Origin of the sequence: Roseovarius tibetensis, assembly GCF_050896375.1 — a bacterium.
Classification (GTDB): domain Bacteria; phylum Pseudomonadota; class Alphaproteobacteria; order Rhodobacterales; family Rhodobacteraceae; genus Roseovarius; species Roseovarius tibetensis.
Genome location: NZ_JBPBBB010000001.1, coordinates 55,364 through 110,975 on the forward strand (window position 1 = coordinate 55,364; position 55,612 = coordinate 110,975).

General features: G+C 65.5%; 57 protein-coding genes (2 of these 57 cut by a window edge). 20 read left to right on the forward strand and 37 right to left on the reverse strand.

Annotated features, from left to right (window positions below; all coding sequences use genetic code 11):
• The 9 genes from lepB to folK form a co-directional block, all read right to left on the reverse strand.
• Nucleotides 1–246 carry the 5' portion of a signal peptidase I gene (lepB, locus tag ACROSR_RS00270; protein WP_432681747.1) on the reverse strand. Its footprint begins 585 nt before the window's first position, so 246 of the gene's 831 nt are visible here — the first part of the coding sequence; the start codon lies at nt 244–246; its stop codon lies off the left edge, out of view.
• A 76-nt stretch (nt 247–322) separates the two neighbouring features.
• Nucleotides 323–724, reverse strand: coding sequence for a holo-ACP synthase (gene acpS / locus ACROSR_RS00275; RefSeq protein WP_432681748.1), 402 nt, complete (start codon nt 722–724; stop codon nt 323–325).
• Nucleotides 721–2,202, reverse strand: coding sequence for an alpha/beta hydrolase (locus tag ACROSR_RS00280; RefSeq protein WP_432681749.1), 1,482 nt, complete (start codon nt 2,200–2,202; stop codon nt 721–723). Before ACROSR_RS00280 ends, acpS begins: the two co-directional genes overlap by 4 nt.
• The gene (locus ACROSR_RS00285) at nt 2,199–2,678 is read right to left on the reverse strand and encodes a nucleoside deaminase (RefSeq protein WP_432681750.1); all 480 of its coding nucleotides are present in this window, start codon (nt 2,676–2,678) and stop codon (nt 2,199–2,201) included. The genes ACROSR_RS00280 and ACROSR_RS00285 overlap by 4 nt, the downstream gene beginning before the upstream one ends.
• 5 nt (nt 2,679–2,683) lie before the next feature.
• Nucleotides 2,684–3,433, reverse strand: coding sequence for a pyridoxine 5'-phosphate synthase (locus tag ACROSR_RS00290; RefSeq protein ID WP_432681751.1), 750 nt, complete (start codon nt 3,431–3,433; stop codon nt 2,684–2,686).
• A gap of 38 nt (nt 3,434–3,471) precedes the next feature.
• Nucleotides 3,472–4,152, reverse strand: a complete 681-nt coding sequence (locus ACROSR_RS00295; RefSeq protein WP_432681752.1) for a DUF2062 domain-containing protein — start codon at nt 4,150–4,152, stop codon at nt 3,472–3,474.
• 11 nt (nt 4,153–4,163) lie between these two features.
• Nucleotides 4,164–6,305 carry a RelA/SpoT family protein gene (locus tag ACROSR_RS00300; RefSeq protein WP_432681753.1) on the reverse strand — a complete coding sequence of 714 codons (2,142 nt, stop codon included), beginning with the start codon at nt 6,303–6,305 and terminating at the stop codon, nt 4,164–4,166.
• Nucleotides 6,306–6,337: 32 nt separating this feature from the next.
• On the reverse strand, nt 6,338–6,691 hold the full coding sequence (gene rpoZ / locus ACROSR_RS00305; RefSeq protein ID WP_432681754.1) for a DNA-directed RNA polymerase subunit omega: 354 nt from the start codon (nt 6,689–6,691) through the stop codon (nt 6,338–6,340).
• 70 nt (nt 6,692–6,761) lie between these two features.
• Nucleotides 6,762–7,328 carry a 2-amino-4-hydroxy-6-hydroxymethyldihydropteridine diphosphokinase gene (folK, locus tag ACROSR_RS00310; RefSeq protein WP_432681755.1) on the reverse strand — a complete coding sequence of 189 codons (567 nt, stop codon included), beginning with the start codon at nt 7,326–7,328 and terminating at the stop codon, nt 6,762–6,764.
• Nucleotides 7,329–7,471: 143 nt separating this feature from the next.
• On the opposite strand from folK, the gene ACROSR_RS00315 reads away from it, so the two are divergent.
• The 6 genes from ACROSR_RS00315 (at nt 7,472) to ACROSR_RS00340 (ending at nt 11,164) form a co-directional block, all read left to right on the forward strand.
• Nucleotides 7,472–8,044, forward strand: coding sequence for a LabA-like NYN domain-containing protein (locus ACROSR_RS00315; RefSeq protein WP_432681756.1), 573 nt, complete (start codon nt 7,472–7,474; stop codon nt 8,042–8,044).
• Between the two features lie 44 nt (nt 8,045–8,088).
• Nucleotides 8,089–8,541, forward strand: a complete 453-nt coding sequence (locus tag ACROSR_RS00320; protein WP_432681757.1) for a YqaA family protein — start codon at nt 8,089–8,091, stop codon at nt 8,539–8,541.
• A gap of 71 nt (nt 8,542–8,612) precedes the next feature.
• Nucleotides 8,613–9,563, forward strand: coding sequence for a 4-hydroxy-3-methylbut-2-enyl diphosphate reductase (gene ispH / locus ACROSR_RS00325; RefSeq protein WP_432681758.1), 951 nt, complete (start codon nt 8,613–8,615; stop codon nt 9,561–9,563).
• Between the two features lie 58 nt (nt 9,564–9,621).
• On the forward strand, nt 9,622–10,077 hold the full coding sequence (locus ACROSR_RS00330; RefSeq protein WP_432681759.1) for a DUF3429 domain-containing protein: 456 nt from the start codon (nt 9,622–9,624) through the stop codon (nt 10,075–10,077).
• Nucleotides 10,077–10,544 (forward strand): ribonuclease HI, encoded by a 468-nt coding sequence (gene rnhA / locus ACROSR_RS00335; protein WP_432681760.1) that lies wholly within the window; start codon nt 10,077–10,079, stop codon nt 10,542–10,544. The genes ACROSR_RS00330 and rnhA overlap by 1 nt, the downstream gene beginning before the upstream one ends.
• Nucleotides 10,541–11,164, forward strand: coding sequence for a trimeric intracellular cation channel family protein (locus ACROSR_RS00340; protein WP_432681761.1), 624 nt, complete (start codon nt 10,541–10,543; stop codon nt 11,162–11,164). The genes rnhA and ACROSR_RS00340 overlap by 4 nt, the downstream gene beginning before the upstream one ends.
• Before the next feature lie 15 nt (nt 11,165–11,179).
• On the opposite strand, the gene fmt is transcribed toward ACROSR_RS00340, so the two are convergent.
• Genes fmt through def (ACROSR_RS00355) form a run of 3 tightly spaced genes read right to left on the reverse strand, consistent with a single transcriptional unit; the run spans nt 11,180 to nt 13,156 of the window.
• A complete protein-coding gene (gene fmt, locus ACROSR_RS00345; protein ID WP_432681762.1) occupies nt 11,180–12,088 on the reverse strand; it encodes a methionyl-tRNA formyltransferase in 909 nt (302 codons plus the stop codon).
• Nucleotides 12,089–12,146: 58 nt separating this feature from the next.
• Nucleotides 12,147–12,641: a peptide deformylase gene (def, locus tag ACROSR_RS00350; RefSeq protein ID WP_432681763.1), complete on the reverse strand. Its 495-nt coding sequence runs from the start codon at nt 12,639–12,641 to the stop codon at nt 12,147–12,149.
• Nucleotides 12,638–13,156, reverse strand: coding sequence for a peptide deformylase (gene def, locus ACROSR_RS00355; RefSeq protein WP_432681764.1), 519 nt, complete (start codon nt 13,154–13,156; stop codon nt 12,638–12,640). Before def (ACROSR_RS00355) ends, def (ACROSR_RS00350) begins: the two co-directional genes overlap by 4 nt.
• Nucleotides 13,157–13,277: 121 nt before the next feature.
• Here def (ACROSR_RS00355) and ACROSR_RS00360 point away from each other — a divergent pair, with 121 nt between their 5' ends.
• Nucleotides 13,278–14,447: a MalY/PatB family protein gene (locus ACROSR_RS00360; RefSeq protein WP_432682055.1), complete on the forward strand. Its 1,170-nt coding sequence runs from the start codon at nt 13,278–13,280 to the stop codon at nt 14,445–14,447.
• 77 nt (nt 14,448–14,524) lie between these two features.
• Here ACROSR_RS00360 and ACROSR_RS00365 read toward each other — a convergent pair whose 3' ends face one another.
• Nucleotides 14,525–15,280 carry an EcsC family protein gene (locus ACROSR_RS00365; RefSeq protein ID WP_432681765.1) on the reverse strand — a complete coding sequence of 252 codons (756 nt, stop codon included), beginning with the start codon at nt 15,278–15,280 and terminating at the stop codon, nt 14,525–14,527.
• Nucleotides 15,281–15,338: 58 nt separating this feature from the next.
• Nucleotides 15,339–15,821 (reverse strand): GNAT family N-acetyltransferase, encoded by a 483-nt coding sequence (locus tag ACROSR_RS00370; RefSeq protein WP_432681766.1) that lies wholly within the window; start codon nt 15,819–15,821, stop codon nt 15,339–15,341.
• Between the two features lie 91 nt (nt 15,822–15,912).
• On the opposite strand from ACROSR_RS00370, the gene ACROSR_RS00375 reads away from it, so the two are divergent.
• The gene (locus ACROSR_RS00375; RefSeq protein WP_432681767.1) at nt 15,913–16,518 is read left to right on the forward strand and encodes a flavin reductase family protein; all 606 of its coding nucleotides are present in this window, start codon (nt 15,913–15,915) and stop codon (nt 16,516–16,518) included.
• Nucleotides 16,519–16,521: 3 nt separating this feature from the next.
• Here ACROSR_RS00375 and ACROSR_RS00380 read toward each other — a convergent pair whose 3' ends face one another.
• On the reverse strand, nt 16,522–18,186 hold the full coding sequence (locus ACROSR_RS00380) for an ABC transporter permease (protein ID WP_432681768.1): 1,665 nt from the start codon (nt 18,184–18,186) through the stop codon (nt 16,522–16,524).
• Between the two features lie 105 nt (nt 18,187–18,291).
• The gene (cobT, locus tag ACROSR_RS00385) at nt 18,292–19,308 is read right to left on the reverse strand and encodes a nicotinate-nucleotide--dimethylbenzimidazole phosphoribosyltransferase (protein ID WP_432681769.1); all 1,017 of its coding nucleotides are present in this window, start codon (nt 19,306–19,308) and stop codon (nt 18,292–18,294) included.
• Between the two features lie 77 nt (nt 19,309–19,385).
• On the opposite strand from cobT, the gene ACROSR_RS00390 reads away from it, so the two are divergent.
• Nucleotides 19,386–20,144, forward strand: coding sequence for an adenosylcobinamide-GDP ribazoletransferase (locus ACROSR_RS00390; RefSeq protein ID WP_432681770.1), 759 nt, complete (start codon nt 19,386–19,388; stop codon nt 20,142–20,144).
• 57 nt (nt 20,145–20,201) lie between these two features.
• On the opposite strand, the gene ACROSR_RS00395 is transcribed toward ACROSR_RS00390, so the two are convergent.
• The 6 genes from ACROSR_RS00395 to ACROSR_RS00420 form a co-directional block, all read right to left on the reverse strand.
• Nucleotides 20,202–20,711: a CarD family transcriptional regulator gene (locus ACROSR_RS00395; protein WP_432681771.1), complete on the reverse strand. Its 510-nt coding sequence runs from the start codon at nt 20,709–20,711 to the stop codon at nt 20,202–20,204.
• A 287-nt stretch (nt 20,712–20,998) separates the two neighbouring features.
• A complete protein-coding gene (gene fdxA / locus ACROSR_RS00400) occupies nt 20,999–21,337 on the reverse strand; it encodes a ferredoxin FdxA (protein WP_432681772.1) in 339 nt (112 codons plus the stop codon).
• 52 nt (nt 21,338–21,389) lie between these two features.
• A complete protein-coding gene (locus ACROSR_RS00405) occupies nt 21,390–21,782 on the reverse strand; it encodes an RNA-binding S4 domain-containing protein (protein WP_432681773.1) in 393 nt (130 codons plus the stop codon).
• Nucleotides 21,772–22,359 (reverse strand): NAD(P)H-dependent oxidoreductase, encoded by a 588-nt coding sequence (locus tag ACROSR_RS00410; protein ID WP_432681774.1) that lies wholly within the window; start codon nt 22,357–22,359, stop codon nt 21,772–21,774. The genes ACROSR_RS00405 and ACROSR_RS00410 overlap by 11 nt, the downstream gene beginning before the upstream one ends.
• Nucleotides 22,360–22,421: 62 nt before the next feature.
• Nucleotides 22,422–25,265, reverse strand: coding sequence for a helicase-related protein (locus ACROSR_RS00415; RefSeq protein ID WP_432681775.1), 2,844 nt, complete (start codon nt 25,263–25,265; stop codon nt 22,422–22,424).
• 20 nt (nt 25,266–25,285) lie between these two features.
• Nucleotides 25,286–25,846 carry a tetratricopeptide repeat protein gene (locus ACROSR_RS00420; RefSeq protein ID WP_432681776.1) on the reverse strand — a complete coding sequence of 187 codons (561 nt, stop codon included), beginning with the start codon at nt 25,844–25,846 and terminating at the stop codon, nt 25,286–25,288.
• Between the two features lie 70 nt (nt 25,847–25,916).
• Here ACROSR_RS00420 and ACROSR_RS00425 point away from each other — a divergent pair, with 70 nt between their 5' ends.
• Both ACROSR_RS00425 and ACROSR_RS00430 read left to right on the forward strand, forming a co-directional pair.
• Nucleotides 25,917–26,207, forward strand: a complete 291-nt coding sequence (locus ACROSR_RS00425; RefSeq protein WP_432681777.1) for an SCP2 sterol-binding domain-containing protein — start codon at nt 25,917–25,919, stop codon at nt 26,205–26,207.
• A complete protein-coding gene (locus ACROSR_RS00430) occupies nt 26,207–27,166 on the forward strand; it encodes an alpha/beta fold hydrolase (RefSeq protein WP_432681778.1) in 960 nt (319 codons plus the stop codon). Before ACROSR_RS00425 ends, ACROSR_RS00430 begins: the two co-directional genes overlap by 1 nt.
• 165 nt (nt 27,167–27,331) lie before the next feature.
• Here the strand turns inward: ACROSR_RS00430 and ACROSR_RS00435 are convergent, their stop codons facing one another.
• Nucleotides 27,332–28,162 carry a fumarylacetoacetate hydrolase family protein gene (locus ACROSR_RS00435; protein WP_432681779.1) on the reverse strand — a complete coding sequence of 277 codons (831 nt, stop codon included), beginning with the start codon at nt 28,160–28,162 and terminating at the stop codon, nt 27,332–27,334.
• A gap of 104 nt (nt 28,163–28,266) precedes the next feature.
• Between ACROSR_RS00435 and ACROSR_RS00440 the strand changes: the two genes are divergently transcribed.
• From ACROSR_RS00440 to ACROSR_RS00450, 3 genes are all read left to right on the forward strand, one after another.
• Complete coding sequence (locus tag ACROSR_RS00440; protein WP_432681780.1) at nt 28,267–29,277, forward strand: ligase-associated DNA damage response exonuclease; 1,011 nt, start codon at nt 28,267–28,269, stop codon at nt 29,275–29,277.
• Nucleotides 29,274–30,866, forward strand: a complete 1,593-nt coding sequence (locus ACROSR_RS00445) for an ATP-dependent DNA ligase (protein ID WP_432681781.1) — start codon at nt 29,274–29,276, stop codon at nt 30,864–30,866. The genes ACROSR_RS00440 and ACROSR_RS00445 overlap by 4 nt, the downstream gene beginning before the upstream one ends.
• 75 nt (nt 30,867–30,941) lie before the next feature.
• Nucleotides 30,942–32,762, forward strand: coding sequence for a M3 family oligoendopeptidase (locus ACROSR_RS00450; protein WP_432681782.1), 1,821 nt, complete (start codon nt 30,942–30,944; stop codon nt 32,760–32,762).
• A gap of 248 nt (nt 32,763–33,010) precedes the next feature.
• Here the strand turns inward: ACROSR_RS00450 and tsf are convergent, their stop codons facing one another.
• Both tsf and rpsB read right to left on the reverse strand, forming a co-directional pair.
• Nucleotides 33,011–33,883, reverse strand: a complete 873-nt coding sequence (gene tsf / locus ACROSR_RS00455; RefSeq protein ID WP_432681783.1) for a translation elongation factor Ts — start codon at nt 33,881–33,883, stop codon at nt 33,011–33,013.
• A 74-nt stretch (nt 33,884–33,957) separates the two neighbouring features.
• Nucleotides 33,958–34,731 carry a 30S ribosomal protein S2 gene (rpsB, locus tag ACROSR_RS00460; RefSeq protein ID WP_432681784.1) on the reverse strand — a complete coding sequence of 258 codons (774 nt, stop codon included), beginning with the start codon at nt 34,729–34,731 and terminating at the stop codon, nt 33,958–33,960.
• 247 nt (nt 34,732–34,978) lie between these two features.
• Between rpsB and ACROSR_RS00465 the strand changes: the two genes are divergently transcribed.
• Entirely contained in the window at nt 34,979–35,671 is a 693-nt protein-coding gene (locus ACROSR_RS00465) for a DUF502 domain-containing protein (RefSeq protein ID WP_432681785.1), read from the forward strand.
• 85 nt (nt 35,672–35,756) lie between these two features.
• On the opposite strand, the gene ACROSR_RS00470 is transcribed toward ACROSR_RS00465, so the two are convergent.
• Nucleotides 35,757–36,530, reverse strand: coding sequence for a 3-hydroxybutyrate dehydrogenase (locus ACROSR_RS00470; protein ID WP_432681786.1), 774 nt, complete (start codon nt 36,528–36,530; stop codon nt 35,757–35,759).
• Nucleotides 36,531–36,817: 287 nt separating this feature from the next.
• Between ACROSR_RS00470 and ACROSR_RS00475 the strand changes: the two genes are divergently transcribed.
• The 5 genes from ACROSR_RS00475 (at nt 36,818) to ACROSR_RS00495 (ending at nt 41,472) form a co-directional block, all read left to right on the forward strand.
• Nucleotides 36,818–38,662 carry an extracellular solute-binding protein gene (locus ACROSR_RS00475; RefSeq protein ID WP_432681787.1) on the forward strand — a complete coding sequence of 615 codons (1,845 nt, stop codon included), beginning with the start codon at nt 36,818–36,820 and terminating at the stop codon, nt 38,660–38,662.
• A 1-nt stretch (nt 38,663) separates the two neighbouring features.
• Nucleotides 38,664–38,789: an entericidin EcnA/B family protein gene (locus ACROSR_RS00480; protein ID WP_432681788.1), complete on the forward strand. Its 126-nt coding sequence runs from the start codon at nt 38,664–38,666 to the stop codon at nt 38,787–38,789.
• 120 nt (nt 38,790–38,909) lie between these two features.
• The gene (alr, locus tag ACROSR_RS00485) at nt 38,910–39,947 is read left to right on the forward strand and encodes an alanine racemase (RefSeq protein WP_432681789.1); all 1,038 of its coding nucleotides are present in this window, start codon (nt 38,910–38,912) and stop codon (nt 39,945–39,947) included.
• Nucleotides 39,944–40,729, forward strand: coding sequence for an MlaE family ABC transporter permease (locus ACROSR_RS00490; protein WP_432681790.1), 786 nt, complete (start codon nt 39,944–39,946; stop codon nt 40,727–40,729). The genes alr and ACROSR_RS00490 overlap by 4 nt, the downstream gene beginning before the upstream one ends.
• Nucleotides 40,726–41,472, forward strand: coding sequence for an ABC transporter ATP-binding protein (locus ACROSR_RS00495; RefSeq protein WP_432681791.1), 747 nt, complete (start codon nt 40,726–40,728; stop codon nt 41,470–41,472). The genes ACROSR_RS00490 and ACROSR_RS00495 overlap by 4 nt, the downstream gene beginning before the upstream one ends.
• A 138-nt stretch (nt 41,473–41,610) precedes the next feature.
• On the opposite strand, the gene lon is transcribed toward ACROSR_RS00495, so the two are convergent.
• The 11 genes from lon to ntrX all read right to left on the reverse strand — a co-directional run.
• Nucleotides 41,611–44,022 (reverse strand): endopeptidase La, encoded by a 2,412-nt coding sequence (gene lon / locus ACROSR_RS00500; protein WP_432681792.1) that lies wholly within the window; start codon nt 44,020–44,022, stop codon nt 41,611–41,613.
• 192 nt (nt 44,023–44,214) lie between these two features.
• A complete protein-coding gene (locus ACROSR_RS00505) occupies nt 44,215–45,054 on the reverse strand; it encodes an ATP-binding protein (RefSeq protein ID WP_432681793.1) in 840 nt (279 codons plus the stop codon).
• Entirely contained in the window at nt 45,055–45,981 is a 927-nt protein-coding gene (gene tatC / locus ACROSR_RS00510; protein WP_432681794.1) for a twin-arginine translocase subunit TatC, read from the reverse strand. It abuts the gene before it with no gap.
• The gene (tatB, locus tag ACROSR_RS00515; protein WP_432681795.1) at nt 45,978–46,445 is read right to left on the reverse strand and encodes a Sec-independent protein translocase protein TatB; all 468 of its coding nucleotides are present in this window, start codon (nt 46,443–46,445) and stop codon (nt 45,978–45,980) included. Before tatB ends, tatC begins: the two co-directional genes overlap by 4 nt.
• A 7-nt stretch (nt 46,446–46,452) precedes the next feature.
• Nucleotides 46,453–46,683, reverse strand: coding sequence for a twin-arginine translocase TatA/TatE family subunit (locus tag ACROSR_RS00520; protein WP_432681796.1), 231 nt, complete (start codon nt 46,681–46,683; stop codon nt 46,453–46,455).
• Between the two features lie 158 nt (nt 46,684–46,841).
• Nucleotides 46,842–47,969 (reverse strand): peptide chain release factor 2, encoded by a 1,128-nt coding sequence (prfB, locus tag ACROSR_RS00525; protein WP_432681797.1) that lies wholly within the window; start codon nt 47,967–47,969, stop codon nt 46,842–46,844.
• Nucleotides 47,970–48,144: 175 nt separating this feature from the next.
• Nucleotides 48,145–50,649: a penicillin-binding protein 1A gene (locus tag ACROSR_RS00530; protein WP_432681798.1), complete on the reverse strand. Its 2,505-nt coding sequence runs from the start codon at nt 50,647–50,649 to the stop codon at nt 48,145–48,147.
• A 192-nt stretch (nt 50,650–50,841) separates the two neighbouring features.
• Nucleotides 50,842–52,242, reverse strand: coding sequence for an NADP-dependent phosphogluconate dehydrogenase (gene gndA / locus ACROSR_RS00535; protein WP_432681799.1), 1,401 nt, complete (start codon nt 52,240–52,242; stop codon nt 50,842–50,844).
• 113 nt (nt 52,243–52,355) lie between these two features.
• Nucleotides 52,356–53,282, reverse strand: a complete 927-nt coding sequence (argF, locus tag ACROSR_RS00540; RefSeq protein WP_432681800.1) for an ornithine carbamoyltransferase — start codon at nt 53,280–53,282, stop codon at nt 52,356–52,358.
• Between the two features lie 108 nt (nt 53,283–53,390).
• On the reverse strand, nt 53,391–54,566 hold the full coding sequence (locus ACROSR_RS00545; RefSeq protein ID WP_432681801.1) for an aspartate aminotransferase family protein: 1,176 nt from the start codon (nt 54,564–54,566) through the stop codon (nt 53,391–53,393).
• A gap of 73 nt (nt 54,567–54,639) precedes the next feature.
• On the reverse strand, nt 54,640–55,612 hold the 3' portion of the coding sequence (ntrX, locus tag ACROSR_RS00550; protein ID WP_432681802.1) for a nitrogen assimilation response regulator NtrX. Its footprint extends 440 nt past the window's final position; only the last 973 of its 1,413 coding nucleotides appear in the window; its start codon lies off the right edge, out of view; the stop codon is at nt 54,640–54,642.

Sequence of the window (55,612 nt, forward strand, 5' to 3'; positions counted from 1 at the left end):
GAGATCCTTGGCGTCGACATTCACGAATCCCAGCCGGATCGACGGGCAGGACGCGTAGGAATAACCGTAGGCCATCTTGTTGACGAACAGGAAGTCACCGATCAGAAGCGTGTCCTTCATCGACCCGGACGGAATCCAGAAAGGTTGAAAAAAGAGTGTTCGGAACAGCCCCGCGATCAGGAGGGCCCAGAACACCGTCTTAAGCGTCTCGACGATGGAATTTCCTTTTTTGGCGTCAGATGCCATGAAACGTCTCCGGACAGGGCTGGGGCAGATCCCGCGCTACATGCGGTGCGCGCGGCGGGGTGTCAAGGCAAGGGTGTCACCGCAGGGGCCGCGCCTCGATCACGACAAAGGCCTGCGCCCAGGGGTGATCGTCGGTCAGCGTGACATGCACGGTGGCCTCGAATCCCTGGGGCGTCATCGCGGCCAGCCGGTCGGCGGCCCATCCGGTCAGATGCATCACCGGCTGGCCGGTGGACAGGTTGCTTACCGCCATGTCCTTCCACGCGATGCCCATCCGCAGCCCGGTGCCAAGCGCCTTGGAGCAGGCCTCCTTGGCCGCCCAGCGTTTGGCATAGGTGCCCGCGACATCGGCGCGGCGCTCGGCCTTGGCCTGCTCGATGTCGGTGAAGACGCGATTCTTGAAACGGTCCCCGAACCGCGCGATCGTGCCGGCGATGCGGTCGATATTGGCAAGATCCGTGCCGATGCCGAGGATCATCCCGCACCCCCCGGAGCAAATAGCGGGAAGCTTACGCCCAGCGCCCAGGCGAGGATCAGGCCAAGCGCGATCCCGGCGCTCGCCGCCCCCGCGCGCGCGGCGACCCAGCGCCCCATCAGCCCGTATATCAGGAAGAACAACAGGATCACCGGCGCGATCATCGCAAGAAAGAACAGGCCTTCCGTGTCCAGCAGCACCGCCAGCGCCAGCGACCCAAGAAAAACCGCCCGCGCGACCAGCCGCTGCCAGAGCGGCGCGCGCCCGCCGCAAGTCAGCACCGCATCGGCCAGCATGAAGGGCACGGCCCCCAGCGCCAGCGCCGCGATGATCGTCATGCGGTCGGGCGTGGGCCAGAAATTGGCACCGTAGCGGTCCAGCGCGAAACCGAACACGCCCAGCCCCCAAGCCAGAAGCGCCAGCATCGCCAGCGGCCGCAGGCCCGCAGGGCGCAGGCCGAACGCCCATGCGATCGCCAGTTGCACCACGCCGTAGATCGCCAGGTGCAGCGCAAGGTAATCAGCGACCAGCACCGGCAGGACGGCCAGATCCACCTGCACCGCCAGCAGCGGCGCGAGCACGGCGGGCATTAGAACCGCCAGCGCAAACCGCCCTCCGGTCAGGGGCTGCGGCGCAGGCGGCGCGCGGTCGGGCAGCAGCCGGGCCAGCGGCCAGGCAAGCGCCACGATCGCGAACATCAGCGCCAGCACCCATTGTCCCGTGGCGCGAATCTCCAAATCGCTCTGTCGGTCGTAGGCGGCATCAAGCCACGCGACCGCCTCGGCCCGCCCCGCGCGGCTGTGCAGAACCGCGACATGCTCGGCCCACGGGGCCACGACGGCGCGGCGCGTGATGCCGTCGACGCGCGCGGTCTCGCCCTCGCCGGTCTCCATGTCGACCATCGCCATGGCATCGCGGGCAAAGTCACGCAGCCCCGGTTCCCACGCGCCGGAGATCAGCAGCAGGTTATCGGGCGCGGTCGCGGTGACAGCCTTGGAAAAGGCCGAGATCGCCACCAGCGGCCCGATCCGGTCGTCGTTGATCGCGGCGCGGATGATGATATCGGTCGCCATGGAATGGCCTAATAGTGCAACCGCGCCATCCCACCCCTCGGCACTTTGTGCGGCCGTGACGACATCGCGCGTCTGCTCGACCAGCATCCGCGTGGTGCCATCAAGGCTATCCACATCGCCCGACATCGGCTGCGGGTGCCGGCCGTGCCCCTCGAAGTCGAAGGCCCAGACGCGGTACCCCGCCCGCGCCAGATCGGTGCTGTAGGCCTGCATCATCTGCCGCGACCCGGCAAAGCCATGCGCCACCACGACCACCGGACCCGTCGCCCCAGGCGCGGCGTAGCGCGTGACCGGTGTCTCACCCACGCTGCGCGCCGAGATACCCAGCCCCGCGCGCTGCTCCTCCAACTGCCAGATGGCCGCAAGTGCGACCAACGCCGCCAGCACAAGGACCAGAACGCGCTTCATTCTGTCTCACCGGGCCGGTAGAGGGGCAGGACGCGGGCCTCTTCGAGGCCGCCGAGATAGGCGAAGGCGTGACCGGACGCGGCGCAGAGGTCCTCGATGCCAAGCGCGCCGAATTGAAAGAACCCCGTCCCGAGGTTTTCCTGCCGTGCCGCAAAGATCAGCCGGTCGATCCCGGCCCAGCGCATCGCGGCAAGGCACATCTCGCAAGGCTGGCAGGACGCGATCAGCGTGTGCCTCGACAGGTCGTGGCGGCCCCGAAGGCGGCCTGCTTCGGCCAGGGCCGCGATCTCGGCATGGCGGCTGGGGTCGCAAGTCTGCGCGACATCGTTGCGGGCGCGGCAGATCTCGGTCTCGCCCGACAGCACGGCAGCGGTGAATTGCGGCGCGCGTTCGGCCTTGGCGAGGGCGATCGCCCAATCGCAGATCTCGGACAGCACGCGCCGCTCGGCATCGGTGGGGATCACCGGGTCAGACATGACCGTCACCCGCGCGCCGCATCCATCAGGCGGCGCATTTCGGCGATCGCCGGACCAAGCCCGCGGAAGATCGCCTCGCCGATCAGGAAATGACCGATATTCAGTTCCCGGATTTCGGGAAGGGCCGCGACGGGCTGTACGGTATCGTAGGTCAGCCCGTGGCCGGCATGCACCTCAAGCCCGAGCGCATGGGCGTGTCCGGACATCTGTCGCAGGCTGGCCAACTCGCGGTCGCACATGTCCGTCTCGCCCATGGCATGGGCATCACAATACGCCCCCGTATGCAATTCGATCACCTCGGCCCCGACGCGGTGCGCCGCGTCGATCTGTGCGGGGTCGGCGGCGATGAACAGGGACACACGGCATCCCGCATCGCGCAGCGGCGCGATGTAGCGCGCCAGCCGGCCCTCTTCACGGACCACATCGAGGCCGCCCTCTGTGGTGCGTTCCTCGCGCTTTTCGGGGACAAGGCAAACCGCGTGGGGTTTGTGGCGCAGGGCGATGGCCTGCATCTCGTCGGTCGCGGCCATCTCGAAATTGAGCGGCACCGTCAGCGCCGCGACCAATCCCTCGATATCGGCGTCCGAGATATGCCGGCGATCCTCGCGCAGATGCGCGGTGATGCCGTCTGCGCCGGCCTCTTCGGCCAGTCTCGCGGCGCGCAACGGGTCCGGGGCGGCACCGCCGCGCGCGTTGCGCACAGTTGCCACGTGGTCGATATTCACGCCAAGGCGCAGGGTTTCATCAAGCGGCATGGACCTTTTCCTTTAACTATCCCGGCATGGATGACAAGCTAGTCCCCTTTGCCATGCCCGTCAGCCTCGTATGACGCTTTTTCGCCTTGCGCCTTCTTTTCCTTCATCGCCGCCCATTTCGCCTTGAGCAATCCGCGCCGCCGGTTCTGATAGGCGGTGATCACCGGAAGACTGATGTAATAGGCCGCAAGCGCCGCCACGATACCGGGCACGAGGCCGCCGATCATGTAGGGAAAGAACACCTCTTCGTAAAACAGGTTCAGACTGGTCCAGTCGGCATCCTGACCCGAGAAGAACGCCCGCGCATTCGCCCCGAGATCCTGACCGGCATCCAGAAACTTGCCGCCCAGAGAGCGGCTGATCTCATCCTCGGCCGGCGTGTGGCGACCAAGGATCGCATGCCCGGTTTGCAGCGAAATGACACCAATCGGCACATAGGTCAGTGGATTGCCCACGAAGGTGCCCAGAAGGGCGGCCACCACATTGCCCCGCAGCAGCAACGCCAGCGCGGCGGCAAGAAAGAAATGCAGCCCGTAGAACGGCGTGAACACGGTGAAGACGCCCGCCATTATTCCGCGTGCGATCCGATGCGGCGGATCCGGAAGACGGTTCAGCCGGTGCTTCACGTAGGTGGCCGCACGCGTCCAGCCGCCGCGGGGCCAGACGAAATCCGTGAGCACCTTCCAGAAGGGCCTCCTGTCACGACGTTTAAACACCACCTGCGCGGCTCCTAGGGTTTGTGGGTCAGCCCCGCGCCTGATCGGGACGGATCGCGATACCTTTCGGCCGAAGCGACATCACTTTCTGCGTCCAGCGCCGACAGGATACCGTGCAGATGTTCCACATCCCGAAGCTGCAAATCAACAAGCAGACGGTAGAAATCCGGTTTCCGATCAACGAATGTAAGATCCGAGATATTGGCCTTCTGCTCGCCGATCAAGGTGCAAATCCGCCCCAGCACGCCGGCATCGTTGCCAATCGTGATATCCAGCGTCGCATCGTAGACCGGCGGATGCGTGCCGGTATGCCAGTGCAGATCCAGCCAGCGCTCGGGCTGGCCGTCGTAATGCGACAGGTTCTCGCAATCGATGGCATGAATGACCACCCCGCGCCCGCGATAGGTGATGCCGACGATACGTTCTCCGGGCAGCGGCTGACAGCAGCGGGCGCGCTCGAAGTTCTGATCGGCCCTCAGGCCGATGACAGCGCGGTCACGCGCGATCTCGTCGGCCACATGCGGGGCAAGGTCGGGGTAAACCGCGTTGAGCACCTGCTGCGCGGTAAGCTCGGCGCTGCCCATGCGCGCACGCACCTCGTCGGCATCCTTCAGGCGCAGGGTGCGCGCGGCCGTCTCCAGCGCCTTGTCGGTGGCCTTCTTGCCGACATGCTCGAAGGCCGACCGCGCCAGCTCGCGTCCCAGCTTGACGTACCGCCCGCGATCCAGCTCGCGCAGTGCCCGGCGAATGGCCGCGCGCGCCTTGCCGGTAGTTGCGATGTCCAGCCACGTGGCCTGCGGCGTCTGCCCGTCGGCGGTGATCACCTCGACGGACTGGCCGTTCTTGATTCGGGTCCACAGCGGCACACGCATGCCGTCGACCTTGGCACCGACGGTCGCATGCCCGATCCTTGTGTGGATGGCATAGGCGAAATCGATGGGCGTCGCCCCGCGCGGCAGTTTGATGACGTCGCCCTTGGGGGTGAAGCAGAACACCTTGTCGGCATACATCTCCAGCTTGACCGCTTCGAGAAAATCCTCGTGGTCTTCCTCGGCATCGAACTGCTCGCTGACGCTCGACAGCCATTTGGCGGGATCGACCGCGAACGGATTTTCGGCGCGCACCCCGTCGCGATAGGACCAATGCGCGGCGACGCCCGTCTCGGCGACTTCGTGCATGGCCTGGGTCCGGATCTGAACCTCGACCCGCTTGCCGTCGCGCCCCGAGACCGTGGTGTGAATGGACCGATAGCCGTTCGATTTCGGCTGGCTGATGTAATCCTTGAACCGCCCCGGCACGGCGCGCCAGCGCTGGTGGATCGCGCCAAGCGCGCGGTAGCAATCCTCTTCGGACTGGGTGATCACGCGAAAGCCGTAGATATCCGACAGGCGCGAAAACCCCATCTCCTTTTCCTGCATCTTGCGCCAGATCGAATGCGGTTTCTTGGCGCGTCCGAACACCTCGGCGTTTACGTCCGCGCGGTCCAGTTCGCGGCGCATGTCGCCGGTGATGCGTTCCACCACGTCGCCGGTCTCGCGTTGCAGGGTGATGAACCGGCGGATGATCGAGGCCCGCGCCTCTGGGTTGAGGACGCGAAAGGCCAGATCCTCCAGCTCTTCGCGCATCCATTGCATGCCCATGCGCCCGGCGAGCGGCGCGTAGATGTCCATCGTCTCGCGCGCCTTTTGCGCCTGCTTGTCGGGACGCATCGCCTTGATCGTGCGCATGTTGTGCAGACGATCCGCCAACTTGACAAGGATCACGCGAAGATCCTTTGACATCGCCATGAAAAGCTTGCGGAAATTTTCGGCCTGCTTGGTCTCGGAATTGGACAGTTGCAGGTTTGTCAGCTTGGTCACGCCATCGACCAGATCAGCGACTTCCTGCCCGAATTTATCCTCGACGATACGGTAGGATGCCTTGGTATCCTCGATCGTGTCGTGCAGGAGCGCCGTAATGATCGTGGCGTCGTCCAGCCGTTGCTCGGTCAGGATCGCGGCCACCGCGACGGGGTGCGTGAAATACGGCTCGCCGGAATAGCGCTGCTGGCCTTCATGCATCGCCCGCCCGAAATCATAGGCCTTTCGGATCAGGCTTTCATCCGTACGCGGATTGTACTTGCGCACCAACGCGATGAGGTCATCGACAGCGATCATTCAATGCGCACCTTGCCGCGCGGCGGTCGGACCTAGCCCTGTCCCTGTGCTTCCATCAGGGCGCGCAACAGCTTTTCTTCCGACATGTCGTCGGCCTCGGGCTTGTCCGCCTCGCCGCCCATCAGCAGCGCCATCGAATCCTCTTCCGGCTCGTCCACCTCGATCTGGGACTGGTTGGACTGGATCAGCCGCTCGTGCAGCTCCTCGGCCGATTGCGTCTCTTCGGCGATCTCGCGCAGGGCGATGACGGGATTCTTGTCGTTGTCCGCGTCCACCGTCAGCGGCGACCCCGACGAGATCTCGCGTGCGCGATGCGCTGCCAGCAGAACCAGTTCGAAACGGTTGGGAACCTTGTCTACGCAGTCTTCGGTCGTAACGCGGGCCATGACACCTCCGGCGGGATGAGAACGTGAAACCGACCGCATAGTCGATGATTGCGTGTTTTACAAGGCTGAATCAGAGTGGTCGCACTGATTCGACATCGGGCACCGGCAGCGCGTCGCACATCTGCTGGACGGTAGACCGCAACACGGGATGACGCCACTGCGGCGCGATCTCGGCCAATGGCACAAGCACGAAGGCGCGATCCTGCATCCGGGGATGGGGCAGGATCAATTGATCGGGGGTGCAGTGCCGCTGCGCGGCGGGGTCAAGCATCCGCCAGTATTCTTGCGTGCCGGCATCGGGCAGCACCGCATCACCGACCGCGATGAGGTCGAGATCAAGCGTGCGCTGGCCCCAACGGACCGCCCGCGCCCGCCCGAATTCCGCCTCGATCGCATGCAGGGCCGCCAGTACAGCCTCGGCATCGCCGGGCATCCGGATGGCGGCAGCCGCGTTGACGAAATCCGGACCGCTGCCGGGCGGAAATGCTGGTGTGCTGTAATACCGGCTGACGGCGTCGATCCGCGCAAAACCTTCGGCCAGAGCCCGCATCGCGGCGGCGACCGTCAGGTCGGGCGGACCCACCCGCGAGGGCATGTTCGCCCCGATTGCAATCAAGCAGAGTTGATCCGACGTCATGTCCGCCCTGTCGTGTTCTGATGCCGCATGCCCTTGCCAACGGTTGGACGACACCCTAATTCGCGGGGATACAGTTGTCATGATGCATTCCACCTCGCTCACTCACACGCACATGGCAAGACGGTTCAGAAAGGCATTGGATCATGTTTTATAAGGATGACAGATTAGCGCTGTTCATCGACGGGTCAAACCTCTACGCGGCCGGCAAGGCACTCGGGTTCGACATCGACTACAAACTTCTGCGGTCAGAGTTCATGCGCCGTGGAAAACTCCTGCGCGCGTTCTACTACACCGCGCTGCTGGACAATGACGAGTATTCGCCGATCCGGCCGCTGGTGGACTGGCTTCATTACAACGGCTATTCCATGGTGACCAAGACGGCCAAGGAATACACCGACAGCCAAGGCCGTCGCAAGGTCAAGGGCAACATGGATATCGAGCTTGCGGTCGACGCGATGGAGCTTGCGCCGCGCATCGATCACGCGGTCCTGTTCTCGGGTGACGGCGATTTCCGCCCCCTCGTCGAAAGCCTGCAGCGTCAGGGTGTGCGTGTCTCGGTCGTGTCGACCATCCGCAGCCAGCCCCCGATGATCTCGGACGAGTTGCGCCGCCAGGCCGACAATTACATCGAGCTTGCAGACCTCAAGGAGGTCATCGGTCGGCCGCCGCGCGAAAACCAGGGCGAAAACCGCGAGGCATATGCCACCCAGGAGTGACCCTTGGCCCGGCCTGAGCGCGTGACACCTCAAGGACCGTGCTGATGGAATTTGCCGACGCTGGCGTGATCGGACAGCTTGTCGGGCTTTTCGCGGCCGCGTTCGGCGCCGCCACCCTTCTGCCGTTCCAGTCCGAAGTCGTGTTCGTCGGGATGCAGGTCGCGGGTACGGTCCCGGTTGTCGCGCTCGTCATCGTGGCCAGCATCGGCAACACGCTGGGTGCCGTGGTGAATTACGTGATGGGGCGCGGGATCGAACGGTTCCGCACCCGCCGCTGGTTTCCCGTCAACACCGCCCAACTGGCCCGCGCACAAAGGTGGTATGCACGATACGGCGTCTGGACCCTGCTGCTCAGCTGGGCGCCCCTGGGCGATGCGGTGACCGTGGTGGCGGGCGTGATGCGCACGCCCGTCTGGGTGTTCCTGGTGTTGGTGACGATTGCCAAGACGGGCCGGTTCGCGATCCTTGGATGGCTCACGGCGCAGGCCACCGGCTGACGCAAGATGCGCACGCTCCCTTTACGCGCGGCGCCGTCTGGCTTACCTCTGGGACCAGCAGGAGACGTGACATGACAAAGCCCCCCCTCACCCTCTATCTCGCCGCGCCGCGCGGTTTCTGCGCCGGCGTCGACCGGGCGATCAAGATCGTGGAAATGGCGCTCGCCAGATGGGGCGCGCCCGTCTATGTCCGCCACGAGATCGTGCATAACAGGTACGTGGTCGAGGATCTGCGCGCCAAGGGCGCCGTCTTCGTCGAGGAACTTGACGATTGTCCCGACGACCGGCCCGTCATCTTCTCGGCGCATGGCGTCCCCAAGGCAGTCCCCGCCGAGGCCGCCAGCCGCGAGATGCTCTATGTCGACGCCACCTGTCCGCTGGTCAGCAAGGTCCATGTCGAGGCAGAGCGTCACTCCGAGGCCGGGCTGCAAATCGTGATGATCGGCCATGCCGGCCACCCCGAAACCGTCGGCACGATGGGGCAATTGCCGGACGGCGAGGTGCTGCTGGTGGAAACCGTGGCCGATGTCGCCACGCTTGAGGTCCGCGACCCCGAAAAGCTGGCTTTTGTCACGCAAACCACGCTGTCGGTGGACGACACCGCGGACATCGTCGCGGCCCTCACCGCGCGATTTCCGGCCATCGTCGGCCCCCGCAAGGAAGACATCTGCTACGCCACCACCAACCGGCAGGAGGCGGTCAAGGCGATGTCGCCGAAGATCGACGCGCTGCTGGTGGTGGGCGCGCCCAATTCCTCGAACTCGAAACGTCTGGTCGAGGTCGGCGCGCGGGCCGGCTGCCCCTATGCGCAGCTCGTGCAGCGCGCCACCGATATCGATTGGCGCGCCCTCGATGGCGTGCGCGCCTTGGGCGTCACCGCCGGCGCCTCGGCCCCCGAAGTGCTGGTTGACGAGGTGATCGACGCGATTCGCGCCCGCCACGAGGTGACCGTCGAGACGGTCGAGACCGCCACCGAAAACGTGGAATTCAAGGTGCCCCGGGCCTTGCGCGAACCGGCCTGAGGGTTTCTTCTTGGCAAAAATACCCAGAATCCACCCTCGCAGCCGGGCCTGATATCGCATGTTCCAGACCGTCCCCCGCGCCCCGCTCGTCCTTGGCCTTGCGGGCCTCCTGCCGTTTCTCTGGGGCGCGCTGACGGTGCTTTTCCCCGATCTCGGGCTCTGGACCGCGCAGACCATCGGCCCGCGCTTTGCGGGGCCTTACGTCATGCTTTTCTACGGCGCGGTGATCCTGTCGTTCATGTCTGGCGTGCTCTGGGGCTTTGCTACCAAGGCGACAGGCATGCTGGCCACCACCGGCTACGCGCTGTCGGTGATCCCGGCGCTCTGGGCGTTCTTCATGACGGGGGGCGGGCCGACCTCGGCGGGGATTAACCTGATCTTCGGCTTTGCGGGCCTTCTGGGTCTCGACTGGCATTTCGCGCGCCACGGCCTCGCACCCGCCTGGTGGATGCCACTGCGCGCGCTTCTCACGGCCATCGTGATCGCTTGCCTCGCGGTCGGGGTGCTGGCCTGATGCCCGATCTCGTCGCCTATACCGACGGCGCGTGTTCCGGCAATCCCGGCCCCGGTGGCTGGGGGGTGCTGATGCATGCGATCGAGGGCGACGCGGTGCTGAAGGAACGCGAGCTTTCAGGCGGCGAGGCCGCGACCACCAACAACCGGATGGAGCTTATGGCCGCCATCAGCGCGCTCGAGGCCCTTACCAAGCCATCCGCCCTGACCATCGTCACCGACAGCGCCTACGTCAAGAACGGCGTCACCGGCTGGATCCACGGCTGGAAGCGCAACGGCTGGAAGACCTCGGCGAAAAAGCCGGTCAAGAATGTCGAGTTGTGGCAGCGCCTCGACGCGGCGCAACAGCGCCACAGCGTCACCTGGAAATGGGTCAAGGGCCATGCCGGCCACCCCGAGAACGAGCGTGCCGACGAGCTGGCCCGCGCCGGAATGGCACCATTCAAACCGGGCAAGACACGGGCATGACGACGCCATTCGCACTGGATCTCGTGGCGGTCCTGATTTTCGCGCTCACCGGCGCCCTCAGCGCCAGCCGCGCACAGCTCGACATCGTCGGGTTCCTGTTCCTCGCCAGCCTCACTGCAATGGGCGGCGGCACGGCGCGTGATCTGCTGCTCGACCGCAACCCGGTCTTCTGGCTCGACACGCCCGCCTATGTCGGGGTCGCCTGCGCGGCAGCGGTGACGGTCTTCTTCACCGCACATCTGCTCGAAAGCCGGGCGCGCGGTCTCTTGTGGCTCGACGCGGTGGCACTCGCCATCGCCACCTCGGCCGGGGTCGCCATGGCGGCGGATGTCGATCGCTCGCCGGCGGTGCTGGTCATCATGGGCGTTCTCACCGGCACGCTTGGCGGCCTCTTGCGCGATGTGGTCACGCGCGAGGTGCCGCTGGTGCTGCGCGCGGGCGAACTTTACGTCGCCGCCTCCTTTGCCGGCGCAGTGGCGGGCGTCGTGGCCATGCAGGTCACCGCCGATCCTGTCCTGCCGGCGGTCGCCGGCGCGGGAACAACCTTCGCGCTGCGCGCGGGCTCTCTGGCCTTCGGATGGCGATTGCCGGTCTACCGGGCGCGCCCGCCGCGCGGCTGATCCGCGACGCGACAATCAGACCAGCCGCGTGCCCATGGGCAATGCCATGCCGCGCAGAAGCGCCGCCGCGTCCTGCACCCCGCGCCCCGCGCGTTGCACGCGCTGGATGCGCACGGCCCCGCGGCCGCAAGCGACCGTGAACGCATCGTCAAGGATCTCGCCGGGTGCCCCCTGCCCTTCGGCAACCGAGCAGGCCAGCAGTTTCAGCCGCTCGTCCCCGGCCATGCACCACGCGCCGGGCACCGGAGACAATCCTCTGATCTGCCGGTCCACGTCTTCGGCCGCACGGGTCCAGTCGATCCGCGCCTCTGCCTTGTCGACCTTGGCGGCATAGCTCACGCCCACGCCCGGCTGCGGCGCCGGCACGAGGCGGTCCAGCCGCGCAAGCGCCTCGACGAGCAGCGCCGCCCCCATCCCCGACAGCCGATCATGCAGACTGCCGGCCGTGTCTTGCGCACCGATCGCGGTCGCCTCGCGCAAAAGCACCGGCCCGGTATCCAGCCCGGCCTCCATGCGCATGATGCAGACCCCGGTCTCGGCATCCCCGGCCATGAGCGCGCGCTGGATCGGCGCCGCGCCACGCCAGCGCGGCAAAAGGCTCGCATGGATGTTCAGACACCCGTGGCGCGGCGCATCCAGCACCGCCTGCGGCAGGATCAGGCCATAGGCGACCACCACCGCCACATCCGCCTCCAGCGCCGCGAACGCCGATTGCGCCTCGGCCCCTTTCAGGCTCACCGGATGACGCACCGGCAGCCCCAACGCCTCGGCCCGCGCCTGAACCGGGCCGGGCCGGTCCCTCTTGCCCCGCCCCGCCGGGCGCGGCGGCTGGCAATAGACCGCCACCACCTCGTGCCCGGCCGCAAGCACGGCATCCAGAACAGGTACGGAAAACTCGGGCGTTCCCATGAATATCACGCGCATCGCCAGCCTTTCATCTTTCCAGAAATACTCAGATCCGGTCGCAGGACGGGCACTCCGCTCAACCGGTCTTGCGTGCCCGTCGCAGCAGCATGTCGCGCTTCAACGGGCTCAGCCGGTCAAAATACATGCGCCCGTGCAAATGGTCGATCTGGTGCTGCACGGACGTGGCCCAAAGCCCGACGAAATCGCGGTCCCGCACCGCGCCGTCCTCATCAAGAAACCGCACCGTGACCGCGCGCGGGCGTGCGATCTTTGCCGAGACACCGGGCAGACACGGGCTGGCTTCGACCTGTGCGCGCATCTGAACGCTGGCATGCAGGATCTCGGGGTTGGCCATGCGCACCGCCTGCCCGCGCGCCTCGCTGGCATCGATGACGGCCAGCGCACGCATCTCTCCCAGTTGCGGCGCGGCAAGGCCAACGCCCGGCATTGCCTCCATCACCGCGATCATCTCGTCCCAAAGCGCGCGGGTCTCGTCGGTGACGTCGGCGACCCGCGCGGCGCACATCCGCAACCGCCGATCCGGCCAGCGCAGGACGTGGCGGGTGCTCACGCGCGCGCCTGCTCGCGCTTGAGCTTCTGCATCTTGCGGGTGATCATCTGGCGACGCATCGCGCCGAGATAATCGATGAACAGCTTGCCGTTCAGATGGTCGATCTCGTGCTGCACGCACGTCGCCCACAACCCGTCGAAACTCTCGCGCTGCTCGTGGCCGTCGCGGTCGATCCATGCCACATCCACGGCACTCGGGCGCGTCACGTCGGCATATTGATCAGGGATCGACAGGCAGCCTTCCTCGTAAACGCTCACCTCGTCCGAGGCGGCCTTGATCTCGGGGTTGAACATGACCAGCGGACGCGGGGTTGCCCCCTCTTCCTTGACGCAATCCAGCACGATCAGCCGGCGCATCACGCCGACCTGCGGCGCCGCAAGGCCGATTCCGGGCGCGTCATACATGGTCTCGAGCATGTCATCGGCCAGCTGGCGCAGATCGTCGCCGAGATCGGCCACGGGCGCGCAGACTTTCTTCAGACGCGGGTCGGGATGGATGAGGATCGGACGTTTCATGATGTCGGATCTAGGTCATCGCCACCAGATCCGCAACGGTCTTGCGTTCGACCCGCCACACGGTCTTGCACGCCGGGCGCAAACCTCTAGCCTGCGCGCCGAAGCCCACAAGGAGACAGCCATGAATTTCGACGAGATCATCGACCGCCGCGGCACGCATTCCCAGAAATGGGACATGATGGAACCGAATTACGGGGTCCCGGCCAGCGATGGCATTCCGATGTGGGTCGCCGACATGGATTTCCGCCCCCCCGCCTGCGTGACCGAGGCGCTGCAGCGCATGACCGATCACGGTATCTACGGCTATTACGGCGACGATGCCGGCTACCGTGCCGCGATCCAGTGGTGGATGCAGACGCGTCACGGCTGGCGGATCGAACCCGAGTGGATCTTTACCACGCACGGGCTGGTCAACGGCACCGCGATGTGCGTCGACGCCTTCACCGCGCCCGGTGACGCGGTGGTGCTGTTCACGCCCGTCTACCACGCCTTCGCGCGGGTCATAAAGGCGGCGGGGCGCGAGGTGCGCGAATGCCCCCTGACCGATACCGACGGGCGCTACGAAATCGACTTCGACGCCTGTGACGCGCAGATGACCGGCACCGAGCGGATGCTGATCCTGTGCTCGCCGCACAATCCCGGCGGGCGCGTCTGGACCCGTGCGGAATTGCAGGGCATCGCCGATTTCGCCCGGCGTCACGATCTGGTCCTTGTCTCGGACGAGATCCATCACGATCTGGTCATGCCCGGCCATACCCACATCCCGATGGCGCATATCGACGACGTCGCGGACCGGCTGGTGATGCTGACCGCCACGACCAAGACCTTCAACATCGCCGGGGCGCATCTGGGCAACGTGATCATTGCCGACGAGGCCCTGCGCGCGCGGTTCGGCAAGCGCATGGCGGCCATGGGGCTGTCGCCCAATTCCTTCGGCCTGGTGATGGCCGAGGCCGCCTACAGCCCCGATGGCGCGGCCTGGGTCGATGCGCTTACCGCCTATCTCGACCGGACGCGGGCGCTGTTCGACGACGGCGTCAACGCCATTCCCGGCCTCAAATCCATGCCGCTGGAGGCCACCTATCTTGCCTGGGTCGATTTCTCGGGCACCGGGATGACGCCGGCGGAATTCACCCGGCGGGTCGAGCAGGAAGCGCGCATCTGCGTCAATCACGGCCCGACCTTTGGCAGCGGGGGCGAGGCGTTTCTGCGCTTCAACCTCGCGACGCCTCGCGCCCGGGTTGCCGAGGCGGTCGAGCGGTTGCAGGCGGCCTTCGCGGATCTGCAATAGATCGCGCTGCGGCCCACCCGACGAAACAGGCCGACGGGCGGCCCCGGCGCAGCATGACGCGCCGGGGCCGCCCACCCTCAGCCGCGTCGGGCGCGCTCACGGAAGGCCAAGACCATGTCCTGCGGATCACGATCGGCATCGATCGCCAGACGGTGCAGGCCGAAATGTACATGCGCCATATCCTGATAATACCGGGTATAGGCGTAATTCGTGGCCGCCCCTGCCGCCGCCCCCAACACCGGAACGGTCTGCGCCGCCAGTTTCTGACCCAGAACGGTCGCAAGGCGCGGCGCGACCCGCGCGATCAGCGTGCGCATGGCCGCCCCCGTCAGCGTTACGCGCGTGCCGATGAATCCCAGATCGACGCCATCATCCTCGGCCAGCGGACCGGCGGCCCCGAACACCTCGACCGAACCGAAGCGCACCGAAGGATCGGATGGATCGAACCCGTGATCCATGGCCACGTCCTGTATCGCCCGAAGCAGGACCGTCGTGGTCGCCGGCAACTCGGCAAGTGCCGTGGGCAGCCCGCCCATACCGCCCGCGGCGCCCATCATCGTGGTCAGCGCCTGCACCCGCCAGGCCGGGCCGTCGCCCACCACGTCGCGGGACCGGTGCGCGGCCTCGGCGGCCTGGCGCAGCGCCTCTTCGGTGGTGGAATTCAGACGCATGCGCACGCTTGGCGGCAGACGATCCAGCAGGCCCTCGGCCTGGCCGCCGATCAGGTTGAGCACGTCCATCGCGGCATTTCCCGCCTGTGCGTTGCGCCGGACCAGCGCATCGAGCCGCGCCTCGGTCGTGGCCTGGTCTATCGGTCGGCCCAGAAGTTCCATCACAGTCCCCGCATCCGCAGTGATCCAGCCGTCAAGCTGCGCATGCGCGGCCCCGATTTCAAGCGGCGCGTGTCACCTGGCCTGTGACATGATCCCATGCGCCGGGCTGCAAGGCCAGCCCCAGCACACGCTCGGGGTTCGTCGGCGGCGGCATCGTGACACGCGACAGGCGCACAAAGCCGAACCGCCCGTAATACGGCGTATCCCCAACAAGCAGCATCCGCTGCCAGCCGCACATGCGGGCGCGCTCGATGCCCTCGCGAATAAGCCACCCGCCGATGCCTTCGCCCTGGTGCGTGGGATGCACCGCGACCGGCCCCAGAAGCAGCGCGTGCGCATCCCCGATGCGCACCGGCCAGAACCGGATCGCCCCCGCGATCGCGCCCTCATCGATGGCCACGAGGCACAGGTCGGCCACGGGGCACACGTCCTCGCGCAGCCGGTAGGACGACAGCGCCTCACGTCCCGGCGCGAAACACAGATCGTAAAGCGCCTCCACCTCCCAATGATCCGCGGGGCCCTCGGGCCGCAATTCGAACATGAGTGTGCCAGACCTTTACGAAAATCGACTGGCAAGGCGCGTAGCACGGCGTTACGGCTGGTACAAACCCGTTCACCCCTAGGAGACTGTGATGTTCTACAAACCCGAGGACGGCCACGGCCTGCCGCACAACCCGTTCAATGCCATCGTGACACCGCGCCCCATCGGCTGGATCTCGTCGCGCGGTGCGGACGGTCGGGACAATCTGGCACCCTATTCGTTCTTCAACGCGGTCGCCTATGTCCCGCCGCAGGTGATGTTCGCCTCGACCTCGGCAAAGCCCGACCGCGACGACACCAAGGACAGCGTCGCCAATATCCGCGAAACGGGTGTCTTCTGCGTCAACGTGGTCAGCGAGGCGCTGTGCGATGCGATGAACCAAAGCTCTGGCCCATGGGGGCGCGAGGTGGACGAATTCACCGATGCAGAGCTGGAAAAAATCGAATGCGAGACAGTGGACTGCGCCCGCGTCGCCGCAGCCCCGGCCAGCCTCGAATGCAAGATGACGCAGATCATCCAATTGGCGGGCAAGGCGAATTTCGTGGTATTCGGCGAGGTGACCGGCGTGCACATGCGCGATGATTGCCTCGTCGATGGGCGCTTCGACGTGACCCGTTTCAACCCGCTGACGCGGCTTGGCTATCTGGATTATTCGGTGATCCGGGACACGTTCAGCCTGAAGCGTCCCGGCGGCTGAACCCTACCCCGAGGCAATGGCCGAGCCCAGCTTGGCCGCACGCTGACCCGCGCTTTGCCGCCCGAGGGTACGGCACAGGATCAGCACCGGGATCAGGCCGAACGCCACCAGCACCAGCGATGGCACCGCGGCCTCGGACAGGCGTTCGTCGGCGGCCAGCCGGTGCGCCTGTACCGCGAGTGTCTGGAAATCGAACGGGTGCAGGATCAGCGTGGCGGGCAATTCCTTCATCACGTCGACGAACACGATCAGCAGCGCCGTCAGCACCGATGTGCGCGCCACCGGCAGATGCACCCGCGTCAGCAGTTTCGGCCCGGCCTGTCCCAGCGACCGCCCGATGGCGTCGAGATGCCCGGGCACGGTCGCCATGCCGCTGTCATAGGCATTGAGGGCCGCGGCCATGAACCGCACCACATAGGCCAGCACCATCAGCCAGATCGACCCGGTCAGCAAAAGCCCCGTGCTGATCCCGAAGGTGCCGCGCATGAACGCATCGACCGCGTTGTCGAAAGCGGCCATCGGCACCATCAGCCCCACCGCGATCACGCCGCCCGGCACGGCATAGCCAAGCCCGGCCCCCACCACCAGCCATTTCGAGGCCCGTCCCGGACGCGTGCGCGCGCGAAATCCCACAAGGATCGCGCCCGTCACGGTAATGACGGCCGCGACGCTGGACAGCGTCAAGGAGTTCGACATGAACCCCAGATAGCGCGGCGACAGCAGGTCCTGCCCCGATCCCACGGCCATCACGCCCAGCATGATCACCGGTATGATGAACCCCAGAAGCACCGGCAGGAAACACAGAGCGAACGCGCCCCAGCCGGCGGCGCCGCGCAGCTCGGGACGCTCCATCGTCTCGAAGCGCCCGCCGGCCCCGGCGGTGCGCGCGCGCCCGCGACTGGCGCGCTCCAGCCCCGCCAGCAGCAGCGCGAAGGCCAGAAGGCACAGCGCCAGCTGCGAGGCCGCCGCGCGGTCGCCAAGGCTGAACCACGCCTGGTAGATACCGGTGGCGAAGGTCTGGACGTTGAAGAAGGCCACGGTGCCGAAATCCGCGATCGTTTCCATGATCGCCAGCAGCGCGCCCCCGGCGATCGCGGGTCGCGCCATCGGCAGCGCCACCCGCCAGAACGCCCGCATCGGCGACCGCCCCAACGTGCGGGCCACAAGGAACGCATTGGCCGATTGCTGGCGAAACGACGCGCGCGCCAGCAGGTAGACGTAAGGGTAAAGCACGATGGTCAGCATCAGCGCCGCCCCGCCAAGGCTACGGACCTCGGGAAACCAGTACTCGCGCGGCCCCCAACCGGTGACGCTGCGCAGCGCCGTCTGCACCGGCCCGGGATGATCGAGCATGTGCGTATAGGCATAGGCCATCACATAGGCGGGAAAGGCCAGCGGCAATGCGAGTGCGATTTCCAGCGCACGCACGCCGGGAAACCGGTAGACCGTCACCAGCCACGCGGTCGCCGATCCGATCACCGCCGTCCCCAGCCCGACGATGACCACCAGCGCCAGTGTCGTCGCGGTATAGCGGGGCAACACCGTCGACAGGACCTTCTGCCATGTCTGCAGATCGCCGGTGAACGCCGACAGCGCCGCCGCAAGGATGGGCGCAAGGCACAGGATCACCACGACCCAGGCCAGCCGGTGCAACAGGGTTTCGCTCATGCGGATGACGCTCCGGGATTATCCGACGAATTCGATCAGTATTCGCGCGCATGGCAAGGGTCAAGATGGTGCGACGTTACGCGCGCCGGGGGTCGGGCGCATCCCTCAGCCGTCCGACACGCCGGCCTCGGCAAAGGTCGCCATGCCGGAATGACACGCCAGGGCAGAGCGCACGATCCCCATGGCCAGAACCCCGCCCGACCCTTCGCCAAGCCGCAGGCCGAGCGATAGCAGCGGGGCCTTGTCCAGGCACTCCAACAGCCGCGCGTGGCCCGGCTCGGCGCTGACATGGCCGGCGATGGCGTGATCAAGCGCACCGTGTTGCGCAGCCTCCAGGCACGCGGCAGCGGCGGTACAGATGAAGCCGTCCAGCACGACCGGGACGCCCCCCGTCCGGGCCCGCAGCATCGCGCCCGCCATCGCCGCGATCTCGCGCCCGCCCAGACGGCGCAGCACCTCCAGCCCGTCACGGCCCGCGCCCGCGTTCACGGCGACAGCCCGCGCCACGATCCGCGCCTTGTGGCTTAGCCCAGCATCATCCAGGCCCGTGCCGCGCCCGGTCCAGTCTTCGGCGCCGCCGCCATGCAGCGCGCAGGCGATGGCGGCCGCAGCGGTGGTGTTGCCGATACCCATTTCGCCCACCACCAGCAGGTCCGTCGCGTCCTCCACTGCGTCCCACCCGGCGCGCAGGGCGGCGATAACCTCGGCCTCGGACATCGCGGGGCCAAGGCTGATATCGGCGGTCGGGCGGTCGAGATCGAGCGCATGCACATCCATGCGCGCACCGGCGACCTCGGCAAGCTGGTTGACAGCCGCGCCGCCGGCCCGGAAATTGGCGACCATCTGCGCCGTGACATCCGCCGGGAAGGCCGATACGCCCTGCGCGCAGACCCCGTGATTGCCCGCAAAGACAAGGACCTGCGGCGCATCCACGCGGGCGCGCGGCGTCCCGCGCCAACCGCAATACCATATCGCCAGATCCTCCAGCCGGCCAAGCGCGCCCGGCGGCTTGGTCAGTTGGGCATCGCGCGCCCGCGCCGCCTCGCGACAGGCCATATCGGGACCGGGCAGATCGCGCAGCAGGGTCGCCACGTCGGGCAGGGTCGTAAACTCGGCACGCATCGCAGGCCTCGTTGCAAGTTCGGATGCCCTTCTGTATCGCAGCGGCCAGTCCCGCCCCACCCGAAAAAGGGTCCCGCATGGCAGAAAACGACACGGCCCTGTTGCGCGCGCGCGACGTGGCGCAGGCGCTGACGCTTCTCAGCCGCCTGCCGATGCGCGCCGTCGCGCATGACCGCGGCGCACGGGCGGCATGGGCCTATCCGCTGGCCGGCATGGTGATCGGCGGACTGGCCGCGCTCGGCGGCGCTGTGGCGCATGGGATGGGTCTGCCCGCACCGCTTGCCGCGATGGTCGCGCTTGGCGTGTCGGTGATCTCTACGGGCGCGATCCACGAGGACGGGCTGGCCGATGCCGCCGACGGGCTTTGGGGCGGCTGGACGTTGGACCGGCGGCTCGAGATCATGAAGGACAGCCATGTCGGCACCTACGGCGTGATCGCGATTTTCCTTTCGCTGGGGGCACGATGGTCGGCACTGTGGCTGCTGTTTGCGCAAGGGCCGATGACAGCGGCCTTCGCCCTTGTGGCCAGCGCCGCCCTGTCGCGCGCGGTCATGCCCTGCCTGATGGCGGCCCTGCCCCATGCGCGCGCGACCGGTCTTTCGCACAGCCAGGGGTGCCCGAGCCCGGCCACCGCCGCCCTTGGCCTCGGCGTCGGGTGCGGCATCGCGGTTCTGCTGACCGGGGGGGCGGGGTTGGGGGCGGCGATCTGGGCGCTGCTTGCAGCCGCCGCAGCCGCGCGCATCGCACAGGTCAAGATCGGCGGTCAGACCGGCGATATCCTGGGGGCCACACAGCAAATGGCCGAGATCGCAGTGCTGTTCAGCCTTCTGGGCTGAAGACCCAACGAAAAAGGCCGCGCCCACGGCGCGGCCCGGTTCCGCAGCGATCAGGCCTTACGCGGCGCGCGTGACCAGCACGTCGTCCACCTGCTTGGCGGCCTGAACCTCGTCACCGCCGGCGACGGCGGCCACTTCGCGGGTCAGACGCTCCAGCGCGGCCTCGTAAAGCTGACGTTCGGAATAGCTCTGCTCGCGTTGTTCGTCGTTGCGGTGCAGGTCGCGCACGACCTCGGCGATGGCGATAAGGTCGCCCGAGTTGATCTTCTGCTCGTATTCCTGGGCGCGGCGCGACCACATCGCGCGCTTGACCTTCGCCTTGCCCTTGAGCGTGACCATCGCCTTCGAGATCACGTCGGGCGTCGAAAGGCTGCGCATGCCGATTTCCGTCGCCTTGTCCGTCGGAACCCGCAACGTCATCTTGTCCTTTTCGAACGAGATCACGAAAAGTTCCAGCTCTATTCCGGCGATTTCCTGTTGCTCGATCGACATGATCTGGCCTACGCCGTGCGCGGGGTACACGACATAGTCATCGGGGCGAAACTCGGTCTTCTTGGATTTTGACATTCGGTTTGTTTCCTCGCGAGGTACTGGACAAAATACAGACGTTGACACCTCTGGTCATTTAAGGACAGAGGGTGAGCGTCAGTATCACGGCCACACGCCCCCAACAGGATGTTGGAGGGTGCAAGTCAGGTCTTTCATCATTCTGGGATATATCTATACCACAAAAAACGCCCCTGCAAAAGGGCGCTTTGCAAAGACCGTCGCATCTTGTACGCGACCTGCCCGTCCTGTCCGTCGCTAGCCGTCACCTCGCGGGGCGCGGCAGACCTGTCCGGCGTTTTACCCGCTCAGCCGCCCTCTCCGGGGGTTTCGGTAAAGTACTTTTCCAGCTTGCCGGTCTCGCCGTCCCGCTCTTCGGCCTCGGGCAGCGGGTCTTTCTTGGTGATGATGACCGGCCACATTTCCGAATATTTGCGATTGAACTCCACCCATTTCTCCATTTCCGGCTCGGTGTCCGGGCGGATGGCATCGGCGGGGCATTCAGGCTCGCAGACCCCGCAATCGATGCACTCGTCCGGGTGGATCACAAGCATGGTCTCGCCCTCGTAAAAGCAATCCACCGGGCAGACTTCGACACAGTCGGTGTATTTGCAGGCGATGCAGTTATCGTTGACGATATAGGTCATGGACGTCTCTCACACGTTCGGGGTCAGGTGCGACCTAGTCCAGTGCAACCGATCATTCAAGCGACCACCGGTCCTTGAGGTCCATTTTGCGGCGGTCGCGTTTCGTTGGACGGCCCTTGCCCTCGTATTTCGGCGCGGGCGGTGCGGACGCCACGCTATCGCGTGGCGCCGGTTCGCTGAGATCGTCGTAAAGCGCCTGCGCCTCGGGGGCCGGCCCGCGCCGTGAGCCAATCTCCACCACGCGCACCACCTTCACGGCATCCCCCTGTGCGAAGGTCAGAACGTCCTGCGGGCCGACCATGTGGGCCGGCTTTGACACGCGTTTTCCGTTGACTCGGACGTGACCCGCCGACACCTGCCGCGCCGCCAACGTGCGCGTCTTGAAGAACCGCGCATGCCAAAGCCACTTGTCGAGGCGCAGGGATGGGCGCGGCTCAGGCTGCATCGCTGCCAAGACGGCGCATCTGCGCAAGCCAGCCGTCGCGCCGGGCCTTGCGGCTCTCGCCCTCGACCTGCCCCATGAGGGTCGTGCGCACCGGTTTTACCCCGGAGAATTTCAAAATGTTGCGCTCAAGGCTCTTGAGCGAATGCGACAGAAAGAACAGCCGGTAGACCAGCGCGGGCATGCCCATCGTCACCACCACGCGCGCCGACTTGCCTTTCAGTTTTGCCTGCCAGTGACCGTCATCATCCACCGCCATGACGAAACCGCCGCGCGACAGGTGTTCGAGCGCAGATTTCAGAACCGCCGGCATGTCCCCCAGCCACAGCGGATAGACGATCAGAAGGTGATCCGCTGCGCCCACGACCCGCTGCATGTCCAGGATGCCCGCGTCGGTGGGCGCGGCATCCCACTGGGCCTTGTTACGGATATAGGGCAGATCCAGCCGGGCCGTGTCGATCAGATCGACCGAATGGCCCGCGGCGCGTGCCGCATCGCGATAGGCGGCGGCCAATGCATGACAGAAATGCCCGCCCTCCGGATCGGGATGGCCCTGGATGATGGCGATGCGTCGTGCCATGTGTCCTCCTGCCGTGCGGGGCCTGCCATCCGCCGATACCGCCGGACGGCAGGCACGTGCATTCACTCCTTGGTCTTGAGCCCCATCAGCGCCGCCGCAAAGGGATTGTCGGGGTCGATGCGGTCTTTCTTTTCCGGGCGGGGGGCCGGGCCCTTGGCGCGGTCGTCGCGCGGCTTGCCCTTGGCGCCCGGCTTGCCCTTCGGTTTGCCCTGCTGCTGCGGCTTGCGCGACTTTGCACGGGCTGCGCCCTGATCGGCGGGACGGTTGGCCCGCGGCGCCCATGTGAAGGTGTAATAAACCTCTAGCTCTGGCGTCGCCGTCTCGGGGGTCTCGCCGGGGATGATCTCTTCTTCCGGGGTGTCGGGGATCTCGGGCGTCACCTCGGGGTCGGCCTGCGGATCGGCGGCAATAGGGGCCTCGCCCGCGTCGACGATCCCCTCGACCGTATCGACGGGGTGATCCGGGCCGGTATCCTCGACCGCCGCCGCCGCATCGACCGGCGCCTCGGCCACGGCCTGATCGACCGGCTTGACCTTTTCGCGCTCGCCCCGCTCGGCCTTGTAGCCCAGACCTTGCATCAGCGACGCGAACTGCTCCAGCGTCATGCCGGTGATCGACAGCATGTCGGCCTTGGCCTCGAACCCGGCGCGGGTATCCTCGGCGCGCAGCATGTCGGCCAGCCGTTCCAGCATGTCGATGCGGATCGCCCGGTCACCGGCCGCGCGGTAGCCCGCCATGCTGAAATACCCCTTGGGGGCCTCACCCGTGGCAGGCACGGTCACCAGACCCGGTGGCGGCGCCTCGGGGAAGTGGTCGAGCCCTTGGGCCAGCGACCACAACACCAGCCGCAATCGCGTGGGTGCGGGTTTCAGCAGCGCGGGCATGAACACCGTGAACTGGCCAAAGCGGATGCCGTGCTTGCGCAGCGCGCCGCGCGCCTCCTGATCCAGCGCCTTGACCTCGGCGGCGACCTCGCCGCGCGGGATGATCCCCATGGCCTCGACCATGCGAAAGCCGAAGCCGCGCGCCTGTCCGGTCAGCGTCTCGTCGCGCTGCAGGGTCATCAGCGGCTCGAACAGGGTGGCGATGCGGCGGTCGATGAAATGCTGCAGGCGACGCTGCACCTTTTGGGCCACCTCCGCGCCAGCCTCGTCATCGACGAAGGCCACGACTTCGGGCTTGAGCGGATCGGGTCCCGGCGTCAGCTTGCCGACGGCCTCCTTGCCCCACAAAAGCCCGCCCTGCTCGGTGAAGTCAATCTCGGGATCGGGGGCGTTGTAGAACCTGTCCGCCTTGAGATGGAAATGGGGGCTGAGCGCCTGCAGGCTGGCCTGTTGCAGCGTGCGCGCCTCTTGCGCGGCCGCCGTCTTGTCCCGCATGAAGCGGAAGCCTTCCAGACGCCCGACGAATTCGCCCTCGACGGTCACGTCGCCCTGATCACTTACCTCGGCCACCATGGCCTCCTTCTGCTTGAGCCGACGCAAGAGCACGGATGTGCGCCGGTCCACAAATCTTTGCGTCAGACGCTCGTGCAGCGCGTCCGACAGGCGGTCTTCTACCGCGCGCGTCTCGCCGCGCCAATGATTTTCGTCATCGACCCAGCCCTTTCGTTGCGCGACATAAGTCCAGGTGCGGATATAGGCCAGCCTTTTCGACAGCGTGTCGATGTCGCCATCGGTCCGGTCGATACGCTGGATCTGCTGCGCCAGCCAGTCATCGGGCACGCGGCCCAACTCGTGCAGGTCGCAAAAGATCCGCTCCAGCAGGCCGGCATGTTCGGCATGGCTGATGCCGCGGAAATCGGGGATGCGGCAGACATCCCACAACAATCGCACCGCGGGGGCGTCGGTGGCGCGCGCGGCGATGTCGGGCTGATCGGCCAGCGTCCGCAACGCGCCCAGGTCGTCGGATTCGCGGGCACGCACAAGCAGCTCGTGCTCGGGCCGCGCCTCGAGAGAGGCGATCAGCGCATCGGTCGAACCGAAGGTCAGCCGGGCATTGCGCCATTCCAGCTTGCGGATCGGGGCGAAGCGATGCTCGGTGATCGCCTGCGCGAGATCGGGATCGAGATCGGGGGCCTCGCCGGTGACACCGAAGGTTCCGTTGGTCATGCCCCGGCCCGCGCGCCCGGCGATCTGGCCCAGCTCGTTGGGGTGCAGATGCCGCATCCGTCGCCCGTCGAATTTCGACAGGGCCGAAAACGCGACATGGTTGATGTCGAGGTTCAGACCCATGCCGATGGCGTCGGTGGCCACGAGGTAATCAACATCGCCGTTCTGGTACAGTTCGACCTGCGCGTTACGGGTGCGCGGGGACAGCGCGCCCATCACCACCGCCGCTCCCCCTTTCTGGCGGCGCAGCAACTCGGCCATCGCATAGACGTTTTCCACCGAGAAGCCGACGATCGCGCTGCGCGGTGGCATCTTGGCGATCTTTTTCGGCCCGGCATAGGTCAGTTGCGACATGCGCTCGCGGCTGAGGAATTCGACCCCCGGCACGAGGTTTGCGATCACGCCGCGCATGGTGTGGCTGCCCAGGAACTGCGTCTCGTGCAGGCCGCGCAGGCGCAGCAGGCGGTCGGTAAAGACATGCCCGCGATCAGGGTCCGCGCAAAGCTGGATCTCGTCGATGGCGACGAAATCGGTGCCCATGCCTTCGGGCATCGCCTCGACGGTACAGACCCAGTACTGTGCGCGAGCCGGCACGATGCGTTCCTCGCCGGTGACCAGCGCCACCACCGACGGGCCGCGCACCGCGACGATCCGGTCATAGACCTCGCGTGCCAGAAGACGCAGGGGCAGACCGATCAATCCGGTGCGATAGCCCAGCATCCGCTCGATGGCGAAATGCGTCTTCCCGGTATTGGTCGGGCCCAGAACCGCAAGGGTTCTCGACTGCTCGGACATGGCCCGCGTTCCTTATGCCGTCAGAGTTCCGCGCCACCCAGCTTGCGGGCCACACGCTCTTGCGCCGTGGTTACGTTTTCATGATGCGGATGTATAGCGAGAACGCGCGTAAAGGCGTCGTGGGCAAGCGCCGGCTGCCCCATCTCGTCAAGCAACACACCAAGCCCGTAGATGACGTTGAAATGCCGCGGCTCAAGCACGAGGGCCCGCTGGATATCCGACAGCGCCAGCCCGTAACGCTCCTGCTTGAAGAAGGCCACGGATCGCAAATGCCACGCTTCGACAAAGCGGGGTGCGTGATCGATGAGCGCGCTGAGATGCTCGACTGCGGCGGCCTCGTTGCCCGCCTCGATCGCGTCCTCGCCACGCTGCAACAGAAGGTCCATCGCCGGCGAGCCGGATTTCGACCATTCCATCTCTATTTCCGCCGCGATCTTGCGGGCCTCTGGCGCGTCCGCCTCGGCCAGGCGTGACAGCAGCGCATCGACCCGGCCCTCGTCTGCTGCGGCAGGCAGGCAAAACGCGACCGCACAGACGAGTGCCGCGACGAGACCCTTGAGATTGAAGAATGCTGTACCCATGATGAGTGGAGTGTAATACAGATCGCCGGGATGCAAACCCCCGTGATCGCAATTGTGAAAGGACGCGCCGATGAGTGACGTGATCAAGGCGGCCGTGAAGGCCCTCAACGAGAAGATGGGCGATGAAGGCCTTGAAGGAACGGCGAAATTCGTGATCGAGGGCGAAGGCAGCATCGTGATCGATTCGAACGGGGCGCGCGCTGCGGACGAGGATGCAGAAGTGACCCTGACCGCGGATGCCGACACGTTCGAATCGATCCTTCAGGGCGACCTCGATCCGACGGCGGCGTTCATGTCGGGCCGCCTCAGCGTCGACGGCGACATGGCGCTCGCGATGAAACTTGGCAGCGTCCTGGGCTGATGGACGCGGCGCCGCTCTTTGCCGATGTGGCCGACGGGCCGGAGGGCGGGACCGCGTGCTGGATCACGGCGCAGGACAGCGTGCGCCTGCGCGTCGGTGTCTGGAACCGCGAGGGGCCGGCAGGCACCGTCCTGATCTTTCCGGGCCGCACCGAATATATCGAAAAATACGGTCGCGTCGCCGGGGCCTTGGCCGCGTGCGGCTATGCGAGCCTTGCGATGGACTGGCGCGGTCAAGGGCTGGCGGATCGGTTGCTTGACGATACGATGTCGGGTCATGTGCATCATTTCCCCGACTATCAGCTGGACGTTGCCGCGATGGTCGAGGCCGCGTCACGGCTGGATCTGCCGCGGCCGTGGCATCTTCTGGCGCATTCGATGGGCGGCTGTATCGGGCTGCGCGCCGTCATGCAGGGCCTCGGGGTGCAAAGCTGCATCTTTTCAAGCCCGATGTGGGGCATCCGGATGGCCGAGGCCCTGCGTCCGGTCGCGTGGTGGCTGTCATGGGGCAGCCACCATATCGGGCTAAGCCACCGCTACGCCCCCGGCACCACGGCCGATCACTATGTCCTGACGGAACCGTTCGAGACCAACAGGCTGACCAGCGATCCGGGGATGTGGACCTACATGCAGGATCAGATCCGGACGCATCCGGAGCTTGGCATCGGCGGGCCCAGCCTGCGCTGGCTGTATGAGGCCCTGCGCGAAACCCGCGCCTTGTCGCACCGTCCCTCCCCCGACCTGCCCTGCCTTACCATTCTTGGCGATGAAGAGGATATCGTCGATGTCGGGCGCGTGCGGGACCGCATGTCACGGTGGCCCGGCGGGCATCTCGAAATGGTCGCGGGCGGGCGACATGAAACGCTGATGGACACAGAGGCCCGGCGCGCGCATCTCTTCGCGATGATCTGCGACTTTTTCGAGAAGTCCGAGGATAGGCCGGGGCAGGCGGTGTCCTGACGTGTCCGGTCGCCCGACAGGTGGCCCGCATCAAACCGTCACGGTCATGCGTAGCGGACCCACCCACCGGCGATTGCACGGTTGCAAACGCCGTGCTGCCCGGCAGGGGCGGCATGGGCACATGCGACTGCCCCGGACTTTGAATGTGCCTGTTGCAACGCACCCCTAGGGTTCGGCCCGCACGGGTGTACGCTGTTCGCCCAGCCCCGAGATCCGCAGCACCATCTCGTCGCCATCCTTCAGGAACCGCGGCGGCGTGTGGCCGATGCCCACCCCCGACGGCGTGCCCGTGGCGATCACGTCGCCCGGCTCCAGCGTCATCAACTCGCTGAGATAGGAGACGATCCGCGACACCCCGAAGATCATCTTCGCGGTCGAGCCGCTTTGCATGCGATCGCCGTTCACATCGACCGAAAGATCGAGCGTCTGCACATCCGCCATCTCGTCGGGCGTCACCAGCCACGGCCCCAGCGGCGCGAAGGTGTCACAGCTCTTGCCCTTGGTCCACTGACCCGAGCGTTCCAGCTGAAGACTGCGTTCCGAGACGTCGTTGAAGATGGTGTAGCCCGCAACATGGCGCATTGCCTGTGCCTCGGTCACGTATTTCGCACGCCGCCCGATGACCACGCCCAACTCCACCTCCCAGTCGCCTTTTTCCGACCCGCGCGGCAGGATCACCGGATCGAACGGCCCGTTGATCGACGAGGTCGCCTTGAGAAACACCACCGGGTCCTCGGGGGGCGTCGCACCCAGCTCGGCGGCGTGATCCGAGTAGTTGAGCCCGATGCAGATCAGCTTGCCGACGCGCCCCACCGGCGGCCCGATGCGCGGATTGCCCGGCACACGCGGCAGGCTTTGTGGATTGATCCGTGGCAGATCCGCCAGAACGCCACCCGCCAGATCGGGGACAACCCCGCTCAGATCGCGCAACTGCCCGTCGGCATCCAGAACGGCGGGCTGTTCCCGCCCGACCTCGCCATACCTCAAAAACCGCATATCCTGTCCCTCTGTTTCATGATGTCGACGCGTCGGACCTTAACCGGACCATGTCCCGTCGCAAGAGGCTGGTCGCGCGACCCGCATGGTTTATCATTGTGTGCATGGCACTGACGTTCACCCCCGAGGGCATCTACTGCCCCGCCGGCGATTTCCATATCGACCCGTGGCGTGCGGTCGCGCGCGCGCTGATCACCCACGGCCATGCCGATCACGCCCGCGACGGGCACGGCGCCTATCTTGCGACCGAGCTTGCCGCCCCGGTGATGCGCCATCGCTTGGGCGAGATCACGCTCGACACCATCCGCTACGGCGAGACGCGCCGCATCGGCGGGGCGACCGTGTCGTTTCACCCCGCGGGGCACGTGCCCGGCTCGGCCCAGATCCGGGTCGAGGTGGGCGGCGAGGTCTGGGTGGTCTCGGGCGATTACAAGCTTGAAGCCGACGCGCTCTCGACCCCGTTCGAGCCGGTGCGCTGCCATCATTTCGTCACCGAATGCACGTTCGGCCTGCCGGTCTTCGACTGGCCGGCCGAGGCCGATGTCGCCGCCGAGATCAACGCGTGGTGGGCAGCCAACGCGGCAGAGGGACGGTTCAGCCTGCTGGGGGCCTACGCGCTCGGCAAGGCGCAGCGCGTGCTCAGCCTGCTCGATCCGGGGATCGCGCCGATCCTGACGCATGGCGCGATAGAGAACACCAACGCAGTGATGCGCGGTCAGGGGATCACCCTGCCGGATACCGAATACGTCACCCCCGACATCGACCCCAAGCAGCGGCGCGGCGCGCTGGTGCTGGCCCCGCCCGGGGCGCTGTCGGGGACATGGGCGCGGCGCTTTCGCCCCGCCTCGACCGGGTTTGCCAGCGGCTGGATGCGGCTGCGCGGGGTGCGACGGCGACGGGCGGCGGATCGCGGTTTCGTCATTTCCGATCATGCCGACTGGGCCGAGCTCAACCGTGCCATCGCCGAAACCGGGGCAAGCCACGTCCACGTCACCCATGGATACACGTCGATCTTCGCGCGCTGGCTGCGTGAGCAGGGCTATGATGCGGATATCGTCCAGACCGAGTTCACCGGTGAGACGCTGGATGCCGAGACGCTGGAGGAGCAGGCATGAAACGCTTTGCCGACCTCTTCACCACGCTCGACCAGACCACCCGTACCAACACCAAGGTGGCGGCACTGGCCGCCTATTTCCGCGACGCGCCCGAGGATGACCGGCTGTGGACGATCGCGCTGTTTTCCGGCCGCCGCCCAAAGCGCGCGGTCACCACGACGCGGCTGCGCGAATGGGCGGCCGAGCGGGCGGGCATACCGCTTTGGTTGTTCGAGGAAACCTATCCGATCGTCGGTGATCTGGCCGAAACCATCGCGCTGGTCCTGCCCGCGCCGAACACCACGCACGATGCCAGCCTTGCCACGTGGATCGACCGGCTGCGCGCGCTCGACACCGCCGATGAGGCGACCCGCAAAACCCGCATCCTCGCGGCCTGGGACGCGATGGCGCCGCTGGAACGGCTGGTGTTCAACAAGCTGCTGACAGGCGGCTTTCGCATCGGCATCAGCCGCAAGCTGATGACCCGCGCGCTGGCCCAGGCGACGGGCCGCGACGAGGCGGAACTGGCGCACCGGCTGATGGGCGACTGGACGCCCGACACGACGACATGGGCCGACCTGATCGAGGCGCGCGACCCGTCCGACGACCTGTCGCGCCCCTACCCCTTCTGCCTTGCCTACGGGATCGAGGACGGGCCCGAGGGCCTTGGCCCCCCTGAGGACTGGCTGGCGGAATGGAAATGGGACGGCATCCGCGGGCAGGTGATCGTGCGCGGCGGGCAATGCTTTGTCTGGTCGCGCGGCGAAGAGTTGATGACCGACCGCTTTCCGGAACTCGCCGGGCTGCACGATGTGCTGCCCGACGGCACGGTTCTGGATGGCGAGATTCTGGCGCATGATGGTGATGCCCCCCTGCCCTTTGCCGCGCTGCAAAAACGCATCACCCGCAAGACCGTGCCGAAAAAACTGCTGGCCGAGGCGCCGGTGATCCTGATGGCCTACGACCTGCTGGAAGAGGCCGGGCACGACCTGCGCGAAACGCCCTTCGCCGAACGCCGCGACCGCCTTGAGGCCCGGTTGCACGATCTGCCCGAGGGCGCACCGCTGCGCCCCTCGCCACTGGTGCCGTTCGTCGACTGGGCCGACCTTGCGACTACCCGCGCCACCGCGCGCCGCCGCCGCACCGAAGGCCTGATGCTCAAGCGCCGCAGCGGCCCCTACCATGCCGGGCGCAAGAAGGGCGACTGGTGGAAATGGAAGCTCGAACCGCTGACACTGGATGCCGTGATGATCTACGCGCAGCAAGGTCACGGGCGGCGCGCCAACCTGTTCACCGATTTCACATTCGCGGTCTGGGACGGCGACACGCTGGTCCCGTTCACCAAGGCCTATTCCGGGCTGACCGACGCGGAATTCCGCCAGATCACCGCCTGGGTGCGCCGCAACACGCAGGACCGGTTCGGCCCGGTGCGGCAGGTGCGCCCCGAGCACGTTTTCGAGATCGCTTTCGAGGGGATCCAGGCCAGTCCCCGGCACAAATCCGGGGTGGCGCTGCGGTTTCCGCGCATGGCCCGCTGGCGCCATGACAAGCCAACATCAGAGGCGAACACGCTGACCGACCTGCAGGCCATGCTGGCCCGGTTCGGCTAAGGCGGCGTCACGCGGGGTTGAGCGCCCGCGCGCGCGCGTCTATGTCTTTCAGGTGAAACAGAATGAGGTGACCCGATGCATGCCCAGCCCCGCCCCGTCCGCGATGCGAACGCCACCTCCGGCGACAAGGGCCTTGGCGGCCTTCCGGAATGGGATCTGAGCGATCTTTATACCGCCGAAGATGCGCCGGAACTGGTGCGCGATCTCGCGTGGCTGGAACAGGCGTGCAAACACTTCGCCGCCGATTACGAGGGTCAGCTGGAAACGCTGGATGCCAAGGGCCTGCTGGAGTGCCTGCACCGCGACGAGGCGATCAGCCGCTGCGCGGGGCGCATCATGTCCTATGCCGGGCTGCGCTATTACCAGCAGACGTCCGATAGCGGGCGGGCGAAGTTCCTGTCGGACTGCCAGGAAAAGATCACGACCTATACAACACCGCTTGTCTTCTTCTCGCTGGAATTGAACCGGCTGGACGAGGGCGCGCTGGAGGCGATGTATGCCGAGAACGCAGACTTGGCGCGCTACCAGCCCGTCATCCGCCGCATCCGCGCGATGAAGCCTTACCAGCTATCCGACGAGCTGGAGAAATTTCTGCACGACATGGGCGTCGTCGGCGACGCGTGGGAGCGGCTGTTCGACGAAACCATCTCTGGCTTGGTCTTCACCGTGGAGGGCGAGGATCTTGGCATCGAGGGCACGCTCAACCTGCTGACCGATCAGGACCGGGCCAAGCGGGAAACGGCGGCGCGCGAACTGGCGCGGGTCTTTGGCGAAAACATCCGTACCTTTGCCCGCGTGCACAACACCACGACCAAGGAGAAAGAGGTCATCGACCGCTGGCGCGAGATGCCGACGCCCCAGACCGGGCGGCACCTGTCCAACGATGTCGAGCCCGAGGTCGTCGAGGCGCTGCGCGACGCGGTGGTCGCGGCCTATCCGAAACTGTCGCACCGCTATTACGAGCTCAAGCGCAAGTGGCTGGGTGTCGACCGGATGCAGGTCTGGGATCGCAACGCGCCCCTGCCGATGGAGGAAACCCGCACCGTCGGCTGGGACGCGGCCCGCGACACCGTGATGAACGCCTATGCCGCGTTCGACCCGCGCATGGCCGACCTCGCTAAGCCGTTCTTCGAGAAGGGCTGGATCGACGCCGGCGTGAAACCGGGCAAGGCACCGGGGGCCTTCGCGCATCCGACCGTGACCGATGTGCACCCTTACGTGATGCTCAATTACCTGGGCAAACCGCGCGACGTGATGACGCTGGCGCATGAACTGGGCCACGGCGTGCACCAGGTTCTGGCCGCCGATCAGGGCGAATTGCTGTCCTCGACCCCGCTGACGCTTGCGGAAACGGCGAGCGTGTTCGGCGAGATGCTGACCTTCCGCCGCATGCTGGACGGGGCCGAAACCGCGGCAGAGCGCAAGGTCCTGCTGGCCGGCAAGGTCGAGGACATGATCAACACCGTGGTGCGCCAGATCGCCTTTTACGATTTCGAATGCAAACTGCATGCCGCCCGCCGCGAGGGCGAGTTGACCCCCGACGACATCAACGCGCTGTGGATGTCGGTGCAGGCCGAAAGCCTCGGCCCGGCCTTCGATTTCATGGACGGCTACGAGACGTTCTGGGCCTATATCCCGCATTTCGTGCATTCGCCCTTCTACGTCTACGCCTATGCCTTTGGCGACGGGCTGGTGAACGCGCTTTATGCGGTCTACGAGGAAAATCCCGACGGGTTCCAGGACAAGTACTTCGAAATGCTGAAGGCGGGCGGGTCGAAGCACCACACCGAGTTGCTGGCGCCCTTCGGTCTGGACGCGTCGGACCCGGCGTTCTGGGACAAGGGGCTATCGATGATCTCGCGTCTCATCGACGAGCTTGAGGCGATGGAGGACTGACCCGCCCGGCGCCTGCGCCCGGACGTGTCTGGGGAAGCCTCCGGCGGGAGTATTTGGAGAAAGATGAAACACGGGAGGGCGTGATGCCTGACCGTGATCTCGTCGTTTGGTGGCGCAATGACCGGCATCCCGGAAAGCCGCGCGCGCGGCGTCTTGCAACTTTCGGGCAAAAGAAAGGACCGCCGACATATCTTGCCGGCGGTCCTTTTTGTGTCAAGTGGACAGAGCGCCTGCCCTGTCGCCAGATGTCAGCCTTGCGCGGCCTTGGCGACCTCGGCGGCGAAATCTTCTTCCTTCTTCTCGATGCCCTCGCCGACCTCGAAACGCAGAAAGCCGGTGATCTCGGTGCCGGCATCCTTGGCGGCGGCCTCGACCGTCAGGTCGGGGTTCATCACGAAGGATTGTCCGAGCAGCGTGACCTCGGACATGAATTTCTTCATGCGGCCCTTGATCATGTTCTCGATGATGTTCTCGGGCTTGCCGGATTCGCGGGCGATGTCCATCTGAACCTGCTTTTCCTTCTCAACCACTGCCGGGTCCAGCCGGGCCTCGTTGAGGGCCGCGGGGTTGGTGGCGGCGACGTGCATCGCGACTTGCCGCGCGAATGCCTCGTCGCCCGAGAAGGCCACGAGAACACCGATCTTGCCCATGCCGTCACCGGCGGCATTGTGGACATAGGCCACCACGCCGTCGCCCTCGATCCGGCCCATCCGGCGCAGCGACATGTTTTCGCCGATCGTGGCGATCTTGTCGGTGATCGTGTCGGCCACGCTCTTGCCGCCCAGATCGGCGGCCATCAGCGCGTCGACATCGTCAGCCGCGAGCGCGGCCTCGGCGATCTGTGTCACCATGCCCTGAAAGTCGGCGTTCTTGGCGACGAAATCAGTCTCGGCATTGACCTCGACCGCGACGCCCGTGCCGTCCTTCACCTTGACGGCCACCAGCCCCTCGGCGGCGGTACGGCCGGATTTTTTGGCGGCCTTCGACAAGCCCTTTGTACGCAGCCAGTCGATGGCGGCATTCATGTCACCATCGGTTTCTGTCAGGGCCTTCTTCGCGTCCATCATGCCCGCGCCCGTGCTGTCGCGCAGTTCTTTCACCATTGCAGCAGTGATCGCCATCTTGGCTCTCCTCACATTCCATCAAGTCGCGGGGGCGGGATAACCCTGCCCCCATGTCGGTTTCGTGACGGCTCTCAGGCCTTCGCGGTGTCGGCGTCGGCGAGCGCTTCCTCGACCGGGGCCTCTTCCATCGCACCCAGATCGACACCGGCCGCACCCATCTGCGCCGTCATCCCGTCAAGCGCGGCCCGGCTGACCAAGTCGCAATAAAGTGCGATGGCGCGCGCCGCGTCGTCGTTGCCGGGAATGATGTAATCGATGCCGTCCGGCGGGCAGTTGGTATCGACCACCGCCACGACCGGGATGTTCAGCTTGCGCGCCTCGGCGACGGCCAGCGCCTCTTTCTTCACGTCGATGACGAACAGCATGTCCGGCACGCCGCCCATCTCGCGAATGCCACCGAGCGACGCCTGAAGCTTGGCCTGGTCGCGTTCGATTCCGAGACGCTCTTTCTTGGTCAGGCCTTCGCCGCCGGCCTCGAGGATCTCGTCAATCTCGTTGAGACGCTTGATCGATTTCGACACGGTCTGCCAGTTGGTCAGCGTGCCGCCCAGCCAGCGGTGGTTCATGTAGTATTGCGCACAGCGTTCGGCGGCATCGGCGATCGGCTGCGACGCCTGCCGCTTGGTGCCGACAAACAGGATCCGGCCATTTTTCGCGACCGTCTCGCGGATCGCGTTGAGCGCCGCGTCCAGCATCGGGACGGTCTGCGTCAGGTCCATGATGTGGATGCCGTTGCGCGCGCCGTAGATGAACTCGCCCATGCGGGGGTTCCAGCGCTGCGTCTGGTGGCCAAAATGCACGCCAGCTTCCAACAGCTGACGCAACGTGAACTCGGGAAGAGCCATGTCTTTTTTCCTTTCCGGTTTGCGCCTTGGCACGGGAAGAGAAGCGGGTCGCTTCAACCGGTGGACCGTGCGGGGATGTCTCTCCCGACGGCCCGCCCGTACCTGCGGATTTAAGTAGTGCGCACATAGCGCCCTTGCGTCGATGGCACAAGCCCTGCCGGTTATTTTCGCCCCCCGACGCCGCACGGGCATTGTGAGAGGACGTGAATATGCCTAGAACTTGCGGTGTCAAACCCGTGAAAGTGCCATGACCACCCCATTCGAAGAGCCGTTGATCGCCCCCCAGAAGCCGCGTCGTTTCGCGACGCTGCGCACAAGCTTTCTGACCGGGCTGATCGTGATCGCGCCGGTCGGCCTGACGATCTGGCTGATGTGGACGCTGATCGGCTGGGTCGATGGCTTCGTCCTGCCGCTGATCCCCGACCGATATCAGCCCGAAGAGTACCTGGGCGTGAATTTTCGCGGTGTGGGCGTGGTGATCTTTCTGGTCTTCACGGTCGTGGTGGGCTGGGTCGCTAAGGGGCTGATCGGACGGTCGCTGATCCGCTTCGCGGAATCGTTGGTCGATCGCATGCCGGTGGTGCGGTCGGTCTATTCCGGTGTGAAGCAGATCGCCGAAACGGTCTTTGCCCAATCCGAGCGCAGCTTCGAGAAGGCCTGCCTGATCCAGTACCCGCGCAAGGATATCTGGGCCATCGGCTTCATCTCGTCGGACACCAAGGGCGAGGTGAACGCCAAGGCGCATACCGCCAGCGACATGGTCAGCGTGTTCGTGCCCACCACGCCCAACCCGACTTCGGGGTTTCTGCTGTTCTTCCCGCGCGAGGACGTGATCGAGCTTGACATGACGATCGAGGATGCCGCGAAACTGGTGATCTCTGCGGGCCTCGTCTATCCCGGCGAGAAGAAACCCGGCCAGGTGACGGAACGCCGCGACTGACCGGGTCTCGCGCCTGTGGGCTGTCCGCGCCGCGTGACGCAAGGCGCCGAGCAGAAGCAGAGCCACCGCCCGGCGACGCGGCATGTCACAGCGCCGTCCAGCCGCCATCGACGCTGATCGTGGTTCCGGTGATCTGCGCCGCGGCGTCCGAACACAGGAACAGCGCGGTACCACCCAGTTGATCGGTCGTGGCGAACTCCTTGGAGGGCTGACGCTCCAGCATGACCTTTTCGATCACCTCGTCGCGGCCCATGCCGTATTTCTCCATCGTGTCGGGGATCTGCCCCTCGACCAGCGGGGTCAGCACATAGCCCGGACAGATCGCGTTCGCGGTGATCGGCTCGCGCGCCGTTTCGAGCGCGACGACCTTGGTCATCCCGACGATGCCGTGCTTGGCCGCGACATAGGCCGACTTGTAGGGGCTGGCGGTCAAGCCATGCGCCGACGAGATGTTGATCACCCGGCCCCAGCCGGCCTTGCGCATCACCGGCAGGGCCGCCGCGGTGGTGTGGAAGCCCGAACTCAGCATGATGGCGATGATCGCATCCCATTTCTCGGTCGGAAACTCGTCGATGGGGGCGACGTGCTGAATCCCGGCATTGTTGATGAGGATGTCGCAGGCGCCCGCCTTTTCGATCAGCGCGCGGCATTGCTCGGGCTTCGACATGTCGGCCTGCACGTAGCGCGCCTCGGTTCCGGTCTCGTCGGTGATCTGCTGTGCGATCGCGTGATCCTCATCCGAATCGCTGAAGGAATTGAGCACCACCTTGACGCCATTGCGGGCCATCTCCCACGCGATTCCCAACCCGATGCCCGAGGTGGATCCTGTGATGACGGCGGTCTTGCCTTGAACACTCATGCCCGTTCTCCCTTGATCATGTTGCAGGCGCAGCATATGCGCCACGCGGCGGGATTGCACGGGGATTGGCTTGCAGGTGATCGCTGCCGGATCAAAAAAAACGCCCGCACAAGGCGGGCGTCCAGTCATTGAGGCAGGTTTCATACAGGCAAGAAACCTATCGAGCAGTGACATCATTAATAAGCGATCTTGCGCCGCTGTCCAAGCTAAAAGTTTGAAAAGACGTGAATCCGATATTACCGTGACACGCGCTTCCCACCTTGACGCCGAGAGGTCCGACGCCGGAAATGAATGCCGCCCTGTTTCGCAAACTCCGCTGCGGCCTTGCCGCGATGGTTCTTCTGGGCGCGGGTCAGACCGCGTCGGCCGAGGCCACGCATGGCATAGCTATGTATGGCGACCCGGCACTGCCACCTGATTTTGTGTCCCTGCCCTATGCCAATGCGGACGCCCCCAAGGGTGGACGCGTGGTGACCGGCAATGTCGGCGGGTTCGATTCGCTCAACCCGTTCATCCTGCGCGGCAGCCCGCCATGGCAGCTGGCACATCTCACGCATGAAACACTTCTGGGCCGGTCCTGGGATGAGCCCTTCACACTGTACGGGCTTCTGGCCGAATCGGTCGAGACCGGCGCGGGCCGCAAATGGGTCGAGTTCACGCTGAACCCCGCCGCCCGGTTCTCGGATGGCAGCCCGGTGACGGTCGAGGACGTGATCTGGTCGTTCGAGACCCTCGGCACGCAAGGTCACCCGCGATATCGCAGCTTCTGGACCAAGGTGGACCGCATCGAGCAGACCGGCCCGCGCCGCGTGCGCCTGACGTTCAACGTCGAGGACCGAGAGCTTGCGCTGCTCGCCGGGCTGCGCCCGATCCTGCAAAAGGCGCAATGGCAGGGGCGCGACATCAGCGAGGCGGGCATCGACGACATCCCCGTCGGCAGTGGTCCCTACACGGTCGCCAATTACGAGGTGAACCGTCACGTCACCCTGACACGCAACCCCGACTACTGGGGCGCGGACCTGCCCTACCGGCGCGGCACGCATAATTTTGACGAGATCCGCATCGAATTCTACGGCGACACCACCGTGATGATGGAGGCATTCAAGGCGGGCCTCATCAGCTATGTGCGCGAATTCAACGCCGAGGCCTGGGAAGAGGAGTACGATTTTCCGGCCGTGCAGCGCGGCGAGATCGTCAAGTCGGAGATACCGCATCGCCAACCCTCGGGCATGACCGGCTTCGTGATGAACACACGGCATGAACCGCTGGATGACTGGCGGGTGCGCGAGGCGCTGATCACCGCGTTCAATTTCGACTACATCAACGACACGCTGACCGGCGGGCGGCAGCCGCGCATCACCTCGTATTTCTCAGGCTCGGAACTGGGCATGGATCACGGCCCCGCCACCGGCCGGGTGCGCGAGTTTCTTGCGCCCTTCAAGGACAGTCTGCTGCCCGGCACGCTGGACGGCTACGCCCTGCCCGAGGGCGACGGCACGGCGCGCAATCGCGGCGGTCTGCGCCGCGCCGTGCGACTGCTGAGCGACGCGGGCTGGCGCGTCGTCGAGGGGCGGCTGGTCGATGCCAATGGCGCACCGCTGAGCCTCACGGTGCTGTTGCAACAGGACGGGCTGATCGCGCAGGCAAGCGCCATGATGGATATCTATGCCCGTGCGCTGTCGCGTCTCGGCATCACGCTGAAGATCGAGAGCGTCGACAACGCCCAATATGCCGAGCGCGTGGCGCAATACGACTTCGACCTGACCATGATGCGCCGCTCGGTGTCGCTCAGCCCCGGCAACGAGCAGATGTTCTACTGGGGATCGGACGGCGTCAACGAGCCGGGCAGCCGCAACCTCATGGGGATGACCTCGCCCGCAGCCGAGGCCATGATCGAGACCATGGTACAGGCCCGCGAACGCGACGAATTCGTCGCAGCGACGCGCGCGCTGGACAGGATCCTAACGGCGGGGCGGTACGTGATCCCCATTCACCGCTACAGCGTGGGCCGTATTGCCCACAAGGCACAGTTGGCATATCCTCGCGACAGCTTGCCAATCTACGGGGACGGGATCGGATTCCTGCCCACGGTATGGTGGGTCGAGGCGGACAATCAAGAACAGGCAAACTGACATGGGCCGACGATCAAGACACCTGACAGCGCTTGTGCTGATCTCGCTGGTGGCCGGTTGCGCCACCGTGGACGGGGTCGGACGTGACATATCGGGCGCGGCACGCGGCGTTCAAAGCTGGTTCTGAGGCGGCGTTCCACCCCCTTTGACCGCGCGATCATCAGGCGCGCGCGCATGGGATGCTGCGACGCGGGATTGGCGCGGCTTTCCCCTTGACGCGCACGCCCATGCTGTCAGAACCGCGCGCATGAGCACAGCCACACTGACAATAGACCTGTCCGCGATCATCGCCAACTGGCGCGCGCTGGACGCTCGAACGCGCGGAGAAACGGCCGCCGTGGTCAAGGCCGATGCCTATGGTCTGGGCGCGGAACACGCCGCCCCGGCCCTCGCCCGCGCGGGTGCGCGCCAGTTCTTTGTCGCCATCGCCGAAGAGGGCGTTGCCCTGCGCCGCATCCTTGGACCGGGTCCGGCGATCCACGTCTTTTCCGGTCATATGGCAGGTGACGCAGAGATGATCGGCGCCGCCGAACTGACGCCGATGATCAATTCCATCGACCAGATGATCCGCCACGCCGAGGCGCTGCCCGGCCACCCGGCGGGCATCCAGCTTGATACCGGCATGAACCGTCTCGGGATGGAGCCCGCCGAGTGGCGGGGCGTCCGCGATATCGTTCTGGCACAGGGCCCGGCCCTGATCATGTCGCACCTTGCCTGCGCGGACACGCCCGATCATCCGATGAATGCCTCGCAACTTGCAAGCTTTCGCGAGATGGCCGATGACACTGGCGCACCACTCAGTCTTGCCAACACGGGTGCCATGCTGATGGGGCCGGACTACGACTTCGACCTCGCGCGGCCCGGCATCGGGCTATATGGCGGCCGACCGTTCGAGGATGCGCGCCCGGTCGTGACCCTCGACATTCCCGTCATCCAGTGCCGCGACCTGACCCCGGGCGAAACCGTCGGCTACGGCAACAGCTTCACCGCGACGCGGCCCACGCGCATCGCCACGGTTTCGGCGGGGTATGCCGACGGCATCCACCGCATCATGGGGCCGCAGACCTCGCTCTGGGCCGCGGATACCCCCTGCCCGGTCGCGGGCCGGATCTCGATGGATCTGATCGGTGTGGACATTACCGAGCTCGGTCAGGACCCGGATCATCTGCAACTTCTAGGCCCGTATCAGGGGATCGACGTGCTGGCCGACAATGCCGGTACCATCGGGTACGAGATTCTGACCTCTCTCGGGGCGCGCTACACGCGGCGCTATCTCGGCGGATGAGCTATGCCGTCCGCGTTCTGGCCGCCATCGGGCGCGCCGTTCTGGCGGGGCTGGCGGGGGTCGGCCGGATCACGCTTTTTGCAGGCGATACCGTCAGCCACCTCGCGCGCCCGCCCTTTTACTGGCGAGAGTTCGGTCATGCCCTGATGCAGATCGGCTGGCTGTCGCTGCCCGTCGTCGGCATGACGGCGCTGTTTACCGGCGGCGCGCTGGCGTTGCAGATCTACGCCGGCGGTGCGCGCTTCAATGCGGAAACCGTGGTGCCGTCGATCGTCGCCATCGGCCTGACCCGCGAACTGGGGCCGGTCCTTGGCGGGCTGATGGTGGCCGCGCGCGTGGCCTCGTCGATCGCCGCCGAGATCGGCACGATGAAGGTAACCGAACAGATCGACGCGCTGGTCACCTTGTCCACCAACCCGATGAAATACCTGACGCTTCCGCGGGTGTTGGCCGCCACCCTCGCGGTACCCTTGCTGGTGGGCGTGGGCGACGTGATCGGCATCATGGGCGGGTTTCTGGTGGGGGTTGGCCGCCTTGAATTCGGGGCCGCGACCTATCTGCACATCACGCTCGACTTTCTCGAACCCTGGGATGTCCTCTCGGGCCTGATCAAGGGGGCGGTGTTCGGATTTATCGTGGCGCTGATGGGCTGCTATCACGGCATGAATTCCAGCGGCGGCGCCCAGGGCGTGGGCCGCGCGACCAAGACGGCCGTAGTCGCCGCATCTGTGCTGATCCTCGCCGCGAACTACGCCCTGACAGAGGTGTTCTTTTCCGCATGATCGAACTGCGTGACGTCCACAAGGCCTTTGGCACACTGCACGTCCTGCGCGGTGTGACCCTGACGGTGGAGACGGGATCTTCGATGGTGATCATCGGTGGCTCGGGCACCGGCAAATCGGTGATCCTGAAATGCATCCTGGGGCTGTTGCGGCCCGAGAACGGGTCGATCCTGCTCGACGGCACCGACATGACCCGCACCAACCGCGACGCCTTCCTCGCGCGGTTCGGGATGCTGTTCCAGGGCGGCGCACTGTTTGATTCGCTGCCCGTCTGGCAGAACGTGGCCTTTCGCCTGATGCGCGGCGCGCTCAAGCGTCCCAAATCCGAAGCCCGCGAAATCGCCATCGACAAGCTGCGCCGTGTCGGCCTGCAGCCCGAGGTCGCCGACAAGTTCCCCGCCGAGCTGTCGGGCGGCATGCAAAAGCGCGTCGGCCTCGCCCGCGCCATCGCCGCCGACCCCGAGATCATCTTTTTTGACGAGCCGACGACAGGCCTCGACCCGATCATGTCGGGCGTCATCAACGAGCTGATCCGCGAGATCGTGACCGAGATGGGCGCGACCGCCATCACCATCACGCATGACATGACCAGCGTTCGCGCCATCTCGGATCACGTCGCGATGCTGCATGATGGACAGATCAAGTGGACCGGCCCGGTGGCCGACATGGACGCCTCGGGCAATCCCTATCTCGACCAGTTCATCCACGGCCGCGCGACCGGGCCGATCGAAGCGGTTCGCTGAAACCGGGCGCCCAAGAATTTTTCAAAAATTCTTGTCAAAAATCTTTGAAAGATTTTGCCCCGCGGCACCGGACCGCACATATGAACGCGGCGCGAGGTTGCCCCCGCGCCGCGTTCTCATGTCACCCGGCAGTCACGCTCAATGCGCGACCGCACCGCGGCCGGCCTCGGACTGCTTGAGGGTCGCCTCTGCGGCGGCGGCCTCTTCGGCCTCTTCATCCCAATCGACAGGCTCGGGCTCGCGGACCAAGGCGATTTTCAACACGTCGCGCACGTGATCGACGGGAATGATCTCGAGCCCCTCTTTCACGTTATCAGGGATCTCGGTCAGGTCCTTCTCGTTGTCGCGCGGGATCAGCACCGTCTTGATGCCGCCCCGCAACGCCGCGAGCAGCTTTTCCTTGAGCCCCCCGATGGGCAGCGCATTGCCGCGCAGCGTCACCTCGCCGGTCATGGCGATATCCTTGCGCACCGGGATGCCGGTCAGCACCGACACGATCGAGGTCACCATCGCAAGACCCGCGGACGGTCCGTCCTTGGGCGTGGCACCCTCGGGGACGTGCACGTGGATGTCCCATTTCTCGAACCGCGGCGGCTTTACCCCGATCTTGGGGGCCACCGACCGCACGTAGCTGGACGCGGCATCGATCGATTCCTTCATCACGTCGCCAAGCGTGCCGGTGGTCTTCATCCGGCCCTTGCCCGGCAGGCGCAGCGCCTCGATGTTCAGAAGCTCGCCACCCACGGATGTATAAGCAAGACCCGTGACGACACCGACCTGATCGCTGTCCTCGGCAAGGCCGAACTTGTATTTCCGCACGCCGAGGAAATCGGGCAGGTTGTCGGGCGTGACCTTTATCTTTTCATCCTCGCGCTTGATGATCCGCGTCACCGCCTTGCGGGCGATCTTGGCGATCTCACGCTCGAGGTTCCGCACCCCGGCCTCGCGGGTATAGTAGCGGATGATATCGGTCAGCGCCTCGTCGGTCAGCTCGAACTCGCCCTTCTTCAGGCCGCTGTTCTTGATCTGCTTGTCGAGCAGGTGCTGCTTGGCGATCTCCAGCTTTTCGTCCTCGGTGTAGCCCGCCAGCGGGATGATCTCCATCCGGTCCAGAAGTGGGCCGGGCATGGTGTAACTGTTGGCGGTCGTGAGGAACATCACGTTGCTGAGGTCATACTCCACCTCCAGATAGTGATCGACGAATGTGCCGTTCTGTTCCGGGTCCAGTACCTCGAGCATGGCCGACGCCGGATCACCGCGGAAATCCTGACCCATCTTGTCAATCTCGTCCAAGAGGATCAGCGGGTTGGTCGTCTTGGCCTTCTTCAGCGACTGGATGATCTTGCCGGGCATCGAGCCGATATAGGTCCGGCGGTGACCCCGGATCTCGGACTCGTCGCGCACGCCGCCCAAACTGATGCGGATAAACTCGCGCCCGGTGGCCCGCGCCACGGATTTGCCCAGAGATGTCTTGCCCACGCCCGGCGGGCCGACGAGGCACATGATCGGGCCTTTCAGCTTCTTCGAACGCTGCTGCACCGCAAGGTATTCGACGATCCGTTCCTTGACCTTTTCCAGACCGTAGTGATCGGCGTCCAGCACGTCTTGCGCCTTGCGCAGATCCTTCTTGACGCGGCTCTTGTTGTTCCACGGAATGCTCAGCATCCAGTCGAGATAGTTGCGCACGACCGTCGCCTCGGCGCTCATCGGGCTCATGTTCTTGAGCTTCTTGAGCTCCGCCTCGGCCTTGTCGCGGGCCTCCTTGCTGAGCTTGGTCTCTTCGATTCGCTGTTCGAGTTCGGCGACTTCACCTTCGCCGTCCTCGCCATCGCCGAGTTCCTTCTGAATCGCCTTCATCTGCTCATTCAGGTAGTACTCGCGTTGCGTCCGCTCCATCTGGCTTTTCACGCGGGTCTTGATCTTCTTCTCGACCTGCATGACGCTCATCTCGCCCTGCATCAGGCCGTAGACCTTTTCCAGACGCTCGCTGACGCTCAGCGTTTCCAGCAGATCCTGCTTGCGGTCCACCTCGATGCCGAGATGCCCCGCGACCAGATCGGCCAGCTTCGGCGCCTCGTCGGAATCGGTGACCGCCGTCAGCGCCTCGTCGGGGATGTTCTTCTTGACCTTGGCATAGCGCGCGAATTCGTCGCTGACGGTGCGCAGCAATGCCTCGATAGTGGTGGCATCACCGGGGGTTTCGGACACGTATTCCGCCCGTGCGGCGAAATAATCTTCGTTTTCAAGGTACTCGGTGATGCGCACACGCGACACGCCCTCGACCAGAACCTTGACGGTGCCGTCGGGCAGTTTCAGCAGTTGCAGCACGTTGGCCAGCACACCGACGCGATAGATATCCTCTTCGGCGGGGTCGTCCTCGGCCGGGTCGATCTGGCTCGACAGCAGGATCTGCTTGTCGTCCTGCATCACCTCTTCCAGCGCCCGCACGGACTTCTCGCGCCCCACGAAAAGCGGCACGATCATGTGCGGGAACACCACGATATCACGCAGCGGCAGCACCGGGTAAGAAGCATTGAGTTGGTCTTGCATGCTCGTTGTCCTCTTTGGCAAGAGGGCACCGGCCCCGTCATAGCGGCGGCCCCGGCCCTCTCCGTTTCACTTATCTAACAAGTGGGGCACGGCCCCTCGTTTTTCAACATTCGACGCGTACCATGACCCCCCGCGCTGCGTGGCACAAGCGCGCAATCGGGTCGTGATAAGCACGCGGTCGGGCGGATCATGTCAGACCCGCACTCCACGCCGCCCGGCCAGATCGGTGAAATACTGCCAGGCCACCCGGCCAGAGCGCGCCCCGCGCGTGGCCTGCCATTCGATCGCCTCAGCGCGCAGGGTGTCCTCATCGATCTCGACCCCGTAGACTTGGCAATAGCCGCGGATCATCGCGAGGTAGTCGTCCTGATCGCACGGGTGAAATCCCAGCCACAGGCCAAAACGATCCGACAGCGACACCTTTTCCTCGACCGCCTCGGAGGGGTTGATCGCCGAGGCGCGTTCATTCTCGATCATGTCGCGGGGCATGAGATGGCGGCGATTCGACGTGGCGTAGAACAGCACGTTTTCCGGCCGGCCCTCGATCCCGCCATCCAGAACGGCCTTCAGCGACTTGTAATGCTCGTCATTCTCGCCAAAGCTCAGGTCGTCGCAGAACAGCAGAAACCGCCCGCAGGCCCCGCGCAGCAGGTTCAACAGGCGCCCGACCGAGGGCAGATCCTCGCGGTGCAGCTCGATGATCTTCAGCGGCAAGCCCTCGGCGCGCACGGTGGCATGTGCGGCCTTCACGAGGCTCGACTTGCCCATGCCCCGCGCGCCCCACAACAGCGCGTTGTTGGCCGGCAGGCCGCGCGCGAACTGCCGGGTATTCGACAGCAGCGTGTCGCGCGACCTGTCAATGCCCACCAAAAGCTGCATGTCCACCCCGTTGACCGCTTCCACCGGCTCCAGCCGCTCGGGGGCGACATGCCAGACAAAGGCATCGGCGGCCTTCAGGTCGGGCGCCGTCATAGGCGCGGGCGCCATGCGTTCCAGCGCGTCGGCGATCCGGGTCATCGGGTCGGTGGTCATTCAGTCCCGGCCCTTGTCGTCATCGGTCCTGCCAAGCGGATCTTCGGCCTCGTCATCTGCGTCGAACCGGGCCTCGTCATCCTCGAACCCGTCCTCGTCATCGAACCACAATCCCTGCGCGCGCAGCTCGGCCTCGCGCTTTTTCTCGACGCGTGCGACAAGGTGAATGGAGATCTCGTAAAGACCGTAGACCGTGACGAACAGGATCACCTGCGTGATGACATCCGGCGGCGTCACGAGTGCGGCGAGCACGAGGATACCCACCATCGCGTATTTGCGCACGCGGCGCAGACCCTCGGCGCTGACCAGCCCGGCCTTGCCCATCAGGGTCAGCAGAACCGGCAGCTGAAAGCACAGCCCAAAGGCGACGATGAACTTGATCGTCAGGTTCAGATATTCCTGCGCCGAGCCTTGGAACACCACAGACAGCGGCGCGGCCCTCTGCGCACCCTCGACAACCTCTCCCTCGCCGCCGAATTGCTGGAAGCCGAGGAAAAAATCATAGGCCAGCGGCGTAACCACGTAGAACGCGAACGACGCGCCAAGGAAGAACATGAACGGTGATGCGACGAGGAAGGGCAGGAACGCACCCTTTTCGGACTTGTAAAGGCCCGGCGCCACGAAGCGCCACATCTGGTTGGCGATATAGGGAAAGGCCAGAAAGAACCCGCCCAGCAACGACACCTTGACGGCGACGAAGAAGCCTTCCTGCGGCGAGATGAAGATCAGGTCGCAATCCTGCCCGCGCTCGGCCAGCACCTGGCACAGCGGCGCTGTCAGGAAATTGAAGATCGGCGTCGCCACGGTAAAGCAGATCACCATGCCGATGATGAAAGCCACCACAGAGTGGATCAGCCGGTTGCGCAGTTCCGCCAGATGCTCGATCAGCGGCGCGCTGCTATCCTCGATCTCGTCGGGGGTGCTCATGCCTTGTCCTCGGCCTTGGGCGGGGACTCGGGCTCGGCGGGCGCGGCGCCTGTCTCAGGTGGCGTCTCTGCGGTCTTTTGCGCCTCGGCCTCTGCGGCCTTGCGCTTGGACGCCATCTCGCCGGATTTTTCGCGGATCTTGTCGGCCTGTGCCTGACGCTCTTTGCTGAGCGGCGACGTCTTGTCGGCGGTCGCGTCGCGCGTCGCGCTCTCGGTGGATTTCCTGACCTCGTCCATGGCCGATTTCATCGGATTGGACGCGGTCTTGAAACTTTTCTGGATATCGCTCACGCCCGACTGGTCGGCGGCGTCGTTCATGGCGCGGCTGAATTCGCGCGCCATGCCCTTTGCCTTGCCTACGAACTTGCCAACGGCCTGGAACATTCCGGGCAAGTCCTTGGGACCGACCACGATCAGCGCCACGATCCCTATGAGCAAAAGCTCCGTCCAGCCGAGGTCAAGCATTTATGGATCAGACCTTGTCTTTTTCGTCGGCGGGGGTGACATCGCGGGCGGTTTCGTTGCCCTCGTCGTCCTTGGACGCCTCGTCGAGTTCCTTGTTTCCCTCCGACACGCCTTTCTTGAAGGATGTGATCCCTTTGCCCACCTCGCCCATAAGCGAGGAGATCTTGCCGCGGCCGAAAAGCACCAGCACCACCACGGCGATGAGAAGAAGGCCGGGAAGGCCGATATTGTTCAGCATGTCTGTCTCTCCCTGTCTCGAGGACCCTGCTATGTCCTCGGAAATGCATGTCATGGATCTAATGGCTCACCACGACAGATGAAAGCACCAATCCGCCGGACCGTCGCGATTGACCATGATTTTCACGCCATCACCCTATGCGCGCCCTGCAATCGGGGTCAATCGTTACCCTGCGCCTCGGCCCGGCTCTTGCCGCTGACATTCTGCGCCAGCGTGGCCGCCATGAACGGATCGAGATCCCCGTCAAGCACGCCCTTGGTGTCGGACGTTTCCACCCCGGTGCGCAGATCCTTGACCATCTGGTAGGGTTGCAGGACGTAGGATCGGATCTGGTTGCCCCAGCCCGCATCCCCCTTGGCGTCATGCGCGTCGTTGATCGCCGCATTCCGCCGGTCCAGCTCTTGCTGGTAAAGCCGCGATTTCAGCGCCTTCATGGCGATATCGCGGTTCTGGTGCTGGGATTTCTGCGAGGATTGCGTGACGATCCCGGTGGGAATGTGCGTGATCCGCACCGCCGAATCGGTGGTGTTGACGTGCTGCCCGCCCGCCCCGGAACTGCGGAACGTGTCGACCCGTATATCGCTGGGATTGATGTCGATCTCGATATTGTCGTCCACCACGGGATAGACCCAGACCGAGGAAAACGAGGTGTGACGCTTGGCCGCCGAGTCGAACGGCGAGATCCGGACGAGGCGGTGCACGCCGGATTCCGATTTCAGCCAGCCATAGGCATTGCGCCCGCTGATCTTGTACGAGGCCGACTTTATCCCGGCACCGTCGCCATCGCTCTCGGATTGCAATTCGACCGTGTAACCGCGCTTTTCGGCCCAACGGACATACATCCGCGCCAGCATTGCGGCCCAGTCACAGCTTTCGGTGCCGCCGGCACCCGCGTTGATCTCGATGAAGGTGTCGTTCGCGTCCGCCTCACCATCCAGAAGCGCCTCCAGCTCGCGTGCGGCGGCCACCTTGGCCAGCGATTTCAGCTTCGCCTCGGCTTCGGCCACGATCTCGTCGTCGCCCTCGCTTTCGCCCATCTCGATCAGGTCCGTCTGATCGTCCAGTTCCTGCTTGATCTTGTCATGCGTCTCCAGCGCATCGACCAGCGCCTGCCGGTCGCGCATCAGCTTTTGCGCAACTGCGGGATCATCCCACAGCGTCGGGTCCTCGACGCGCGCGTCGAACTCTTCCAGCCGGTGATGCGCGGTTTCCCATCCCAGGCGCTGTCGTAACAGGTCCAGCGATTTTTCGATCTCGGCCACGAGGTTCTGGGTGTCGGCGCGCATGTAATTCATCCTGTTCGCTTGAGTGCGCGTGATAGCGCAGCACGCGAGCACGGGCAAGATCGCCCGTTACCATGTCCTGCGTCCACGCGCCTGTTCGGGAACTCGGGCCGGTCCGCGTGCTTATCGCGACGGTGCCGCGCCATTTCACGCGGCATCCCCAACGGCATGGGCCCGATCAGTACAGCCCGCCCGAACTCATCGATCCGAAGCTGGAATTGCCGCCGACCTGCCCACGCTGGCCGGACGAGGTGGTAACTTCCTTGATCTGCTCTTCCGTGCTGTACAGTTCCAGATCGTCGCCCATGGCAAAGCCGCCATCGAACATCACACCAAAGACAGGCTCTTCGCCGTCGCGGAAATATTCGGCCACGACATTGGCCCCCGATGCATCATCGGCCAGACGCGCCCCGGTGACCCGGTCGATCTTGATGAAGCGCCCGCCGGGCGGAACTTCGAACGGTCCGCCGCCGTATTTCTTGACCGCCTCGGTCATGAACTCCTGAAAGACCGGCCCGCACATCGACGAGCCATAGGCCGAGGACCCGAGGCCGCGCGGCTGGTCGTGGCCGATATAGCAGCCCGCGACGATGTTGCTGGTGAACCCGATGAACCACACGTCGCGCGCGTCGTTGGTCGTCCCTGTCTTGCCGGCCACTGGCACCGGCAGATCGATCGCCCCCGAGGCCGTGCCGCGATCGACCACGCCCTGCATCATCGAGGTCAGCTGATAGGCGGTGACGGCGTTGATCACGCGTTCCCGATCCGACACGATCCGCGGTCCGACATTGCGCGGGATGCCGGGGTCGTCACAATCCAGACAGGTCCGCTGATCCTGCCGGTAGATGGTCTCGCCGTAGCGGTTCTGCACACGGTCGACAAGGCTGGGGTGCACCCGTTCGCCGCCATTGGCGAACATCGCGTAGGCGGCCACCATGTCGAACAGCGTCGTCTCCTCGGACCCGAGCGCATTGGCAAGATACGTGCCCATTTTATCATAGACACCGAAGCGTTCGGCATAATCGGCGACCACGTTCATGCCGACTTCCTGCGCGAGACGGATGGTCATCAGGTTGCGCGACTGCTCGATCCCGGTGCGTAGCGGCGTGGGGCCATAGAACCTGTTCGACGAATTGCGCGGCCGCCACAGCCCCTGCGGCGTGTTGATCTCGATGGGGGCGTCGATCACGATGGTGGCGGGGCTGTAGCCGCTATCGAGGGCCGCCGCATAGACGAAGGGCTTGAAGCTCGATCCCGGCTGGCGCATCGCCTGCGTGGCACGATTGAACACCGAATGCTGGTAGGAGAATCCGCCCTGCATCGCCAGCACACGGCCCGAATTGACATCCATCGCCATGAAGCCGCCCTCGACCTCGGGCACTTGCCGCAGCGTCCAGCGAATGAATTCGCCGGACTCGTCCCCGGTCATGCGGCGCACATGCACCACGTCGCCGGCATCGAAGGTCTCGTGGAAATCGCCCGGCAGCCAGTCGATATCGCCGCGCGGCACCTCCTGGATGCCCTCGACACCCTCGACGCCGACGCGCATCACCTGGTCGCCGGTCTCCAGCACGACGGCCGGGTACCACGTGCCCTCCAGCGTGACATCGCGCGCCACGCGCGTGTCGTTCAATGCCGCGCGCCACGCCTCTTCCGAGGTCAGCGCCTCTTGCGGCAACTGCACACCGGTGCCACGCCACCGGCCCCGCGCGCGATCATAGCGTTCCAACTGGCGCTGCAGGGCCTGTGCGGCGTTGACCTGCATCTCGGGATCGATCGTGGCGCGCACCGAAAGACCGCCGGTAAAGAACTCTTCCTCGCCGAAATCGCCGCTCAGCTGCCGGCGGATCTCGTCGGTAAAATAGTCACGCGGCGGCAGATCGGCGCTGAACGGCTCGAAATCGCCGTTCTGAACCGTCCGCAAGGGCGCATCCCGCTCGGCGCGGTACGCGTCCTCGGTCAGATAGCCATTATCCCACATTTCCCGCAGCACGAACGCGCGCCGCGCCAGCAGGCGATCCTTTTCGCGGACGGGATGATAGTCGCTCGGCGCCTTCGGCATCGACGCCAGCATCGCGGCCTCATGCGGTTCCAGTTCGCGCAACGTCTTGTTGAAATAGGTCTGCGCCGCGGCGGTCACACCATAGCTGTTTTGCCCCAGAAAGATCTCGTTGAGGTAAAGTTCAAGGATCTTTTCCTTGCTCAGCGTCTCCTCGATACGGGTGGCAAGGATGATCTCCTTGACCTTGCGCTCGATCCGGCGATCGCCCGACAGCAGGAAATTCTTCATCACCTGCTGGGTGATGGTCGAGGCCCCGCGCAGGTTCTGCCCCCTCGATTCGATCGCATCCACGATAGCCGCGGCGATGCCGATCGCGTCGTATCCGCCATGGCTGTAGAAATTCTTGTCCTCGGCACTGATGAAGGCCTGCTTGACCAGATCGGGGATATCCTCGGCCGGGGTGAACAGGCGCCGTTCGCGGGCGAACTCGTCGATGATCCGCCCCTCTCCGGAATAGATGCGGCTGATCGTCGGCGGGGTGTAATTGGCCAGCGAGTCGTGACTGGGAAGATCCTCTCCATAAATGTGCAGGACAGCGCCGATGCTCAGCCCGATGATGACCACCGCAAGGGTGATCAGGCTGAAAACAGTGCCGAAAAAGCTGAAAATCGGTCGAAACACGCGCATACCTCTGCCTGATGTTCTGCATATAAGCATGCGGTCGGCACGGGTCAAAAGGATTGGTCCGGTTTTGCCACGATCAGCCAAGCCCCGCGCATGGCTACCGACATCCGGCCACCGGCTGTCGCGCATCGGCCCGCATATCGCGCCACGGGACCATTCACCTTTCCAAAAATACTCAAAAAAGCGTGCTCAGTCCCACCACGGCCCATGATGCCGTCCAGTCCGGTCCAAACGCTCGAATCCGTGATGACCGAACATGTCGCGCTGCGCCTGGATCAGGTTGGCGCTGCCATGCCCCAGGCGCATCGTGTCGAACCACGCCAGACCCGCCGACAGGGCCGGCACCGGATGCCCCGCCGCGATGGCGGCCCCCACGACCTGCCGCAGCGCGGGAATCGTTCGGTCCAGCGCCCGCGCCGGACCGGGCGCGAGAATCAGCTGACCATGTGGCAGGCCGCCGTCGACCGCCTCGGCGATCTCGTCCAGAAGCGCCGAGCGGATGATGCATCCCGCCCGCCAGATCCGCGCGATGGTGGCCGGTTCAAGCGCCCAGCCATGCGCCTGCGACGCCGCCGCGAGAAGCCGGAATCCTTGTGCATGCGCGAGCAGCCGCGCCGCGAGCAACGCATCGGCCAGCGTCGCATTGGACAGATCGATCGCGCCGACAGCCCCGCCAAGCACGGCCTCGGACGCCTGCCGTGTCGTCTTTTCCGACGACCACGCGCGGGCGCCGAGCGCGGCCTCGATCATGCTGGCCGACTGCCCCAGGTGCAGCGCCTCGATCACCGTCCAGCGCCCGGTGCCCTTCTGCCCCGCGGCATCGGTGATGACATCGATCATCGGATGCCCGGTCTCGGGGTCGAGATGGCGCAACAGTCGCGCGGTGATTTCGAGCAGGTAAGAACGCAGCGGCCCGTCGTTCCAGCGCGCAAAGAGCGCAGCAATCCCGTCGGGCGACATGGCGGCCCCGTTGCGCAACAGGCCGTAGATCTCGGCGATGATCTGCATGTCGGCATATTCGATGCCGTTATGCACAGTCTTGACGAAATGCCCGGCCCCGTCGGGCCCCAGGTGCGCCACGCATGGCGCACCGTCATGCCGCGCGGCGATCGCGGTCAGGATCGGCTCTACCTGTCGCCAGCCGTGATCGCTGCCCCCCACCATCAGCGAGGGGCCGTGCCGCGCGCCATCCTCGCCGCCCGACACGCCGAGACCGATGAAATGCAGGCCATGCCCGACGAGATCGGCGGCGCGCCGGCGGGTGTCGTTGAAATCGGCATTGCCGCCGTCGATCACGATATCGCCGGCGCCCAGCAACGGCGTGACCGCGTCAAGCATCGCATCCATCGGCGCGCCCGAGGGGATCATGAAAAGAAGGACACGCGGCGGCTCCAGCGCCGCCACCAAATCGCCGACCGTCTCGAAGGGATGGATGCAACGCGCCAGGGCCCCCGCCCCGGAGACGAACGGCGCGATCCAGTCAACCTCGCGGTTGCTCACGGCGACGTCGATGCCGTGCTCCGCCATGTTGAGCGCAAGCGCACTCCCCATGGTGCCAAGGCCGTAAACGCCGATCTGCGCGCTGGTCATGCGCCCCCTGCTACCGCTAACACCGCTTCAGCCACGGTATGCGGCAACGCGGGCAGATTGCAAGCGATCCGGCGCGTCACGCCCTTGTCGGCCAGCACCCCGAGCCCCCGGCATCACACCCCGAGGGCCCAGCACATGATCGCCTTCTGCACATGCAGGCGGTTCTCGGCCTCGTCAAAGATCACCGAGGACGGGCCGTCCATCACCGCCGATGTCACCTCTTCGCCGCGATGCGCCGGCAGGCAATGCATGAACAGCGCGTCGGGCTTGGCGCGCGCCATCAGCGCCTCGTCCACCTGGTAAGGACGCAGCATGTTGTGACGCCGCTCCTTGGTGGACTGGCTGTCATGCATGCTGACCCAGGTATCGGTGACCACCAGATCGGCGCCCTCGACGGCCTTTGCGGGATCACGCTCTATGGTGATCGCGCGGCCCGCCTTGCGCGCCAGCCCGACGAATTCCGGCTCGGGGTCGAGTTGCACCGGACCGGTAAAGGTCAGATCGAACCCGAACTGCGCCGCGGCATGCAGGAACGAGGCGCAGACATTGTTGCCGTCGCCCGACCACACCACCTTCTTGCCGGCGATCGGGCCGCGATGTTCCTCGAAGGTCAGGATATCTGCCATGATCTGGCACGGATGGGTGCGATCGGTCAGCCCGTTGATCACCGGCACATCCGCGTGATCGGCCATCTCCTGCAACACCGCCTCGTCGAAGGTCCGCAACATGATCAGGTCGACATAGCGGCTCATGACGCGGGCGGTGTCGGCGATCGTCTCGCCATGGCCAAGCTGCATGTCGGTCCCCGACAGCACCAGCGTCTGACCGCCCATCTGCCGGACGCCCACGTCGAATGACACGCGCGTGCGCGTCGAAGGTTTCTCGAAGATCAGCGCGACGACGCGCCCGGCCAGCGGCTGCGCGGCATCAGGCGTGCCGCGCGGGCTGTCGCCGCGCGCCATCTTCATGGCGCGCGCCCGGTCGATGATCGCCCGCAGATCGGCCTCGGGCGTGGTGTGGATGTCGAGGAAATGCATCATGTTGCGGTTCGCTTTCGTGAGACGATCAAGGGCGGGAACCAGCCCCCGAACGTTTGTTCGATTGGGGGCCAGCCCCCAAGCCCCCGGGGTATTTGGACCAAGAAGAAATCAGGCGGTCTCCAGGCTGGCGGCGGCCGTGTCGAGGCGGGTCAGGGCCTCGGCGATCTCATCCTCCGAGATGTTCAGTGGTGGCAGAAGGCGCAGCACATTACCGGCCGCGGGCACGGTGACGACCTGTGCATCGTAGCCCGCGCGCGCCACGTCCGTGTTGGGCACGCGGCACTCCAGGCCCAGCATGAGGCCCGCGCCGCGCACACCGGCGAAGATATCGGGATGAGTGGCCACCAACCCCTCCAGACGTTGACGCATCAATGCGGATTTGCGCGTGACCTCGTCCAGAAAGGCCGGGTCGGCGACATGATCCATCACCGCGCAGCCAACAGCGCAACCCAGCGGGTTGCCGCCATAGGTCGAGCCATGGGTGCCCGCGGTCATCGCGCGTGCCGCATCCTCGGTGGCCAGCACCGCACCCAGTGGAAAGCCGCCGCCGATGCCCTTGGCCACCATCATGATATCGGGGGTCACCCCGGCCCATTCATGTGCGAACAACCGCCCCGTGCGGCCCATGCCGCATTGCACCTCGTCGAGGATCAGCAGGATGCCCGCCTCGTCGCACAGCGCGCGCAGGCCCTTCAGGCACTGGTCGGGCAGCGGGCGGATGCCACCCTCGCCCTGCACGGGTTCTATCAGGATGGCCGCCGTGGTCTCATCGAGGGCGGCATGCAGCGCGTCGTGATCCCCCCACGGCACCTGGGTGAAACCGGGCATCAACGGACCGAAGCCGTCGGTCATCTTTTCCGAGCCGGCCGCGGCGATGGCGGCGGTGGAGCGGCCGTGAAACGCCCCCTCGAAGGCGATGATGCCGGTGCGCGCGGGCTGGCCCGCGTCATGGAAATGCTTGCGCGCCATCTTGATCGCCAGCTCGCAGGATTCGGTGCCGGAATTGGTGAAAAACACCGTGTCGGCAAAGGTCGCCTCGACCAGCCTGTCGGCCAGCTCCTGTTGCCGCGGGATCTGGTAGAGGTTCGATGTATGCCACAGCGCACCGGCCTGCCGGGTCAGCGCGGCGACCAGATCGGGATGCGCGTGGCCCAGGACGTTGACCGCGATTCCCGCGCCGAGATCCAGAAAGCGTCGCCCGTCCGCCTCGATCAGCCAGCTGCCCTCGCCCGTCACGAAGGACAGCGGCGCGCGGTTGTAGGTCGGCAGGATCGTCGGGATCATGGTCGTGTCCTCAAGGCTAAAAGCCCGTGACTGCCGCAAGGCCGCGCGCAAGTCAATGATCGGGCACGCGGCGCTAGCTGATGGGATGCGAGGTGTCGCCGTCGGCCTCGTCGCGGATCGTCCCCTTGGTGCCGGTCACCACGCCCAGCGATTTCAGCTTGCGGTGCAGCGCGCTGCGTTCCATGCCCACGAATTCCGCCGTGCGGCTGATATTGCCGCCGAAGCGGTTGATCTGGGTCAGCAGGTATTCACGCTCGAACGCCTCGCGGGCGTCGCGCAGCGGCATGGTGGCGATCATGCCCGACAGGATGACGCGGCCTTCCTCGCCGGATGATCCGCTCTGGCCCGGCAGTTCGGCGGCGGAGATCGGCGCATTGCCCTCGCCGAGGATCAGCACGCGCTCGATCATGTTGCGCAGCTGGCGCACGTTGCCCGGCCAGTACATCGTCTGCAAAAGCGCCGCCGCCTCGTCGCTCAGGGGGCGGTGCGGCAATCCCTGCGTGCGGTGGAACACGTCGATGAAATGGGCGGCAAGCGCGGGGATGTCCTCGCGCCGGTCTTCAAGGCTGGGCACCGCCACCGGCACCACGTTGAGCCTGTGGTAAAGCTCGCGGCGGAACCGCCCGGCGGCGATCTCGGCCTCGAGATCGCGGCTGGTCGAGGAGATCACCCGCAAGTCGACCTTTATCTTGGCGCTGCCGCCGACCCGCAGGAAGGTCTGGTCGACCAGCACGCGCAGGATCTTCGATTGCGTGCCGGGCGGCAGATCGGCGACCTCGTCGAAATAGATGACGCCGCCATCGGCCTCTTCCAGCAGGCCCGGCGTCACGCCCGTCTCGGGGCTTTCGCGCCCGAACAGAACCTCCTCCATCCGGTCGGCGGCGATCGTCGCGCAGGCGACACTGACGAACGGGCCGCGCGCCCGGCTGGAATTGCCGTGGATATAGCGCGCCGCCAGTTCCTTGCCCGATCCCGCGGGGCCCGACAGCAGCACCCGCCCGTTCGAGCGCGTGACCTTGTCGAGATTGCCCAGAAGCGTGCGGAAC

Coding starts and splice junctions, on each gene's coding strand:
- rpsB (WP_432681784.1), bottom strand. CDS start 34,731: ATGGCTCTTCCCGAGTTCACGTTGCGTCAGCTGTTGGAAGCTGGCGTG.
- ACROSR_RS00435 (WP_432681779.1), bottom strand. CDS start 28,162: ATGCGGTTTTTGAGGTATGGCGAGGTCGGGCGGGAACAGCCCGCCGTT.
- lon (WP_432681792.1), bottom strand. CDS start 44,022: ATGCAAGACCAACTCAATGCTTCTTACCCGGTGCTGCCGCTGCGTGAT.
- ACROSR_RS00390 (WP_432681770.1), top strand. CDS start 19,386: ATGGCAGAAAACGACACGGCCCTGTTGCGCGCGCGCGACGTGGCGCAG.
- fdxA (WP_432681772.1), bottom strand. CDS start 21,337: ATGACCTATATCGTCAACGATAACTGCATCGCCTGCAAATACACCGAC.
- ACROSR_RS00490 (WP_432681790.1), top strand. CDS start 39,944: ATGAGCTATGCCGTCCGCGTTCTGGCCGCCATCGGGCGCGCCGTTCTG.
- alr (WP_432681789.1), top strand. CDS start 38,910: ATGAGCACAGCCACACTGACAATAGACCTGTCCGCGATCATCGCCAAC.
- ACROSR_RS00470 (WP_432681786.1), bottom strand. CDS start 36,530: ATGAGTGTTCAAGGCAAGACCGCCGTCATCACAGGATCCACCTCGGGC.
- acpS (WP_432681748.1), bottom strand. CDS start 724: ATGATCCTCGGCATCGGCACGGATCTTGCCAATATCGACCGCATCGCC.
- ACROSR_RS00360 (WP_432682055.1), top strand. CDS start 13,278: ATGAATTTCGACGAGATCATCGACCGCCGCGGCACGCATTCCCAGAAA.
- ACROSR_RS00285 (WP_432681750.1), bottom strand. CDS start 2,678: ATGTCTGACCCGGTGATCCCCACCGATGCCGAGCGGCGCGTGCTGTCC.
- fmt (WP_432681762.1), bottom strand. CDS start 12,088: ATGCGCGTGATATTCATGGGAACGCCCGAGTTTTCCGTACCTGTTCTG.
- tatC (WP_432681794.1), bottom strand. CDS start 45,981: ATGAGCACCCCCGACGAGATCGAGGATAGCAGCGCGCCGCTGATCGAG.
- ACROSR_RS00520 (WP_432681796.1), bottom strand. CDS start 46,683: ATGCTGAACAATATCGGCCTTCCCGGCCTTCTTCTCATCGCCGTGGTG.
- def (WP_432681764.1), bottom strand. CDS start 13,156: ATGAAACGTCCGATCCTCATCCATCCCGACCCGCGTCTGAAGAAAGTC.
- ACROSR_RS00380 (WP_432681768.1), bottom strand. CDS start 18,186: ATGAGCGAAACCCTGTTGCACCGGCTGGCCTGGGTCGTGGTGATCCTG.
- ACROSR_RS00475 (WP_432681787.1), top strand. CDS start 36,818: ATGAATGCCGCCCTGTTTCGCAAACTCCGCTGCGGCCTTGCCGCGATG.
- folK (WP_432681755.1), bottom strand. CDS start 7,328: ATGACGTCGGATCAACTCTGCTTGATTGCAATCGGGGCGAACATGCCC.
- ACROSR_RS00330 (WP_432681759.1), top strand. CDS start 9,622: ATGTTCCAGACCGTCCCCCGCGCCCCGCTCGTCCTTGGCCTTGCGGGC.
- ACROSR_RS00440 (WP_432681780.1), top strand. CDS start 28,267: ATGGCACTGACGTTCACCCCCGAGGGCATCTACTGCCCCGCCGGCGAT.
- ACROSR_RS00395 (WP_432681771.1), bottom strand. CDS start 20,711: ATGTCAAAATCCAAGAAGACCGAGTTTCGCCCCGATGACTATGTCGTG.
- ACROSR_RS00430 (WP_432681778.1), top strand. CDS start 26,207: ATGGACGCGGCGCCGCTCTTTGCCGATGTGGCCGACGGGCCGGAGGGC.
- prfB (WP_432681797.1), bottom strand. CDS start 47,969: ATGCGCGCCGACACCCAGAACCTCGTGGCCGAGATCGAAAAATCGCTG.
- ACROSR_RS00445 (WP_432681781.1), top strand. CDS start 29,274: ATGAAACGCTTTGCCGACCTCTTCACCACGCTCGACCAGACCACCCGT.
- rpoZ (WP_432681754.1), bottom strand. CDS start 6,691: ATGGCCCGCGTTACGACCGAAGACTGCGTAGACAAGGTTCCCAACCGT.
- ACROSR_RS00420 (WP_432681776.1), bottom strand. CDS start 25,846: ATGGGTACAGCATTCTTCAATCTCAAGGGTCTCGTCGCGGCACTCGTC.
- ACROSR_RS00405 (WP_432681773.1), bottom strand. CDS start 21,782: ATGCAGCCTGAGCCGCGCCCATCCCTGCGCCTCGACAAGTGGCTTTGG.
- ACROSR_RS00280 (WP_432681749.1), bottom strand. CDS start 2,202: ATGAAGCGCGTTCTGGTCCTTGTGCTGGCGGCGTTGGTCGCACTTGCG.
- ACROSR_RS00300 (WP_432681753.1), bottom strand. CDS start 6,305: ATGATCGCTGTCGATGACCTCATCGCGTTGGTGCGCAAGTACAATCCG.
- ACROSR_RS00315 (WP_432681756.1), top strand. CDS start 7,472: ATGTTTTATAAGGATGACAGATTAGCGCTGTTCATCGACGGGTCAAAC.
- cobT (WP_432681769.1), bottom strand. CDS start 19,308: ATGCGTGCCGAGTTTACGACCCTGCCCGACGTGGCGACCCTGCTGCGC.
- ACROSR_RS00290 (WP_432681751.1), bottom strand. CDS start 3,433: ATGCCGCTTGATGAAACCCTGCGCCTTGGCGTGAATATCGACCACGTG.
- rnhA (WP_432681760.1), top strand. CDS start 10,077: ATGCCCGATCTCGTCGCCTATACCGACGGCGCGTGTTCCGGCAATCCC.
- ACROSR_RS00425 (WP_432681777.1), top strand. CDS start 25,917: ATGAGTGACGTGATCAAGGCGGCCGTGAAGGCCCTCAACGAGAAGATG.
- tatB (WP_432681795.1), bottom strand. CDS start 46,445: ATGCTTGACCTCGGCTGGACGGAGCTTTTGCTCATAGGGATCGTGGCG.
- ACROSR_RS00505 (WP_432681793.1), bottom strand. CDS start 45,054: ATGACCACCGACCCGATGACCCGGATCGCCGACGCGCTGGAACGCATG.
- ACROSR_RS00365 (WP_432681765.1), bottom strand. CDS start 15,280: ATGGAACTTCTGGGCCGACCGATAGACCAGGCCACGACCGAGGCGCGG.
- ispH (WP_432681758.1), top strand. CDS start 8,613: ATGACAAAGCCCCCCCTCACCCTCTATCTCGCCGCGCCGCGCGGTTTC.
- gndA (WP_432681799.1), bottom strand. CDS start 52,242: ATGACCAGCGCGCAGATCGGCGTTTACGGCCTTGGCACCATGGGGAGT.
- ACROSR_RS00545 (WP_432681801.1), bottom strand. CDS start 54,566: ATGATCCCGACGATCCTGCCGACCTACAACCGCGCGCCGCTGTCCTTC.
- ACROSR_RS00370 (WP_432681766.1), bottom strand. CDS start 15,821: ATGTTCGAATTGCGGCCCGAGGGCCCCGCGGATCATTGGGAGGTGGAG.
- argF (WP_432681800.1), bottom strand. CDS start 53,282: ATGATGCATTTCCTCGACATCCACACCACGCCCGAGGCCGATCTGCGG.
- ACROSR_RS00415 (WP_432681775.1), bottom strand. CDS start 25,265: ATGTCCGAGCAGTCGAGAACCCTTGCGGTTCTGGGCCCGACCAATACC.
- ACROSR_RS00340 (WP_432681761.1), top strand. CDS start 10,541: ATGACGACGCCATTCGCACTGGATCTCGTGGCGGTCCTGATTTTCGCG.
- ACROSR_RS00375 (WP_432681767.1), top strand. CDS start 15,913: ATGTTCTACAAACCCGAGGACGGCCACGGCCTGCCGCACAACCCGTTC.
- ACROSR_RS00450 (WP_432681782.1), top strand. CDS start 30,942: ATGCATGCCCAGCCCCGCCCCGTCCGCGATGCGAACGCCACCTCCGGC.
- ACROSR_RS00320 (WP_432681757.1), top strand. CDS start 8,089: ATGGAATTTGCCGACGCTGGCGTGATCGGACAGCTTGTCGGGCTTTTC.
- ACROSR_RS00465 (WP_432681785.1), top strand. CDS start 34,979: ATGACCACCCCATTCGAAGAGCCGTTGATCGCCCCCCAGAAGCCGCGT.
- ACROSR_RS00495 (WP_432681791.1), top strand. CDS start 40,726: ATGATCGAACTGCGTGACGTCCACAAGGCCTTTGGCACACTGCACGTC.
- tsf (WP_432681783.1), bottom strand. CDS start 33,883: ATGGCGATCACTGCTGCAATGGTGAAAGAACTGCGCGACAGCACGGGC.
- ACROSR_RS00410 (WP_432681774.1), bottom strand. CDS start 22,359: ATGGCACGACGCATCGCCATCATCCAGGGCCATCCCGATCCGGAGGGC.
- ACROSR_RS00480 (WP_432681788.1), top strand. CDS start 38,664: ATGGGCCGACGATCAAGACACCTGACAGCGCTTGTGCTGATCTCGCTG.